Origin of the sequence: Bacillus pinisoli, assembly GCF_023036475.1 — a bacterium.
Taxonomy (GTDB): domain Bacteria; phylum Bacillota; class Bacilli; order Bacillales; family SA4; genus Bacillus_BS; species Bacillus_BS pinisoli.
Window position 1 is genome coordinate 115,343 of sequence record NZ_JAJQKI010000009.1, and the last position, 48,915, is coordinate 164,257.

The following is a 48,915-nucleotide window of genomic DNA, read 5'->3' on the forward strand; positions in this document are numbered from 1 at the left end:
GAAAAGTTTTCTCCTCATTTCTAACTGTTACATTATGATTTAACTCTTTGTAAACATGTATTTTTCCTTTGCTTTCCTTTATTAAGTCTTCATACACTACCGCTAAAGCAGGCTGACTATATCGAATAGATGTTAATAATGACACAATTCGATTAATGGAAGGCATAAGGCGAAAGGCAGCCATTGCAAATAATGACATAGTAGCAACCAGCTTACTTGAGTCAGTACCTTGAAATACAAGAATAACCATTGTAATGAGGACAACCGATACTAATAATACTTCAATAAACAGCCTTGGTATTTGACCTAGCATGTTCTTATAAATGGTATTTTGGGCTAAGATTTGACTCTGTTTATTATATGCATCTACAAAATACGTTTCTTTTCCGGATACTTTTACCTCTTTACTTGCCCCTAATCCTTGATTCACGCATTTAATTACCTCACGATTAACCCTCTGGTCTTCTTTTCCTAAATAAGAAATCTTCTTACGGAATATTTTAAAGAAGATAATTACACTTCCGCTTAACAATAATCCAGATGTAAGTGTAGCTAAAGGTGCTGTATACACAAGCAATGTTAATATAGATACTATAACTAATATTTCAGTTAATAATTGAAAGCCCGATAATAAGATCCCACCGAATACTTTTGATACTTCTCCATTTACATTTCTTAATAGTTCAGCAGAATTCCTTTGTAGGTGAAATTCATATGGCTTTGTTAAATACTCCTTAAACAAAGTTCTAGAAAGCTTTACTCTTTGATTAAATATGACTTTATATTGGACATAGTAAAATAATAATAAATAAGCATTTTTAGCAAAATAGACAGTCAGTAACACACCTACGGCAAATAAGATAAAGTCATTCATTGATTGGAAATTGAGTAATTTATATATATAAGTAGCAAACGTTTGGTCCTGAAGTATATTGGGATTTGTTACAATCCCAACAAATGGGACAATTAAGCCAATGCCCGCTGTTTCAAATATAGCTGCAAAGATCATCATCACAAAAAGTAATAAAAACTTCTTCTTGTCTTCTTTATTAAAAAGTACCCGTAGCATTTTAATTGTATTTCTCAATTTTTTCACACCTTAAATATTATTAGAATTACTTTTCCAAAAGATCGTTCACTATAATGAACGTTAGAATCAAAAAAAAAAATGTAACCAAAAATTATCCCTAAATCTATTAAAATTATAAAATAAGATTATTTCTTAATAAAGAACAATCTTCCGACAATTTCCACCAGTTTTTTCACGGTTTAATTAAACAAAATTATTTTATCCTAAAATTCCATATATTTTTTCAAGCTCATTTTTATTACTATACCTCTCAGAATCGCAGTTTTTCGCTAAATGGTTCCTTAACTCTTCATCATTATATAGAGTAGAAACTCCTTCAACTATCCCTTCTACTGACAACTCACAAATATACCCATCAAACATATGTTTAACTTGGCTTTTAGCTGTAGGATAATTGGTAATTAGAACAGGCTTCATAAGAATCTGAGCCTCTCTGACAGTAACTGCTTTTCCTTCATATCTAGAAGGTTGGCAATAAATATCGCAGCTTTTGATATAAGGATATGGATTTACCTTTTTACCTAAAATTATAAAATTCTCATTCATCTTATATTCATCTATCAATCTTTTTATAATTTCTTCCTCTGCTCCATAACCAACAATATACCATTTTATGTCATATCCTAATTCTATGAGCTCTTTACACGCTAATACAGCTAAATCAAACCCCTTAGCATTAGAAAACCTACCAACAGAACAAATTTTAAATGCACCATTATTAGGAATTTCACGCTCAATATTATTATTAATTTTTGCTTGTTCTTCGACAAAAGTAGAAGAAATTATATTTTCTACAACAATTGATTTATGTTTTAGATCAGGGAAAACTTTCAAAAAAGAATTAGAACACTCTTCAGAAACGTTCACTATATAATCTAATTTCCCCCACATTTTTCTATCTAACTTTTTATCTGGATTAATAATAGTATGATAATCAGTATGAACCCAACCAATCTTTGTATTTGCGTTTACCTTTTCAATAATAAAATCATGTGGCCCTAAAAAACTTAAGGCTATATCATATTTCTGTTTAAGTCTTGGTAATTTGGGAATAGAAAATTGCCATGTATACTGCATTTGTTTATAAGTCCTTTGTTCTTTGACCAATCCTCTATTTTTATAATTTGCCTTAAGTTTTGCCAATACTCTGGCACACCCTAAATAAAAGTGGCCTTCTTTCATTATTGTCTTAACGGGTCTCTCAAAAGTCGTATATTGTTTAACTGGGGGCAATAAAGTTACTTCTTTTGGAATATTTTCTAAAAACTCACCTTCATGTCTGTATAAGAACAAGTCAACATCAAATTTCTCATAATCAAATCTTTCTAAAAGTCCTATAAGACTTCTCTCAGCACCACCAATATGTAGAGAGTACATACAAATTAATACTTTCTTTTTCTGATTCATAACGACTCCTCAAACATTATTTAAATATTAATCTTCTTATACTAAAAGCCATTGTAAAAGGTAAATTATTAAATAAAGTAGCTACAATTTTTTCTCCAATACTCCTCTTATCCTCATCCATTTTAGTTCCTTTCCATGGTGTCTTCTCTAAATAATGTTGATACTGATAAGCTAAAGGGTGCTTATTTCCTTTGATCCATGGTCTGTTAACAAAAGCTGGAGTAAAATGCACAAATACAGGTTTGTTTTTGGCTTCTATTAACTCTTTAGAACTATAATATTCCTGCATTCCATAATACTTAAAGATTTCTTCTTTCTTCATAGTAAAGAAAGTAGTCATCGCATTATATTTGGGATGAATTAATAACATTTTTCCTTCTAATACCCCATTTATTGTTCCTTGATCATGGTGATAAACCTTACCATTATAGGAATCAATGAAATCAATAAATGCTCTTTCAATATGATTCTCTCTCCATTTTTTTAAATTAACTAATAACATTCCAGCATTTATATAGGGACTCTTACTATCCATATTTATTTTTTCTTTCGTGGAATTACCAACTGTGTCAGAAACACCAGCTACATAATATTCGCTTATATCCTTTTGCCAAAGTTCTGCCAAACTACTTGTTATTATTGAGTCACAGTCCATATAAAGTACTTTATCAATCTCTTCTCCAAGTATACTTGTAAGAAACAATCTAGCGTAGGAATTAATCGATATTGAATTTCCTATATTAAGCTTTAATCTATTAGAATAATCTTTAAGACTAATAAAATGTAAATTTCTATCATAATTATTACTAATTGATATAAGATGATTTTTACTTTTTTTTGAAATATTATTTTCAATGATATAAACATCTATTGTTGAAAATTCTTTATTATTTTCTAATAGTGAAAGCATTGACACCCCAACATGCTGTGCATAATTATCATCACTCGAATAAACTACATGTAAGTTCATATTTACCCCCTACTCAATATATTTCTTAGTCTTAATATATTGTTTCCTCCGATAACTCTTGATAACATTTTTTTTATATTTGCATTAACTCTCTTTCTAACAGGCAACCAACTCTTATAAAAATGATGCATCGCATATGTATCTTCTGTCTTATAACTCTGGCAATTGATATAGTCATAGGGGGATAAATAAGTTTGCGGATAAAACACCCCTAATCCTTCAATCTCCTGATACTGGCCATTTTTACTGAGCCCAAACCATTCAAGTAATCTAGTAATAACAGCCACATTGGTTAAGCTATTAAATGTACCATCTTCGTTAATGAATCTTTTATTTTTATAGCTATCAAGGAATTCCTTGATTAGCGCATTTCCCTTTTGTGCGCCAATTGTACTGGTTGCAATATAGTTCTCTTGCTCAAATCCCCAAAAAGAAGGGTGATGTAGTAAATCATTAAATGATTTATATACCTCAACATCTGTGTCTAAATAGATCCCACCATAGTGGTAAAGAGCATAAACACGCACATAATCGCTAACAAAAGCAAATTTACCTGAAGCATATGCTTCTTTTATATAGTCGTTCTTGGTAATATCGAAATTACTTTCATTCCATTCCACAATCTCATATTCAGGGAGATGTTTTCTCCAACTTTCCATGCATCTTTTAACCATCTCAGGCTTTTCTTTTCCACCAAACCAACAATAATGAATAGTCTTAGGGATTTGAGAAGATTCCATTTCATTACCTCAGTCTTTCTCTACTTTTAATTTTTGATTTTTCCATTGAATAAATTCAAATACAGTTTTATAATCCTCTATCTGCTCTTTATTTACTCCGGTTTCTTTCAGTTCAGTTGCCAAATCTATTAAATCTTGATCTAGTTCTTGAACATTATTCTTCTCAATAGGATTCATGAAGGAATCTAATTGAATATCTAATACTCCAGCAATACGATTTACCACCTGAATAGAAGGGTTTAAATTTAAGTTTCTTTCTATGCTACTTAAATAAGATTTTGATATTTTTGCACGTTTAGCTAATTCGGACAAGGTTAACCCTTTTTTCTTTCTGCATGTATAGATCGTTTCTCCTAGCAAGATTCATACCCCGTTCTTCATATATTAGTTACTATGTATTAATAAGTCCTACCTTTTCCTGATTCATTAAAACTGTTGATTTAATATGATTAATGATAGTATCTACATCTTCTTCTGACATATTAGAACCTGAAGGTAGGCATATCCCTCTATTAAATAGTTCTTCAGAGATACTTAAATGGTCAGAATGTGAATAATACTTATTATTCTTAAATACCGGTTGAAGATGTAGAGGTTTCCAAACGGGTCTTGCTTCAATGTTTTCTGCACTTAATATACTAAGTAAATCAGAAACAGATACCCCTGCCTCATCCTCATCAATCGTTAAAGCTGTCAACCAACGGTTTGAGAGAGTCTCCCGTAGTTCTGGCATAAAAGTAAACCCTGGCAATACTGAAAGCTCCTCATAATACCTCTTAAAAATAGCCCTCCTTGCAGATACTCTCTCTTCCAGTACTTCTAACTGCCCTCTTCCAACCCCAGCTAATATATTACTCAATCGATAATTATAACCAATTTGGCTATGCTGATAATGTGGTGCCGCATCCCTCGCTTGAGTTGCTAAAAATCTCGCCTTTTTTAATGCCTCCACATCATCAGATACCAACATTCCTCCACCTGAAGTGGTAATAATCTTATTACCATTAAAAGAAAAGACACCAAATTTACCGAAAGTTCCACTTGCTCTTCCTTTGTATAAAGAGCCTAAGGATTCTGCTGCATCTTCAATCATCGGTACATCATATTGATTACAGATATCCATAATTTCATCCATTTTTGCACTTTGCCCATACAGATTCACCACGATTACCGCCTTTGGAAGAGCTCCCTCTAACGCTGCGTCTTGAAACGCTCTTTGTAGTGCTTCTGGAGACATGTTCCAGGTTTCTGGTTCTGAATCAATAAATACTGGCTCAGCCCCTTGATAAACAATTGGATTAGCACTTGCGATAAAAGTTAGACTAGAGCAAAACACTCTATCTCCTTTGTCTACTCCTAATAAAGAAAGAGCCAAATGAATGGCGGCCGTTCCTGAACTAACGGCTACTGCTTCACTGGCTCCTACATATTGTGCTATTTCTGCTTCAAATGCATCTACATTTGGTCCAAGAGGTGCAATCCAGTTGGTCGTAAATGCTTCATGTACGTATTTAAGTTCCTTTCCACTCATATGTGGAGAAGAAAGGTATATTCTTTTTTTACTAATTGCTTGCTCCATTCGTTCACCCCGTTTTAATATAATGATTTTCAATAATCCTAGCTGGTGTTCCGACAGCTTTTGAATTCCTAGGTAGATGATCAATTACAGTTGCACCAGCACCCACTACCGTCCATTCTCCAATTGTTTTATTAGGTATAATTGTTGCTCCACTACCGATCATACAGCCACTTTCCACTTTGACTGCGCCTGCAAGAGTACTATTCGGACAGAGATGAACAAAATCGCCTAAATAACAATCATGCTCTACTATGGCCGCAGAGTTAATAATACTGTGACAACCAATCACTGCATCTGCATTAATAACTGCATTTGGCATAACCACTGTGCCGTAACCAATTTTGGCACTCGAGCTGATGCTTGCCGTAGGATGTAGTAATGAAATGAAATCATCACTAGATAAATCTAGGGTTTCAATTATTTCTTTCCTAACTCTGTTGTCTCCTATAGCCATTACGAATCTGACATCATCATTGTTTTCTTTTATTTCCCTAACTTCACTTATAGGTGCACAAATGAAGTTATTAATAACTTCTTTAGTTTTATACTTATGATCAAGATAACCAAGTACTTGAATACCTTCAGTTGCTAGAATAATATCAGAAACTACCTTACTATGACCTCCATGGCCAATAATGACAATATTCATTATTTTCCTCCCCCAACTGAGGATTTTGTCCCTTTAAAGGTATCTACTGTCGCACTTCCTTGTTGGTTTATACCATCAGCGATTACTACTTTATAAACAGTTAATAATAAGATTTTTAGATCGAGAGCAATTGATTGATTCCTAACGTACCAGACATCTAGTTTGAATTTTTCATCCCATGTAAGAGCATTCCTTCCGTTAACCTGAGCCCACCCTGTAATCCCAGGTCTTACATTATGTCTGATTGCTTGCTCTTTTGTATAAAGTGGTAAGTATTCTACTAAAAGTGGCCTTGGCCCTACTAAACTTAAATCTCCCCTTATCACATTCCATAGCTGAGGATACTCATCTAAACTAAATTTACGTAGAAAGTTTCCAAAAGGAGTTAGTCTTAAATAATCTGGAAGGAGTTGACCGCTCTCATCCCTTTCGTTTGTCATTGTTCTAAACTTATAAAGATAAAAGCATTTTCCATTTAAACCTGGCCTTTCTTGGCGGAAGATAATCGGAGATCCTAGCTTGAATTTTATTAACAATGCAATGATGACAAAGATAGGTGCAAGAGAAACCAAAATTAGCAGAGCTACTGTAAAATCAAAAGCTCGTTTCATACATTTTCACCAGTCACAACAGGCTCATCAACCATCTGCTTTATAATTTCTTTAATAAAGTCCTTCACATAAATATCCTCTGTTTCCATTCCCTTTTTATAAATGTTCAGCATGATTTCTTTCAAATTTTCTTGACTTAACTGTGTAGAAATTACCATTGATTTACCCCTTCAAATCTTTTAATGATAAAAACCCCACTACTCAATGTAGCGAGGACTTAGTTAACCAATATAATCACTTACGTATCTAATATTTAAATTTATAACAGTTTCATAATGGTAATAGGCTAAGTAACAAATAACTAATCCAAGGTATACTAGTTTTTGGTCTTTTTCTCTAAATAGCTTAATAATCCATGAAACTAGTATGATTTGGTACAGCTCAAAGTAAATATTAAATCTGGCAAAAATCCAGTTTGCCGTCGAGATGATCATAAAAGCTAGTCCAATCAGTGCCATATTGATAAAAACATCACTTTCGGGAAATATCCTTCTTAACTTCTCTCTTCCTAAAAAGGCGATAACTAACGGAATAGCAAATACGATCACTCTAATAATATTTGCTCCACCCTCGTTGAAGTTACTATAGACATTATATTGGCTATCCTCAATAGCAGAGAAAAGTATACTTGAAAACACATTAAAGCCTAGAACAATTACTACCGCGGATAGTAATAACATAAGGGTAGCTTTTGACCATGCTCTATATCTCACTAAAAAATAAATAGGTATTAGAATTAGAGCACTTTGGTGAAAAAAGGATGCAAATATTACGGTTATAATATATTTTTTTTTACTACCTTCAATTAAAAACTTTGTAGCAGCAAAAATGATAGCAGCTGCTAAACATTGCCTTATTCCATTCATCGTGACTAAAAATAAGCCACCCGTAATATACACATACACACTTAGTTCAACTAATTTTGCATACCTAAAGAAAACGAGAACAATTAAAAAATTTGTAATAACGGCTGTTGTTAAAACCAAGATTTGTGGATCTTGTGAGTATTCTTTTAGTAGCATTTGTAGGATAGCAAAACCCATATCATCCTGTGCTTTAACTACCTCCCAGGTAAAATCAGTAATATTATAGGCATGCATGTAAAAATAAGTGTCACCGATGTTTTTACGTAATCCTGAAACCACTATAAAAGAAAGTACTGTAGCAAAAATAAACAATTTATTTGGTTTTACAGACATCAATGAACCAGGTCCTGTAAGTACATAATTCCTTGAAAAATAGCGCGCAAAAAAAGCAAATATAAAAGCTAGTAGTAAATTAATCCAGAGGACAGTCATACCATAAGTCCTTTCTGAGTAATAAAACTTTATTTAATATATTCTTTTTCAAGAATAGTTGATAAGTACTGTAATAATGGATCCCTTAATTCCTCCCGCTGCAGCGCAAACTCAATCGTCGTCTGAATAAACCCCATCTTTTCCCCAACATCATAACGAGTCCCCTCAAAATCATAAGCAAAGACTGCTTCGAATTGGTTAAGTGCTGCAATTGCATCCGTTAACTGAATCTCCCCACCAGCACCTGGCTTTTGAGTACCTAGAATATCGAAAATTAATGGGTTTAAAATATATCTTCCCATAATAGCCAAGTTAGAAGGAGCATCTTCCTTCTTCGGTTTCTCAACTAGATTGTTTACATTATAGAAACGCTCACCAATCTGACTTCCATCCACAATGCCGTACCTAGAAACGTCATCTTCTCCAACTGTTTGCACACCTAATATAGAAGCATTGTATCTTTCATATTGATCCATCATCTGCTTTAGACAAGGAGTGTCTGCTTGAACAATGTCATCTCCAAGTAGTACTGCAAATGGTTCATTCCCAATAAACTTACGCGCACACCAGATTGCATGTCCTAAGCCCTTTGGTTCCTTTTGACGAATATAATGAATATCTACTAGTTTAGAAGATTTCTGAACTTCCTCCAGTAATTCAAACTTTCCTTTGTCTAAGAGGTTTTGCTCTAGTTCAAATGAATGATCAAAATGGTCTTCAATCGAACGTTTCCCTTTTCCCGTAACAATAATAATATCCTCAATGCCTGACTCAATGGCTTCCTCAATGATGTATTGAATTGTTGGTTTATCTACAATTGGTAACATTTCTTTTGGCATTGCTTTGGTAGCTGGCAAGAATCGTGTTCCTAGTCCCGCAGCTGGAATAATGGCCTTTTTTACTTTCATCTCTTGATTCTCCTTTTAGCTTGGAATGGATAAAATAGCTTTTTGTTTTTTGGTTACGTTATTAGCCAGACTTACTATTCGATCTCTTAATGTTGACCGGTCCATACTTGAATAATGAGCAAGTATTTCCTCGATTTCTTCTATATATAAATCTGCCGTTTTTCCGATATAGATTTTCGGATATACTTGTTTCTCCGTTACTTCATCAGCTTGTAAAAGCTCTTCAAACAGCTTCTCACCAGGTCTTATACCACTATACTCAATACCAATTTCATCTACTGAATAACCTGATAGTTTAATAAGGTTTCGAGCAAGGTCATCAATTTTCACCGGCTCTCCCATATCAAGAACAAATATCTCTCCACCCTTCGCAACAGCACCAGCCTGAATGACAAGCCTTGAAGCTTCCGGAATCGTCATAAAATAACGAATCATTTCAGGATGGGTAACCGTCACAGGTCCACCTTTTTCGATTTGCTTTTTAAATAAAGGAATGACACTTCCTCTACTTCCTAAAACATTTCCAAATCGAACGGCTACAAATCTTGTTTTACTGTCTTGGTCCATATGTTGAACAATCATTTCGGCTAAGCGTTTAGTGGCTCCCATTACACTAGTTGGATTTACCGCTTTATCGGTAGAGATCATGACAAAGGTGCCAACTCCTGTAAAACTCGCTGCTTTTGCCACATTCATCGTACCCACAATATTGTTTTTAACAGCTTCTTCTGGATTTCTTTCCATCAGTGGTACATGTTTATGTGCTGCAGCATGATAGACAACATCTGGTGTATATGTACTCATCACAGCCATCATCTTTTTAGCATCCTGCATATCAGCAATTTCGGTAAAGAACTCAATCCCAGAATCTCTAAACGTATCTCTTAACTCCATTTCAATGGAATAAATACTATTTTCACCATGCCCTAACAAGATGAGTTGCTTCGGTCTAAATCTAGAAATTTGTCTAGAAATCTCGGACCCGATTGAACCACCTGCACCTGTCACAAGCACGACTTTATTCGTTACATACTCTGAAATCCCCTCAATATCTAACTCAACTGGTTCTCTTCCTAATAAATCTTCCACCTGTACATCACGGAAGTTGTTAACGGTTAATTTCCCAGTTACTAAGTCTTCAATTCTAGGAAGGATTTGTGTTTTTGCTTTTGTTTTAGCACATTCTTGGAAGATTTGGTTTAATTCTTTTTTACTTAAGGAAGGAATGGCGATAATAATATGATCAATGAAGGAGTCCTTTACTATTTTTTCAATTTGCTCGACTCCACCTATTACTGGAAGTCCCAAAATATCAAGGTTATGCTTTTTCACATTGTCATCAATAAAGGCTACTGGTTGAAGGTCACGATCATTATTATGTAGAAGCTGTCTGGCAACCATTGTTCCTGCTGCACCTGCACCGATAATTAATGTTTTCTTTTTGTTTACCACTTTAAGAAAAACATTGTCTCGGTACATCCTCCATACAAAACGAGATCCCCCAATGAAAAGCATGTGAAGCATCCAAGTAACGGCTAACTGTCGAAAGAAGACCTCTTGGACAAATACTTGTTGAATGATAGCTGTCGTTAAAATGGAATAAGTGACGACTTTAAAAATGATATATAATTCCCCGATACTCGCATATTCCCAGGCTTTTTTATAGAGTTTTAACTTGATGGAAAATAAATGATGGCCAATGAGGACTGTAAGTGAACTTAAAAATATAGGAAGGGTCATTACGTGAGTGCTACCATTGACTAAGAAGCTGCAAATATAAATAGCTGTTAGCACAATACATGAGTCAATAAAAATAAATAGTGATAACCTCTGTCGATATGTCATACTCTCCTCCTCTCTACTACCTACCCTAAGGTTAGTGATCTCTTTTTAATGGCGTAATCTATAAACTTCTTGATCTCTTCTAGTTGTTCTTTGGTGGCATCCTGTTTGATATAGCGGATGGCTTTCTTAACTGACTTCGGATACTTATCAAAATTCTCCATTAACTTTTTAACAATCCTTTCTGTATTAAAGTTCTTACGTATACACTCTTTAATAAGAAGACATACATAAAAACTTTAATAAAAACGGGCATCTAACCCACCCTCACATCACACTCCCGACAACAAGTGTCTAAGGTTTTTCAACCCACAGCATGACCGAGTACCTCCATTGATAGTGGTAAGGAGGCATCACCAAATTCTATAGCGCACAACTTTTCTCAATAAAGAACAAAAATTCAAAAAAATTATTTCTCGTTAAGAATAACTCCTACTAATTTAGCATTAGCAAACTCTAATACTTTTTTTGCATCAATCGCTTTATCTAACAGAGTTTTACCTTTTTGAATGATTATTACGACACCATCACACAAGTTGGCGAGCACACGGGTCTCTGCTGATTCTAGAACAGGCGGAGTATCAATTAAAACCATGTCATATTTTGATGTAATGTTCTTTAAAAAATCCTCCATTTCTTTAGAGGCAAGCATTTCTGCTGGATTTGTTGGAATGGGACCGCTTGGCAGAATATCCAAGTTACTTATTCCTGTATAACGAACAACTTGATGCAATTCGGCTTCGCCCTTTAAAATGGTGGACAGACCATCTTTATTTTGAAATCGAAAGATGGTATGAATATAAGGGTTTCTCAGATTCGCATCTACTAATAAAACTTTGCCTTTTTGATTTGACATGGATACAGCTAAATTGGCTAGAACAGTAGATTTGCCTTCATCTGTTTGAGAGGATGTAATTAATAGGGTCTGACTTTTGCCTTCCCCCATCACCAAGCGTAAATTGGCTCTTATCGTTCTGAACTGTTCTGAGATCTTGGAAGTGGGGCTTGTATAACAAATCAGGTTTCGCTTTTTTTTCTTCTTTATTAGTTTTTTTGTACTCGACTTTACCACCGAAAATTTCTCATAGATGGACGTTTTGGTTAGCATGGATAGGTTCACCTCTTATCTCTACTTCCTGTTCTTCCTCTTCTTCTTCACGTTTTGGAGCAATATTCTTTTTATTCATCTTGGACACTGATCCTACTAATGGAAGTCCCAAGTAAGCTTCAATATCATGTCTTGTTCGTACACTATTGTCTAAGGAGTCTAGTAAAAAGATTAAGCCGATTCCAGCTATTACTCCTATCCCGAAGGCGAGTAAAGTACGGTCATTATCTTGATAAATTGGAATAATTTGCCCTTCTGCTTTTGTTTCAGGTATTAGCCTTATGTTTGTAAATCCTAATAGTTCAGCAATTTCTTGTTCAAAAATAGAAACGGTTGTTTCTGCTATGTTAATAGCAAGATTGGGGTCTAAATTGGTCACACTAATTTTGACTACTTGTGAACCATTTAAGGTACTTACATTGATTTGGTTTGCCAAAACTCCTGATGACATATTCAGTTTTAGCTCATCAATTACCTTATCTAGGACTAGCGGATCTTCCACCAATACTAACAAGGTGTTCATATACTCCGCGTTTGCTTCGATGATCATTCTTTTAGAGGCCTGATATAACGGAGGGGCTTTAAAATAAATGCTATGGAAGTAACCTGCTACTGTGAATAATAACGTTACAACCACTAATACCCAGATTCTCTTTTTAATAATGTCATAATACTCTTTTAGATTAATTTCCTTGGCCTTACCGTGAGCATTGAAGTTATACTGAGTACCTTTATTCATTACAACCACCTTTTTTGCTTTATTTACTATTGCACATAAGTAATTCTTTATAAAGAACAACAATTGATAAAAAAATAAGCTTACTGATGAATAAGCTATTTTTTTAGGGAACGTTATCCTTTCCTTTATTTTAGTTCTGTATAAAGAACAAGTCAATAGAAAATCTTCTAAATTTCTCCAACATAACAAACATTTTATATCAACCAATTATTTACAAATTTTCATTTCATTATTATAATCCTTTATAAAGAACATATCAATATAATAAGAGAGGAGTGAATAAATTTATTTTGAGAGTCATGTGTCTATTTACTTTACTAATATTGTTATTACTACCTACTTATGTGAATGCATCCTCTTCTTATGGTACATATTTTCAGGAGAACACCAACTCCTTTTCGTTCTCTTTTCCTAATTTATTATCATTTTTTACAAGATACTTAAATATTGATACGGAATACAAAGATTATTTAGTACTCGATGATGATGATAACGGGGATGATCTTAGTGAAATAGATAAGCATAACTGGTGGATAGAATTTGACGATGATGATGACGATTGTGAGGATTGGGAAGGCAATTGTCAAGATTCATGGGAAATATGGAAGAAGTATTATTGTTGGCCTTAGTGTCTAATTGTATAAATACATAAAAGGAGCAAAAACATATGAAATTGAAAATATTGTTATGGCTTAGCCTAGTTGGAGGCCTTTTATGGGGATTAAAACCTATTTATGATTTACTCATACTAGATAGAAGAATCTACACAGGTTATCCTCCTTCAGACCACACTGATTATGTAAAGTTCTTATTACCTTTATTATGTATAGCTGGTTTATTGATGCTAGCTTATAAGTTTCATAGACCACTTACTTTTTCTCTTACTATACTCACTCTTGCCCTTGTATCATCTTCCATCTTTTATTATATGGAAACTTATCAACAGTTTTCTGATATTCCCTATATGATTTTATTTTCATTACCAGGGATGATACTCTTCTTTACAGGTGCATTTTCGTTAATGGTACAAATACGTAGAGTAGCGGATGCGCAAAAAACTTTATTTTATCTAGCCATTACACTTACCGTTCTTACAGTTTTATACTGCATCCTACTTCCAGTAGGTATCTTTACCCTGACAGAAGAAACTCTAACGGTTTTAATGGCAATCACTAACATGTTAATTGGTTTTACATTCGGTTCATTCAGTGTCCCATTTCTCATCACCCGCAAAACCAAGCTGAATATCTCTACAGAACTCACAACATAAGTTACAATTAAAATAAAAACATAAAGGAGCCACTCTCTATGAAACAAGAACTAATCACCCGCTTAACTACATACGTAAAGATTGACACTCAATCAGACGCAGATAGCACCACCACTCCTTCCACACCAGGTCAATTAACACTAGCTAACCTACTTGTGGAAGAACTAAAATCCATCGGTATGGAAGAAGTAACCGTTGATGAAAATGGTTATGTGATGGCAACTCTTCCAGCTAATACTGATAAAGATGTTCCAACAATTGGCTTCCTTGCTCACTTGGATACGGCAACAGACTTTACTGGTGCAAATGTTAATCCTCAGGTTGTCGAGAACTTCAATGGAAACGATCTGGTTCTAAATGAGTCACTAAACGTTGTTCTTTCTTCAAAGAACTTTCCAGAGCTACCTAAATACAAGGGACACACACTCATCACAACGGACGGAACGACTTTACTTGGGGCTGATAACAAAGCTGGTATCACTGAGATCATGACAGCAATGAATTACCTACTTCAAAACCCAGAGATTAAGCACGGTAAAATCAGAGTCGCTTTCACTCCTGACGAAGAAATTGGTAGAGGGCCTCATAAGTTTGATGTAGCTGCTTTTAATGCGAAGTTTGCTTATACGGTTGATGGCGGTCCACTTGGAGAGCTTCAATATGAAAGCTTTAGTGCGGCTGGTGCGAAGATTACGGTGAAGGGTAATAGTGTTCATCCTGGAACGGCGAAGAACAAAATGGTGAATTCAGCTAAGATTGCCATGGAGCTAAATGGAATGCTTCCAGCTGCTGAAGCACCTGAATATACAGAAGGATATGAAGGGTTCTATCATTTAACTTCCTTCACTGGTGATGTGGAGCAAACGAAGCTTAGCTACATCATTAGAGATTTTGACAGAGCGAGCTTTGAAGGTAGAAAAGGTACATTACAAAACATCGTTAATCAGTTAAATGAGAAATATGGTGAAGGTACGGTCCTTCTAGAAATGGAAGACCAATATTACAACATGAGAGAAAAAATCGAGCCGGTAAAAGAAATCGTCGATATTGCTTATCAAGCCATGAAGAATTTAGACATTGAGCCGATCATCGAACCAATTCGTGGTGGCACAGATGGTTCACAGCTTTCTTATATGGGACTCCCAACACCAAACATTTTTACAGGTGGCGAAAATTTCCACGGTAAGTTTGAATATGTTTCTGTTGACAACATGATGAAAGCGACACAAGTAATCGTAGAGATTGCAAGATTATTTGAAGAACAAGCGTAAAAGTATGACATTTAGTCATCGTTTGTCTATCCATGAAAAAGGATAAACGGTGACTAGTTTTTTATGGGCTGATGTAGAAGTTGCAAATTATAGCTTTTACCATTTCAATATCTTTAGACTTTGCTAATTTTCTGATAGAATCTTTATTAAAGTTTATGAATCTTGAAGGACAGTGAAGAATCTATGCACAATGCTAGTACGCAGCCTTCTACAAAGGCGTTTAAACCGAAAGATGCGATTTTAGTATTCTCGTCTGTTTCATTAGTTTGTATGTCGGTAATCTTTGGGTTAGTGATTACCGACATTCTTATGATTGAGGATTTCTTATCATTCCAACATCCTCTAGGCATGGTTTTATATTCTCTTTATTCCCTTATATTCCTTATTCTTTATGGTGTGCTAGTAACCTTATGCACGCCTTCCGGAATGATTGATGATACGACTAGAGCCTATGAGCACTATTCCTTTCCCATGCTCCTTGTCTTTCTGTTTGTAGGGGCAGCGTTTGAAGAGCTTTTACTAAGAGGCATTATCCAGAATCTTTGTCTACTTGTTATTCAAGATGAATGGAGCTCTATAGCTATTGCTACCACCTTGTTTGTGGCAGGACATGTACACTATTATAAAAAGCCAATTATGTTACTTAATATTGCAATTCCCGGTTTTGTTTTTGGATGGATTTATGTAGAAACCAGTAATATACTTGCACCGATAATGGTCCATTTTCTCGCAAACCTAGTCATGACCCTTTTATTTAGATATCAAGTTATCAAACTAAGAGAATAGCACTCTAATCCTTCACTGGATAGAGTGCTTTTTATTTCTTATTGTTTCACAGGAATCCTTACCGTTGCAGTCGTAAGCTGGTCAGTCGATTCAATTAGTATCTGTCCTCCATACTTGGTGACCATTTCTTTTACAATTGATAATCCTTGTCCTCTACCTTGGTTGCTGGTCGTCCTTTTTGTTGTATATCCTCTTACAAAAATTTGTTCTACATTGGCGATTTTGAGTCCAGTGTTTCTTATTTGGATGACGTAATGTTCTGAATCAATTTCAGTATTAACATGTACTTCTCGGTCCTTTTCCTCCACCTGTTCTGTTGCATCCATGGAATTATCTAAAAGGTTCGATAGTATTTTTACTAAGTCTGTCGTTTTAATCGTTCTAAACGTATCATGGTTGATTTCTAGATGAAGGTTAATTCCTCTATTCTGTGCGGCAAGCTTCTTTTTTTGAAAAAATACAGAGAGCACAGGATTGTCAACACTCACCTGAATGGTCGAAAAAGTCTGAGCTTCGTGAAACAGATGTGTTACATATTCATAGGCTTGCTTATGTTTTTCAACCTTTAGAAGCCCGTGTAAAACTTGTATATGATTAATAAAATCATGACGCAGTGATTTTACAGAAGAGAGCAGAGACTGTGATTCCTTGTAATACGTGTCCTCTGTATCACCTATTTCTTTTTTCAGTTCATGTTGGTACCATCTCTGAATGAGGGTAAATGTAATAACTAATAACACAACAATGATGCCATTAAATATGAAGGTAGGAATACTATTCCATAACACTTCATGACCAACCGAATCAATGACATCTGTGCTGATATCGATTCCAATGTATCCAATAATTTGCTTCTCTTTATCATAAATAGGCGCTCCTACAGAAAGGTAGCTTACATTATACGTTTCATCTTTAATGACTGATGAAAAGTAGGTGTTTCCTTCATAAGCTTGTTGTACTTGTTCTGTTGGAAGGGTGCATATAATCCCAATTGGATATTCATGCTTATCATCTGCCGGCATTCCCATAATCATCCCACGTGAGATTTCAGGGTTATCAATCTTTAACGTATATACATATAACGCCCCAATTTTTTCACGGGCATCATTTAAATAACTTCTTATCTCCCAATATCGTTCATCCATGGAAGGCTCGGCTAAGAATTCCTTATAAGTATCTATATCCATCGAGGCAGCAATAGATTCTGCGGATTTAGTCGTTTTAATAGCAATGGATTCTTCTACAGATTGTCTTATATTAGAATAAGAAGTATATATATTCATAATCGTAAACAGTAATACTAGTAAAATGGATAAAGTGATGATTAGCTTTATTCGTTTGCTTTTCATATGGTCTTATTTCCTATCTTTTCTTCCGAATTATATAATTATTTTACTATTATTTCTATTTTCTGACCATGCACACTATTTTCCTATATAAAGCAGTACCTGCATATAGTATCCTAATAAATGGATAGAGGAGGAATTTTATGAATTTCGTTATAAAAGCCATTATACTAGCGCTAATCTGTAGTGGATTGGTTTTTTCCATTTATTATGTAGGGACAAATCTTGCTTCTGAAAAAATGGTGAATACTCTTTCAAGTGAACTGGAGGACAGTGGTCAAATAGAAAAAGTGATTCAAGAAATTGAGCAGGATCCAGATTTACAAGCTTACATTCAAAATATAGAACAGGTGGATGAAACAACACTTCCATTTAGCACAAAAGAACAAGCAACTAGAACGGTGATCAAAAAGGTAGGTCTCTCAGAGCTCATGGATATTCAAGAACAGGTTACGAGTGGACAGATGACAAAAGAGGAAGTGCTCTCTAAGTTAGAGGAGAGCTTAACAGAGGAAGAAATGCTTGCCCTTAAATTAATTGCGTATAAAGAATTGCAGAAATAAAAGCTGACTCCGTTTGAGCCAGCTTTTATTTGTGTCTAGTTTCAGCGACCAGTCCCTACCACCTAGCCGTTAACATCTTCCGACGAGTATAAAACTCCACTCCGTCAGGACCATTGGCATGCAGGTCCCCATAAAACGAATTCTTCCAACCTGAGAATGGGAAGAACGCCATTGGTGCCGGAACACCGATATTCACCCCAAGCATACCTACTTCAATATTTTCTCTAAAGTAACGAACATTGCTACCGTCTTGTGTAAATAAGCAAGCCCCGTTTCCAAAATCAGACTGGTTCGTTAGCTCGATTGCTTCTTCTAGGCTGCCTACTCGTACAATGGAAAGTACGGGAGCAAAGATTTCATCCTTCCAAATTTTCATGGTAGGCTTCACGTTATCAAAAATCGTTGGGCCGATAAAGTAACCGTTTTGGTGGTATGCTTCATCTTTTCGTCCGTCACGTACGAGTGTGGCTCCTTCTTCTTCACCACTCACGATATAGCTTTCTGTGCGCTGTTTATGCTCAGGACGAATAACTGGCCCTAAGAAAACATCATCCTCTAGTCCGTTTCCAATTTTGATTTCATCAGCTTTTTCATTTAGTTTTTGAATAAGCGGTTCTACGACATCGCCAACCGCCACAACAACGGCACACGCCATACATCTTTCCCCCGCTGAACCATACGCAGCTGCCACGATTTCTTTTACCGCTGCGTCTAAGTCTGCATCTGGCATAACAATCGAGTGATTTTTCGCACCGGCAAGTGCTTGAACACGCTTGCCGTTATTAGCAGCCGTTTTGTAAATATATTCTGCCACTGGTTGGGATCCTACGAAGGAAATAGCCGGTACATCTTTGTGATGTAACAGTCCGTTTACGACATCATGAGCACCGTGAACAATGTTGAGAACGCCATCTGGTAAGCCAGCTTCTGTGAAAAGCTCAGCTAAGCGGTTGGCAAGGAGCGGTGTTCGTTCAGATGGCTTCAACACAAAGGTATTTCCTAACGCAATTGCTAATGGAAACATCCAACATGGTACCATCATCGGGAAGTTAAATGGAGTAATTCCACCGACCACTCCGACAGGATAACGGTACATACCTGATTCAATATTCGTTGCGATATCAGGGAGCTGTTTCCCCATCATTAGTGTTGGAGCTCCTGCTGCAAATTCTACACATTCAATTCCGCGCTGTACTTCCCCATGCGCTTCTTTAAAGCTTTTACCGTTCTCGATGGTGATTAATCTAGCTAGTTCATCCCACTGTTCCACAAGGAGTTGTTGATATTTAAATAGAATACGAGCACGTTTTGGAACTGGAGTTTTACTCCAGGTTTTGAACGCTTCTTTTGCAGCTTTTACGGCGAGGTCTACATCTTCATCAGTTGAAATTGGAACTTGGGCTAACTCTTCTCCGGTTGCTGGGTTAGGAACTGTTTGATACTGCTTTGTTTTTGCCTCTACCCATACACCATTTATATAGTTTTTTAATAGTTTCGTTGTCGTTGTCGTCATAATGGATCCCCTCTCTACCTTTACTTACTTTCACAATAAACCAATTAATTGGAAAATTCCAGCAACATGCTAGTTTGTGACTTCTGGAACTGAAAACTGATAATCATAGCAAACTAGATATAATTCTTCTAATTCCTCTTTGGAAGGAATTCTCGGGTTGTTAGCTGGACTACCACTATCAAGCGCATCTTCTGCCATTTTGGAAATCGCTTGTTTAAATGCTTTTTCATCTAGACCCCAATCCTTTAAGTTTGGAATCGTAAGCTTTTGGCATAGCCCTTTAACAGATTCGACAGCTAGGTCTGCTGCTTCTTGATTAGTAAGGACTTGATGAGGAGCAAAGATTCTTCCTAAGTCAGCAAGGCGATCCACACATGCCTCTTTACTAAACTCTAATACCGCTGGTAAAAGCATCGCGTTAGAGTATCCATGTGGAACATGAAAGAGTGCTCCAATTGGCCTCGACATCCCGTGAACAAGACAAACAGATGAGTTAGTGAATGCCATTCCCGCTTGAAGTGACCCAAGTGACATTGCTTCTCTGGCATCAATGTTGTCCCCGTCATTGTAAGCGGTTAACATATTTTCAACGAGGAGCTTCATCGCAGATAACGCCATCGTATCAGTCATAGGGTGAGACTTTCTTGACAGATAAGCTTCAATCGCATGGCTAAGGGCGTCAACACCGGTTGCGGCTGTTACATGCTTTGGTGATGAAAGCGTAAGCAGTGGATCGACGATAGCCACATCCGGCATAAAAGCAGGCTGTTTAATCATCATTTTTACATCATTCATCGTATTCGTAATCACCGTCACATCAGTTGCTTCTGAACCAGTACCAGCTGTGGTAGGTATCGCAATATGTGGGAGTGGCTTTTGAGATGCTAACTTCTTACCGCCTCGATAATCTCCTATGTAACCACCATTTGTGGCAAGAACAGCAATGGCTTTAGCCGTATCAATACAGCTTCCTCCGCCAAGCGAAATGACAACATCACAATTTTCTTTTAAAAGAAGAGCTAATGATTCTTGTACATAGTCGTCTGTCGGTTCAGAATTGACGCCAGCATACACCATACTTTCTACCCCTTCATTTGCAAGGAGTTCGCGGCATCGACTGACATTTCCTAACTGTTCCATGATGGTATCGGTCACAATGAGTACCCTTTTCCCTCTTTGACCAGCCTCCTTACCAACAGTTTCAAAGGAACCTCGTCCATAAAAAATAGCCTGTGGTGTTCTAAAAGCAGAAAAACCTTCCATAAAGATCCACTCCTTAATGAATATACTTAACTATATGCAAAACTTTTTAATAGAGAAGGATTTTTGTCATGGATGCCTAATTATATGAAGTAAAGGTGGTGCTAACAATGTTAAAAACCATAATCCGTCCACGTGTATCTGAAACAGATGGAGCAGGACATATTAACAATACGACTTTACCCGTCTGGTTTGAGGCTGGTAGAGAAGAAATTTTTGAGATGTTTACACCCGATCATTCCTTTAAAAATTGGAGATGTGTGATTCTCAACTCCAATATTGATTACCTCAACCAGATTTATTATGGAAAAGAAGTTGAGGTGCAGACCTGGGTTAGCAAGATTGGAAATACTAGTTTCACATTATATGAGGAACTCTACCAAGATGGTAAACTATGTGCGAGAAGTAAAGCGGTCTATGTAAATTTTAATTTTGAAAAGCAGTCAAAAGAGTTTATTCCTGATTCTATTAGAATTCGGCTAAAACAACATCAACTAACAGAACAATAAGGTCCCTACTGATTAAGTAAGGACCTTTTTTCATTTTACTTTACTGCATTAAAAGCATTGACAATACCATGACCATAATTAGCATCATAACCAACTTTACCAGCATCTACAGCTGTTTGTTGTAAGTGAGTTTGAACTTGGCTAGGCGTAGGCTTCTTACCTGTTTCTTTGAATACTTTAGAGATGTAAGCAGCTGCTACACCAGCTACTTGTGGTGATGCCATAGAAGTACCAGCCTTCCAGCCGTAACCTTTACCGAATAAACTTTCAGCTCTTTTAGCTCTTGGGGATACGTTGGCTAAGTAAGTTGGCACTGTACTTAAAATTAGAAATTTATCAGCACTACTGTTAGGATAATCAGGACCTAGATCTCCACCTGGTGCAGCCAATTCAACAGCTCCATTACCATAGTTAGAGAAGAAGGCTAGGCGGTCTTCCGTTCCAAATCCACCACCTGTAGCTGATACAGTGATTACACCAGGAGTTTGTGCTGGAACCTTAAAAGCAGCTCCCTGTACTTCATACGCCGTTAATCCTAAACGATGTAAATAAGCATTGTACCAATCAGCCAACTTTGCAGGATTACTAAGATCTTGCGCATCATTTCCAGCTGAAGCAACGACCGTTACATTCTTGTTAACTGCATAGCGAACTGCACGGTTATAAGCAACCATATCTGCAGCTTCACCACCAAGGCGGATTTTCTCACCTGTTGCCGGGTCTGTATAATACCATTGTCCAACTACGCGCGTTCCACCTAAACTCATGTTAATCACGTCAACACCATCATCAGCTGCTGCTACAATGGCATTTGTGATCCATACTTGTTGTGCTCCACCTGTATTAAATACACGATATGCACGTAAACCAACGTTTGGTGCAATACCCTTCATGCTTCCATTGGCCCCGATTGTTCCAGCAACATGTGTTCCATGGCTATGAGCATCCCAGGCATCTGTTGTACCAGGTACAAATGTCTTTGACCCTGATACAATATTATTCTTTAAATCTGGATGATTAAAGTCAAAACCAGTATCAATGACACCAACTACTACATCTTTACTTCCACTTTCAATTGCATGGCTCGCACCATTATTCGTTACCTTTTCAATATCCCATTGGTAACCAGATTCCCAAATATTGTTGATTATTGCACTCGCTTCTTTGCTGCTTTCTACAACCTCGCTACCTTCCACCTCAGGTAAGTTTAGAGGTAATTCAATAGAAGGCGCTAAACTTATAACATTCCTATCCTTTAACAGCGTCTTAATAAAAGCTGTAGGATTTGAAGTTGATGCTTCAACAGTACCAATCTTCGCTACCTCGTATGTAACTTCCCCACCAGCAGCCTGGATAACTTCCTTATAGTTGCTTGGTAGACTCTCTGACTTAAATACAACAATGAATTTCTCTGTTTTAGTAGCAACACTACTACTATCCTGTTGTGCAAGAGCACTAAAACCAAAAGAAGATAAAGCTAGTAATACAGTTAGAAAAAGTACAAGTGCTTTGTTTTTTCTCTTACTCAATACAATCCAACCTTTCCATTTTTTATTTGGTAAACAAACTAAGCATATCTAGTTTATATATATAATTAAATCATAATTTTCCGACAATTTCACTATATTAAGCACTTTTTAAGTAGAAAATTATCAGTTTTTTGTCATTTTTGTCGTATTTTATCAAAATAACCCTTCTAATTTCCTACTCTTGAACGAATGTATTAATCTAAAAAAAGGACTTAGACTAATATCAAGTGGTCTAAGTCCTTAGAATTACTACTTTACTTCAACAATGGTATACACATAATCTAGCTGTCCATCTTTTTCAGCATAAGCAAAGAAATAATATTCACCCGGTTTTAATGATTCACCATTAATCTTTCCGTCCCAGCTATAACTAGTAAATTCTTTAGAAGCATCTGTACCTAATAGCTTTCCACCTACGTAATCAAACGTATCAGCAGTGTAAACCCATAATCCGACTTGATCAGCTCCACCCGGGAGATAAACTTCTAGATCGTATCCAGCCTCTGTTTCTGTCACATAGAAATGGGTAATTCTCGGATAGTCTGGCTCTTTTACAAACAGGATGGTAGGCACTTCAAATGACTGAGCTCCATCACTTACTAAAATAGTCCCCTCATAATACCCAGGATTTAGCTTACCCGCATCAACCTGAACATTGAAGTTTACTTGTTGCTCCTTGTTTCCATTTACACGTAAATTGTTACTTGTCATTACTTTAATACCATCTGGGTTACCTGTGAACTTCACATCAAAACTATAAGTCTTTCTTTTATTAGAAAGGTTTTTAATTGTAAAGTGTTGCTTCTCTACTTGCTTGCCTTTGTCCTTATAGAACACACCAAACGAATGGCTACCTGTTGTTACTAACGTGTCTGCATTAATTGCATCAAGAGGACGAATACTTCCAGCTCCTTGTGTATTATGTGGATATAATACACCATTTGGATCATAAAGGTTTTCTGCTGTATTCATAAGGGCAGCCTTCACATTATCTACACCATAGGTAGGATGTGCTTCAAGGATCAATGCTACTGCACCTGCAACATGTGGTGATGCCATACTCGTTCCTTGATAAGATGCATACCCATGAGGTGCATCTGGATTGTGAGTTGGTACCGTACTTACAATGTTTACTCCCGGTGCTGAAACATCAGGTTTAATCATCCAAGTATCCATTACTGGACCACGAGATGAAAAGTCAGCAACCGTTTCATCAATTTGGCGATCAAACTCTATATCAAATGATACCTTGTTGTTTCCTTTTTCTAATTCAGCGAGTATTTTTCTTCCATCATCATCATCCATCTTAATGGTTGGAACAGCCATACCTGGAATTTCATACGGAATTTCTCCATCTCTATTGTTAAAGATGATTGCTCCTACAGCACCAGCTGCTGCTGCATTAGCTGCTTTATCAACAAATGCATAAGCACCACGGCTAATTAACGCAATCTTCCCCTTAACATCAACACCAGCGAATTCCTCAGCTGAGCCTAAACCAACATATACATATTCATATTCGACTCCGTCCAGAGCTAGTAAATCTGCATCACTAGCAAAGCCCATTACCTTATCAGTTGAATAAGTAACTCCACCAGTAGTCGTCGTTTCAACATTATATACATTGTAAGGAAGCTGTGTTGCACCTACAGAAATCGCATCACGAGAAGTACCCGGTGAACCAACTGTCCAATTATCAGGACCTGAGTTACCATTAGATGTGACTGCTACTACACCTTCAGCCATTGCCCAGTCAAGTGCAATACTCGTAGCCCAGTCAGGGTTGTTTAATGAATTACCTAATGAAAGGTTCATGACATCTGCTCCATCTTGAACAGCTCTTTCGATACCTGCTACTACATTCGTTGTTGTCCCACTACCACCTGGACCGAGAACACGGTAAGCAAGTAATGTAGCATCAGGCGCTACCCCTTTAATAAGACCGTTTGCTGCTACAGTCCCAGATACGTGTGTACCATGAGCTGTTTCTTCCCCTCTAGGGTCACCTACAGGAGTTTCTTGAGGATCGTTGTCATTATCAACGAAATCCCAACCTTTATAATCACCAAATGCATGAGCAAGGTCAGGGTGAGTATAGTCAGCTCCTGTATCAATAACAGCTACAGTAATACCTTTTCCTGTAAAGCCTATTTCCCATACTTCGTCTACTCCAATATGGGGCACACTATTGAACATATTTGGACTATACGCATCCTCTGCTACTAATTTCCCAGCATCACCAGTTACTGTATATGTAACATCAGGATACACCGCTTTTACTCCCGGAATACCTAGGATCCCTGGGATTTCATTTGAAGCGAGCGTGACTGAGAATCCTGAGAAAACAGTATCATATTCACGATTAACCTTACTTGATTTCGCTACCTTTTCAACAGCAGCTTTGACATTTTTACGTTCTTTTTCTAAACTTGCTTTTGTTTGTGCTTTACCTTTATACTTGGCCTCGATTAATGACTCCTCTTCTAATTCAACAATAACAGTGGTAAGTTTTGATGAACTAACATTAATATCACCAAATAGTTCAGCTAATTCAGGAGGTGAAGAAGTATTTGTGTTTGCAAATGCTCCCAAACTGAATGATGAAAATGATAATAAAAATACAAGACTAACTAATAATGAACGAAACTTACGATGTGTATTAACCATTTTTCTACCTTCCTTTCTTTTTATATGGCCGCTGTATTCCACCCCTCCTTTTTTGTGCAGACCCCACATGCATTAGTTTAAATATTCTTTGTTTTATGGAAATATTCCTTGAATAAACTTTCTTAGTATTTCGACTAACTTTGATTTATTTAGATAATTTTTCCGTAGTAATGGGAATTAAATGGAAATTTAGTGGTTGTTTAATAGGGAATCTTATAAAATTATCTACTTATCTGTCTTTATATGTAGTACGAAAGTAGTATCATTTTAGGGAAATAAAAAAAGAACAGAAGTAAATCTGCCCTTATCTAGAAAAATCTTATGTGAATTCTTTATCTTTACCTACCCAATTGTAATTCTCCTCTTAATGAACGTTCGTAAATCGTGCGGATATCATTTATTCCATATGGCTTCGGACTCCTACCTAATAAACGGGTCTGTTTAAACGCATCCTCTGTCAGTTGATTGATATCAGACTCTTTTATCCCGAACTCTTTTAAACTAGTCGGAATTCCTACATCCTGGACCATATGATATAAACCTTGAACAGTTGCAATTGCGGCCTCACGATCTGTCATATTCGATGAATAGACTCCTAGTGCCTTAGCAACCCGCTTCATCTTTTCGACACAAGAAGGCCAAATGTAATCAAATATATAAGGTAGTAAGACAGCATTTGATTCACCATGTGGAATCTTGAATAATCCTCCCAATGGATAAGCTAAGGCATGAACTCCTGCTACTCCTGCGTTGTAAAAGCTTAATCCTGCATGTAGACTGCCAAGAGATAATTCGGTACGTGCTTCTATATTCGTACCATGCCATACAGCGGTTCTTATATTTTGAGCAATCCGTTCTATTGCATCTAAAGCGAGTGTGTCAGTCAGAGGCGACGCATTCACAGATGTATAGGCCTCAATCGCATGTGTGAGAGCATCTACACCTGTAGCTGCGGTAATTCTGGGAGGTAAGGAGTAAGTAAGTTCTGGGTCTACAATCGCTGTATCAGCCAGTAATAACGGATCTGTAATCACATCTTTTGTTGTCTCTAACGAGAATACTGCGATATCTGTTACTTCCGCACCTGTACCAGATGTAGTTGGAATCAGTATCTTAGGTAATCCTTTATGTAAAAGTTTTTTAGTTCCAGTAAGGTTTAAGTAGTCTTCTACCTTTCCCTCATGTTGGCTTAAGACGGCTGCTGTTTTAGCAATGTCTAATGAGCTACCTCCACCAATTCCAATCACTAAGTCTGCATCACATTTACGTAAAGTATCTACAGCTTTATTGGCAATTATTAAAGGTGGTTCAGGAACAACTTCACTAAATAAATCGTAAGCGATTTCATTTTCCTTCAAGATATTCTCTAGCCTTTTTACAATTCCAACTTGAATAATACCTGGATCAGCGTAAATCATCACTTTTGAAGCATGATAGTACTGGATTTCACCTATAACCTCAGACAAAACTCCAGCACCTGAAAATATCTTTAACGGTGAAATAAATTTGCTCATGTACATTTCCCCCTTTTTCAAAGAAAAGAACCAGGACACTTTCAATCCTGGTTCCATTGTAAATTAATGTAAGTTACCTAACAATTACTTTTTACCGTTGTTTCCTGTTACTTTACCGTTATTCCCTACTAAATTGAAATCTACTAGAGTATAAGGAGTAACCGTAGCATCAGCATTGTTTACAATCATTGCTTTTGCATTTTTTGCATTTAGTGAAACCTTCACTTGCTCTGTTGCACCTGCAGCTATATCAAGACTGCTAGAGTCAAAGCTAATGTTTGGTTTTGCCGTATTAAATGTGATCCAACCACCATCATTTACATCAGTTCCATCGGCAAATGACGCAACTTGGTATTGGAAATCGCCCGTAACCCCAATTGCTGACAATGATACCGGTAGCCCCATATAGTTCTGGTTATATGATCCACCGACTGATACATAGTACTGAAGCGATAGCTTACCAGTTGCAACATTATATAATGCAGTAACTTGTCTACCACTTGGGCTTGCTGCACCAGTGATTAGTCCTAGATCATAGTTAAATACGATAAAGTCTTCTATACCATCTTTATTTGTATCGATATAGACATCAAACTCTACTAGGACTGGATTCTCCCATGCACCTTCAGTAGCAACCACAAATTCTGCAACGCCACCTTCAGCACGAACCCCTACTGCCACTAGATCTTGATAATCTTCAATACTAGCTTCAACTGCATCTGAACCACCAAATTCAAACAGTTCAGTGTTTGCAGAAGTTGCACCTACGTTGTTTAACTTTAATGAATCACTATTTGCTTTTGCTTTTAATGCACTTACTTTTTCAACAACTGCTTGATACGGTACACGTAATACTTCACCGCTCTTATCCGTTAATACCACATATCCATCAAACTCATGGAATCCTGCAGCATCTGATAGTTCAGCAGATGTAATAGCAAAATTAACTTTTAGTGTTTTGCTTGCACCTGGATCTACTTTTAAAGTACCCGGAAGTGATAAGCTAACAGGTCCCGTTTGATCACCGTGTCTATTTTCCCAAGTAACTGTATATTCTTTCGCTTGAGTTCCTTTATTAGTTACTTTAACTTCCTTATTCTTTTGTACCTTTACTTCTTCACTCACAGGAACATATCCTAGTGAAAGTGCTTGTGGGTACACAACACCTGTCGTGTTAGCAGCGACATTTGCTTGAACACGTCCAGCCCCTTGGCGAGATAATGGATATACATTATCTTGTAGATCTTGAATCGGTGTAGATGTGTTCATGATCAGAGACTTGATTTCATCTACACTCCAATCTGGATGTAGCTGTCTTAATAGTGCCGCAACCCCTGCCACGTGTGGAGCCGCCATTGACGTACCACTCTTAGAAGAACTAGCATCACCCGTACCAAAAGCAGCAGAGTCAATATTATAACCAGGTGCAGACACCTCAGGCTTAAAGCCAATTGCCGAACGTCCAGGTCCTTTTGAACTGAATGAAGCAATCGTATCAGCTAGTTCTGGCTTAGGAATTCTAACTGAATCAGAAAGAGTGATGTTTACTACTCCACCTGCATTTTTAAACTTTGTACCTGTTGCCTTACTTACCATTACACCAGGAAGTTCAACATTTGTTCCCCCCATGACAATCGGTTCACCATCTTGACTATTCGCTACTACTGCAGCCATAGCTCCAGCTGCTTTTGCGTTTTGCAGCTTTAAAGTAAATGAACAACCACCACGGTCAATAAAGGCAATCTTATCTGTTAAATCGGTCGTCACTTCAGAACATGCCGTACCAACATATTGTAAATCTCCTGTGATTGGTCCAGTAACTGAAAGTGGAGTTGTAATTCCTCCTTCAGCTGCTTCATATTGACCTGCTACACTAGATGGAGAGTTAACTTCAACTCCACCTACTACTACTCCATCATCAACAGATGCTGCAACAGAAATTGCTTTTTCAGCAACAGCAGGTGAGCCTGTAATGTATGGAGTGTTTCCAGAGTTTCCTGCTGATGCTACCACAATAATTCCAGCATCTACTGCTAAATTTGTAGCTACCGCAGAAGGGTCTTCAGGATGTCCATAAGGAGAGCCTAGTGACATGTTTACAACATCTACGTGGTCAGAAACATCCCCATCACCGTTTGGATCCATTGCCATTTCTAGTGCTTGAGTTGTTACACCAGTCGATCCATCCTTACCAAATACCTTATATGCATATAGTAATGCATCTGGTGCCACACCGCCGCCTACTTTACCTTCAACTTCTAGTCCAGCTACTGTAGCTGCAACGTGAGAGCCATGGCCTTGCTCATCAAGTGGATCAAGGTCAGGTTTTGGAATACGTAGTTCAGGGTCATCTGAACCTGCATCATAATCTGTTCCAACGAAGTCATAACCACCAATTACCTTCGCTGTAGGGAAGCTTCCTTCTTCAATGATGTTGGGATCGTTTGCTTCATAAGCAGCAACCGTTCCTTCTCCACCAAATGATGCATGGTTATAGTCAATCCCCGTGTCAATAACGGCTACAGTAATCCCTTCTCCTGTAACATTCACACCGTCTACAACTTTTTCCCACACTTCCGGAGCTCCAATAAATGGAACACCAGCATCATTATGCAACTCAACTGGAGTTACAGCATAGATGCCCTTTACTTCATTAAGCTCAGCAAGTTCAGTTAGTACACTTCTCTTAACCTGAACATAAAGCCCGTTATAAACATTTTCAAAACTGTCAATGACAGTTCCGCCTTTTTTCACAACTTTGTCTTTTGCTACCTTTTTACCATTCTCTAATTGCTTAGCATGGTTTCTTTGAGTCTCTTTATCTAGTTTTTTACCAACTGCCTTTGCATCCGCATACTCTTTTAATAATGGAGTCCCTTCAAACTGAACTATAACTTCCACTAGCTCGTCCTTATTTGCTCCACGTGGCAATAGTAATTGTTCTATCTTCCCATCTGTCTCTGGTAATTCTGTTACTTTCGTGTATTTCTCAGTTGCTGCACTTGATGGTAAAGTAACTGAACCCATTAAAAACGCCATGGATAAAGCCGCAATCCCAACCTTTTTAAAGTTCTTCTTTACGTTAAACTTCATTTCTTTGTGTCTCCCTTCACCTTTTGTTTTACAAAAACAATTTTCAGATTATTTGTTACTTTAACTATATTTCTTTATATAATTCTTAATTCCTTTTGTGTCGACAAAGGTTCTAAAAAATAGACAAAATTATCTGAATATTTAACATTAATTCCCATTAATAGTAGGTATATCTTACTAAATGTATTAAAATTCGACTTGCATGCTATAAATACCCTTACCCGCTTGATGCATCTTGGTTTATTTGCAATCTAACAAAAAAAAGCGCCTCTCAATGGGGCGCTTCCTTTTCTATCTATTCTTTTGCAGCACTCGCTTCTCGATAACCCTCAAAGGGTACCACAAATTCCTCTGCCGTAATCGGTTTACTAAACAAATATCCCTGTGCTTCATCACATTCATAGTCTTCGAGGAATTGTAACTGTTCTAAATCCTCTACACCTTCAGCGACAATATTGAGATGTAAGCTTTTCCCAAGGGTTAGAATCGCTATTGTAATGGACCTGGAAATATCATCGGTTGAAACATCTTTAATAAAAGACCTATCGATTTTGAGACTATCAATTGGAAACTTGGCTAAATAACTTAACGATGAATAACCAGTTCCAAAATCATCGATAGATATGGAGATCCCTAAGCTTTTTAAAGCTTGAAGTGTTTCATCAACATTGGTTTCGTTTTGCATAAGCATACTTTCCGTTATTTCTAGATCAATCCAGGTTGGGTCAATCTTTGTTTCCTTTATAATACCGGTAATCATTTGGATGAGTTCCTCATGTTGAAATTGAACAGCAGATAAATTAATCGCCATTTTTTGTAATGGTATTCCGTGACTTCTCCACTCCACCATTTGTTTACACGCTTGTCTAAACACCCATTCTCCGATGGGAACAATGAGGCCTGTTTCTTCTGCTAATGTAATGAATTTATCAGGAGCAACCATTCCTAACAATGGTTGCTTCCACCGGATGAGTGCTTCAACCCCTGTGATTTCTTTTGTCTTGATATCCACCTTTGGTTGATAATACAAAACGAGTTCGTCGCGTTCTAGTGCTTTATAGAGGAGGCTTTCTAGCTCTACTCTTTCCGAGGCTGATTCGTTCATTAAAATAGAATAAAATTGATATCGATTGCGCTGTTTTTTTGCTTGATATAGAGCAATATCTGCATTACGTGCTAATACTTCCGTCGAAACTCCATCTTGCGGAGCCAAACTAATGCCAACACTAGCCGTGACATATAGTTCCTTATCCATTAACAAAAATGGCTTTGAGAAGACTTGAATGATCCGTCTTGCCGCCCCTTCTGCCACCTCTTTATTACCCTGGAAGGAAAACACAATGAATTCATCTCCACCAATTCGGTAGACAGTCTCATCTTTACTTGCACAAGCTTGGATTCGGGTTGCTGCATCTTGAAGCAAAAGGTCACCAATATCATGTCCAAGTGTGTCATTAATAAATTTAAATCGATCTAGATCAATGAATAGAAGGTAGCCTGAATCAATTTGTTGTTGCTTGTTAAATAAGGACTTACCTGCATGGAGTAATCCTCTTCTATTTTGAAGCCCCGTTAATTCATCTATTAAAGAAACTTTATAGAGCTGAGTTTGTTGTCGTTGCAGGAAAAATGAAACAACCGCAACTAAAACAAGAATAATAAGGCCTGCATATAAGCTCATTTCCTTTAAACTCTTAGAAAATTGACTAATTGATTTGGCTGGTGTTTCTACTTGGATGATTCCAATAGACTTACCAGCAATATCATGTATAGGTGTAATTACTCTCGTGTAATCAGTACTACCTACTTTAAATATTTCAAAATAATGATCTCCCTCAAAGTTGTTTCTTAGTTTAAGGGGTGGTAGTAAATTCTCTTCCTTCATATTGTTTGTGGTTGAAAGGAAGAATTGCTGATCGGTTAATAATCCAATATCTGTTTTAAGAGTTCCTTTTATATCTAATAACGCCAATTCATCAAGTATTCTTCCAAAAATCAAAACGCCCGCTGGCTCAGCTTCTCCTAAGTCGTCCGTTACTTTTGAAACGGCAATAATGGCAAGTCCTTTAGATGTAACGAGTAATCCCGAGAAATTATCTTCTTCTGCAGAACGAGATATGATTCCTTCATGTGTTATAGTTGAACTGAACTCTTCAAGATCTCCTCGTTGTGAAATAATGTTTCCCTCTAAATCAGCCGTAATGACAAAGTCTAGATCTGGCAGAACGTCTGCTGCTACGTTTACATACTCCTCTATCCAGACTGTATTCCGGTCGATGACAGCAAGACGATTGTCTTCCCAGTTAGAATTGGTCTTGGTAATTGATAATAGGTTTACTCCCATCTTCTCAATTAGACTATTCGCAGAGTAGGCAACGTTGATGGCCCGCTCCTTTGATATACTTCTCAACTCAGTGAGCGTGGAGGAATATAAATAGGTTCCTATTACAAATAATGGAATAACTAATAAAATGACAATGGAAAGAATGATTTGTGAGCTCAGTGATGATAAACCTTTTATCTTTAACATAAATCCTCCCAAGACAATCTGAATAGCCCAAATAAGTTTCTGTACTTTCTATCATACTATCCTCCTAGATTATTGCCTATCAAATTTTTACAAATTTGACTATAATCCCACAACTTCTCTTAATTTTTTTAAAGCATTATTGACGTAAATTGTCTATAATTGTACTAACTGTAAGAATAGGGGGAAAACCGTGCATGGAGCGTATACATGAACTCGAGAACAAAGTTCAAGAACTTTATAGTCTTCTTGAGGCTTTTAAAAAGTTAAACTCTGATTTAGCCATTCAAGATGTCTTTGAAAATATACTTCTCCAAATGGTACAAGTCGTAGGCGCAGAGGCTGGTACACTATGGGTTTTGGATCAAGATCATGAGGAAATCGTAGCCAGTGCCGCTTATGGACCTACCGCTTCTGCTATTCTAAATATTAGATTGTCAAAAGAAGAAGGAATCGTCGGTAAAGTCATGAGTACGGGAGAGGCTCATTTAATAGAGGATGTAACAAAGGATCCTAACTGGGCGAAAAGGGTCGATCAATCAAGTGGCTTCATTACTAGGTCCATGATTACCGTACCATTAGTAGCAAAGGGGCATTCAATAGGTGCTTTACAGCTATTAAATAAACAGGGACATTCCTTATTTACAAAACAAGATGTAAACCTTGCTCTAGCACTTGCCAATCAGTCTGCATTAGCTCTTCATAATAGTCAAATGTATGACGATCTGTACAAGATGTTCATGAGTGTGATTAAGACACTTGCTAGTGTATTAGATGCAAGAGATCCTTATACAGCCGGACATTCAGAAAGAGTCGCCAAGTATTCTGTCTGGATTGCGCAGCGGCTTGGTCTTTCAAGTGAAGAGTGTGATGAGTTAAATAAGGCGGCATTACTTCATGATATTGGAAAAATTGGCATTCCAGACGAAGTGCTAAGAAAACCAACTCGGTTAACGAATGAAGAGTATGAGGCGATGAAGCAGCATACGGTCATTGGAGCAACTATACTATCAAATATGGAACCAAAAAGTTCCATGATCTATGCGATCCAAACAGCTCGTTCTCACCATGAAAGGCTAAATGGAACTGGATATCCAGACCGTTTAGCTGGGAATGACATTCCATTGTTCGCTAGAATCGTTGGAGTGGCCGACACGTTCGATGCCATGACAACTGTTAGACCATATAGCAAAGGGCATACCTTTCAAGAAGGAGCCGCTGAACTCATCAGATGCAAAGGTACTTTATTTGATCCGGACATTGTCGATGCGTTTACGACAATATTAGAAGAATGTCATTATGAGGTGGAGCGTTACAAACTGCCTGGAAGACAAAAGGGGAACTAATATGAGTCAATTTGATTTTCTATTAATAGGGCATTTAATAGGGGATTTTCTATTCCAGACTTCATGGATGGCACAATATAAAGCAACCAGGTGGATCCCATTACTATCTCATGTAACAGTCTATACAATTATTGTAGCAATCTTTGGTTTCCTTTCAGGTGGCATTTCTATCTGGGGAATTGTGATTATCTTTATCGGTCATATCATCTTAGATCGTAAAACATTCGTTACCTATTGGGTGGAAAATATTCAACGAGCAAAAGGACCTGGTCTTGGATGGTTGTCCATTGTCACTGACCAAATCTTTCATCTTATATTATTAGTCATTGCGATCTATGTGTAGGGGGCAAACATGGCACATTCTGCAAAAAAACATGTAATGGAACAAGATTTTCCGCTTACGAAGGAACAGGTATGGAAGCTTCTTGGAGATACCGATCGACTGAACCGGTTTATTGGTTTATTTCCAGTGACTTTTAGTCCTGCTAAAAAAGAGAAATCGGAAACCTTTTATCGTGTAGCTGAAGCAAAGGTAGCAGGTATCGTTCCTCTTTCTTGGCAAGAATACCCGTTTCAATGGGTTGAAAATGAATCGTATACAGTAGAGCGTCGTTACTTACAAGGACCTTTAAAACATTTTGAAGGTGGGATTGAGCTTTTTGACCTAGAAGATTCCAGTGGAACGAAAGTCCGTTTGATAGGGGAATTTACACCAAGAAATTTTGTTGGTCTATTGGCTCTTCCCTTTACTGCCGTTCGTTCCATGCATTTAACGATGAAGTATTTACAAGATTATCTTACAGCCGAAAATCATAACAAGCATTTATTTACGCCTAGAAAAGTAAACATTAAAGTAAATGTTTCGGAGTTAGATAATCTAGCTAAGCAATTGAGCAATTTCTCAATAAAATCAGCATACATCTCCTATCTACATCAACATTTAACTACTAAATTAGATCATGATGTAGCTGAGATGAGACCTTACCTGCTAGCCAAACAGTGGAATGCTGATCCTGAAGAGGTGCTTAGACTTTTCTTGTATGCTACTAAGATTGGAATCTTAAACTTAAGCTGGAATTTAATATGTCCGAACTGTCGTGTGTCCAAGGAGAATTATACAACTTTATCTCAACTAGAGAACCAGTTTCATTGTGATTTATGTGGGATTAACTATGATGCTAACTTTGAGAATTATGTGGAGCTCTATTTTTCCGTCCATCCTTCTATTAGAAAAGCTTATGCTCAAAGCTATTGCATGGGAGGACCCATGATCTCTCCTCATGTCAAAATCCAAAAGGTTGTGGAAAAAGGAGAAACGTATCAACTTATCATTCCTCCATATAATGAAAAGCTTCGGATTCGAGTACTGCAAGCGAATGATAGGGTAGGGATTATAGAATCTAAGCATGGTACAGACCCAGTTCAACTTGAATATAGTCAAAACGGATGGTCGACCGATTCAATCTCAGTAGCGAGTGGGGTCACTCCAGTCACTATTCATAATTCGAGTTCTGAAGATATCGTAATTGTCATTGAGCAAGGGGAATGGAGTCAGGAGATCGTAACGGCAGCCAAGGTAACAGCACTTCAAGAGTTTCGAGACTTATTCTCTTCTGAAGTATTAGCCCCTGGACAACAAGTAGGGGTTGAGAATGTGACGATTCTTTTTAGTGACCTACAAGGCTCAACATCCTTATATGAGGTAGTAGGGGATGCCAATGCATATGGCCAGGTTCGCAAACATTTTGACTATTTAACAGAGTGGATCTCCAAGAATTCAGGTTCTGTTGTCAAAACAATTGGTGATGCGGTAATGGCTGTCTTTCATAAGCCAGAGGATGGGTTTAAAGCTGCCTTAGATATTCAAAAGCATGTCGCTGAGTTTAATGCTGTTAACGGAGGGGACATTATACTGAAAGTAGGATTATATAGTGGCCCCGCCATCGCGGTTAACTCAAATGATCGTTTAGACTACTTTGGAAGAACCGTGAATATCGCTGCTAGAATACAAGGTCAAAGTACGGGTGATGATCTTGTATTCAGTAAAGAATATCTAGACCGTCCTATCATTCAGTCCTTCTTAGAAAATGAAGATGTGAAGCTTGGTTCATTTCAAGCAACCTTAAAAGGGATAAAAGGAGAAGCTGATCTCATTCGGTTAACTTTAACCAAAGATTGATAGCAGACATCATGTTAAAAAAATTGAAAAGAGAAAAAAGATCAATGATATTGTTCCTTTTTCTCTTTTTTTGTTTGTGCAATGACCTTATAGATCCCCAGCAATCTCCAATATACGGCTTGATAAGTTATTCATTTCTTCAACTGCTTGTACCATATCATTGATTGCGTTTGTTTGTGAATGGCTTTTTTCTGCTGTATTCGTGGATGAAATGGTTACTTTATTTATCTCGGTACTTATTTTATTCGTTAATTGAAAAATATCTTCCGCATTAGATTGCGTTAGTTCTGACAGCTTACGAATCTCTTCTGCAATGACTTTCATGCCACGACCATGCTCACCACTTCTGGCAGCTTCAATAGATGCGTTCAATCCGAAGATCTTTGTTTGAAGGGCCACTTGCTTAATAAAAGAGAGTGCCTTTTCTATTTGCCGGGAAATAATTTCTATTTCTTTCATATGAGAGGCTAACTCTATTCCATTACCTTCTATTTCTCTAGCAGCACTCGCAATTCTTTTAATAGAGGCTGTTATATTACCTGAGTTATTATTTATTCTTTCTGCTACATCACTCAAGTCTTTCCCCACACGCTCGGCAATGGTCTGGTTCTGATGACGAATTCGCATGGAGAGAGCCTTCATCACTTTCCAAGGGAGCTCATTGTCACTCTTCATGGACCGAATAAAATTTTCTTCACTTACCACCAGTAATTCTGCTGCCTCTGCAGCAACGGCCGTACCGCTTCGAGGTAATCCTTCTAAAAGAGCCATTTCTCCAAAAAAGTCCCCCGGTTTAAATTGAGCAACTTGTATCATATTACCTTCACTTTCTATGAAAATATTTACCTTTCCTTTGATAACGCTATACATCTCTCGACTTAAATCTCCTTCTTGAAAAATAATCGCTCCAACAGGAAAGGTAACAGTTTGATGACCTGCTTCTTTATGATCAAAAGTTATGCTCATAGTAAACCTCGTTTCTTTTCGGCTAGTATGCAAAATCTTTAGAATTCTTACATATAATGTATTATATCATTTATCGTTTGACTAAAATAGAATGGCACCATCATTATGAAGGCTGTATTCTTGAAATAAAATTTACATGAACCTGAAAAAGTAAACGCTTTATCTAGTACAATAGAAAAAAGTAGATAAAAGGGGAGGACCGCCTATGAAGCGCCGGTTTTCAAAAGAGGAAAATAGTTGGGTCTTATACGATTGGGGAAATTCTGCTTATTCTGTTATTATTTCTACCGCTGTTTTTCCATTGTACTATAAAGCAGCCGCTACAGAAGCAGGGGTGAGTGCAGCCAACTCCACAGCATATTTAGGATATACAATCGCCATCGCTACCTTTATCTTGGCGATGTTAGGCCCCATACTCGGGACCATTGCTGACTATCAAGGCTTTAAAAAGAAATTCTTCAGTTTCTTCTTTTCCTTAGGAGTTTTATTTACCGGTGCGTTGGCATTTATTCCAAGTGATCAATGGCTTCTATTACTCGTATTTTATACGGTTGCAGCTGTAGGGTCTGCTGGCGGGAATATCTTTTACGATGCCTTTTTAGTAGATGTCACCTCTGAAGAGAGAATGAATAAGATCTCGGCCAGAGGTTTTGGTTTAGGATACATTGGTAGTACCATTCCCTTTATTATCAGTCTCGGTATTATTTTATTAGCGCAAAATGAAATTCTTCCAATCACAACGGTTACAGCTAGTAAGATTGCCTTTGTTATTACAGCATTGTGGTGGGGAATCTTCGCCATACCTTTGTTAAAAAATGTGCATCAGCGCTATTTTATTAAAAGGGAACCTAACCCCGTTGTGAACAGTTTTAAACGGTTAGGAAACACGTTGAAGGAAATCAGAAAATATCGTGCTATCTTCTTATTTCTCCTTGCTTACTTCTTTTACATTGACGGAGTAGGGACCATCATCACGATGTCGACTGCATATGGATCGGATCTTGGAATTAGTTCTACAAGCTTGTTAATTATTTTATTCGTGACACAAGTGGTAGCCGCTCCTTTTGCCTTATTGTATGGAAGATTAGCAGAACGTTTTTCAGGTAAGAAAATGCTTTACGTCGGAATTATCGTCTATATTATCGTATGTATTTATGCTTATTTCTTAGAAACGACCCTTGATTTCTGGATTTTAGCGATGCTTGTTGCTACCTCTCAAGGAGGGATTCAGGCATTAAGTCGTTCCTATTTCGCCAAGCTTGTGCCAAAACAGCATTCTAATGAGTTTTTTGGCTTTTACAACATCTTCGGAAAATTTGCTTCCATTATGGGCCCACTCTTAGTAGCGGTGACAGCACAAGTGACTGGCGATTCTAGCTACGGTGTATTTAGTCTAGTGTTTCTATTCATTATTGGGATCATCATTCTAAAATTTGTTCCGGAACATCCAAAAAGGCAAGAATCCTAACATTAGGATTCTTGCCTTTTCACACAATTCGATGTTAAACGGGATCAAATAAAAGGGTTAAGTTGAATAACCTTCTCTTCTCTGACTTGTCCATCTCCGTTTACACCTTCATTTTTAAATCCTTCGAGCACGTGATTCGTTACATAAATTACTGGCTGGCATTGTACAATCGTACTTTAGCCCCTTTAGTTTGGCGTCCTTATTCTTTAGGGCTCTTTTCTAAAACTTTGTTGCTTTTCAATCTTATATTTCTAGGTAGCCCATGTAAATTACGATCATCTACATTTATCATATAGGGTCTTTTTTACGAATTCTATAATATTTTTGTCTGTTATGTCAGATAGTACTGTCTTTCTTTTTTTATTACTCAGGCATAATCCAAACTACTTCACATAGACGAACGAAAAAGGTCGATTCGCGTTCTTGTAGGACGATGTGGTCTGGCTTTGCATCCATTACCACCCCTGAGACATTACCCCGAGTTGTTTCTACTACTGCTCTTTTCCCAACAAGTGTAGTTGCAGCAGCATATACATAAGGCTCTACTACCGTTACTTGCTTTGGCTGCATTCCCTGCATAGTTTGAGGCATTTGACGATACATATAGTTCATTTTCTTTCCTCCATCTTTTTATTTGAATACACTTCAATCTATGCAGAACTAAGTAATATGCCTTAGGCAGCTACCTATTTGCTGGTAATTCACCTATTTTTACAATTTGTTGAACAAACCTACCTTATATTTTCATACTCAGAAGGATTAGGTTAATATATAAGATAAGTGTGGCCCTATTTCATAAAACAATATCGAGTTAACTATAGGCTCTTTTAGTATGCTTTTGAGTTTATTGTCAACTGCTTTTCATCTAGATAGCATTTATCGTTTAAAGTGAGCTTAGCTTTAGATCAAGTAGGTTAAAAATCAACAAAGTGTTAGATAAGAGCCTTACTATAAAATGGAGGTTTCAACTTGAACCATAATCAAGAGCTTTATTTAAAGGCAAAGGATTTCATCTCCACCTGTTATGTGGAGTTAGGAATAGATGATAAAATTGAGACAAGGTTGCAGCACATAAAACTTGAAATAGATCAAACTGGTAATTATGTGCATACTTATGAAGAACTTGTTCATGGGGCAAAATTAGCATGGCGTAACAGCAATCGTTGTATCGGCCGTTTCTTTTGGCAAACGCTTGATGTCATAGATGCAAGGAAATATGAAACAGAAGAAGACATAGCAGAAGCACTTCTTTATCATATAAAAGTGGCGACAAATCAGGGGAAAATTAGACCAATGATTACCGTCTTTAAACCAAAAACTCAAGGACGAATTAGAATTTGGAATCATCAACTCATTCGTTATGCGGGATATGAGCATGAAGACGGAATAGTGGGTGATCCTGCTTCTGTGGAGTTTACTAAGATTTGCGAGTCCTTAGGCTGGAAAGGTGAACATACCCATTTTGATGTTTTACCATTAGTCGTTCAGCTAAATGATCGTAAGCCCCAATGGTATGAAATTCCTAAAGACATCATCTTAGAGGTACCTATACAACATCCGGACTACGAAGCGTTCAATGACTTACATCTGAAATGGTATGCCGTTCCAATTATTTCTGATATGAAGCTTGAGATCGGTGGAATTGAGTATGAGGCAGCTCCTTTTAATGGTTGGTATATGGAAACCGAGATCGGTGCCCGAAATTTAGCTGATTCTTTTCGCTATAATCTCTTACCGAAAGTGGCCTCCATTATGGGGTTAGATACGAGTCGGAACTCAACGCTTTGGAAAGATAAAGCATTAATTGAGTTAAATCTTGCTGTCATCGAATCGTACAGATCCGCAGGCGTTAGCATTGTTGATCATCATACTGCTGCAGCTCAGTTTAAGCGTTTTGAAGAAAATGAAGGAAAGGCTGGACGTGAGGTTACCGGAGATTGGTCGTGGCTCATTCCACCTGTATCTCCTGCGACTACTCATATCTTTCATCAAACCTATCAGGATAAACAAGTTTACCCTAATTTTCTATATCAAAATTGTCCTTATAAATAGCCTCTACCATCCTATAAAAAGGAAGTGAAGACGAGACTTCACTTCCTTTTTTCTTATTGAGTAAGCTTATTATTTAAATGGCGATTTGTCGCCATATCATTTTGACCATCAACTAGATGAGTCATGCCTCGAACTAGAGAATCATCCTCTAGTAAACTCCAGATATGATAGCCTAAATCTTCTCTTTTTAGTAACACCTCTTCTAGTACTTCGACTGTCCCAAAATCATGCAACTGATGGGCACGGTCAATTGTCTTTCTTAACATGCCTTGAATCTTAATCTCATGCTCCAAGTCATTTCTTAAGTAATCACGCATGGTGTAGCGACCTTCTGCTTCGTGCTTAATATATGAGATTTCATGTTGTGTTACTGGATGGGCAGTTGGTACGACACCTAGTCTGGCAACACGCTCTCCTACCTTATCTATGTGCTTTTGAGTCACTTCAATATGTTCATCTAATATATGATGAAGACTTCCAAAAGACTCTGCACCCTCTGTTAACCAATGATGCTTCGTATATTGGTGTAAGGCCACGTTTAATGCACATAAATGTTCATCTAGCATTAACCCCATCTCTAAACGTGTATCGACGGGTAGGCTGATCCCACACCCTTCTTCTCGAACGGTTCTTGGTTCTTGACGAAGAATCATTTCATTACTGTGTTGATTCATATGTCCAGGCATATTAGGATCAAAACCAGATTTAGATAACTTGAATTCACCCGGTGAGAACCCTTCTCCACCTTGAGTTTGCATGGTCATCCCTCTTTTCCCTGTAAGTATATAAGGAGTAGTCACAAATGCTCCTTATCCTTTATAACTTAACCTTGGAATGAACCAATCATTTATGCTAATTCTTGTAAACGCTCTAAGATACTACTCATAATGATGAAGGTCCTCTAGACATTGTTGAAGGTTACTTACCGATTCCTGTAATTGTACTTCTAATGCTTCTTTCGACCATTTTTCATGATGTCTTTCAAGATCTTTCCTTATGAGTGTAAGCATCCAAATAGAAAAAGTAATAGAAAATAAATAATACTTATATGTAAACTTTCGTCTACTCTCTACATGTGTTAGCCCCATTAAGTTCATATAGTGATGAAGAATTCGTCTTCGTACCTGTTTTGTCATGCTTTTTTGAAAGGAAGGGTGCGACAAATCTAACATATGGTATAAGTCCCAGTATGGTGTGTTTAGATGCGCATGCTCCCAATCTAACACATACACTTTATCCGCGGATTTTGCATAATTTCCAAGATGTAAATCACCATGGGAAAAAACAAGATTGGAAGAAAAATCTTCTTCCTCTATTTTCCCAAGTAATTGCTCTAAATGATAAGGATGTAAAGTATATAAAAATTCACCTTCCAAGAAAGCCTTTTCATTATTAATAACGCGAATGATTTCCTCTATTCTTGGCTTTGGCCCTTTTAAGGAAGAGGTGACAATACTAGAAGTAGGAAGGGAATGCCACTTAGCCATTAAATTTACTACCTCTAGTAAATGTTCCTCTTCATATACATGTTCTAAGTCTCCAAGATCCTCAAGTATACACCAATTTTTTGATGTGTCTTCATGAATAGAATGAGCCAATATCTTTGGATATATAGGCGGCAGTGAAGTTAAAATATTTTTTTGTATCCATATCTCATTTCCTATTTGCTCATTATTGGTAAGTGGCTTAAATATATAGCTATCACCTTGAGATAGGTAGACCCTTTCTACACATCTTCCATTCATTCCTTTATATAATATCTCTCTTTTTATAATTTTATTGTCATTTAGCTGGCCATTTGCTGTAACAAAAGGAGTTAGTTTTGTCATTAAATCACTTCTTACTAATAGTATTTTTTACCCATTATAAAGGAATATATTAACAATTAATACTTTACCTATAACTCACATTTAGCGCTAATTCCAACAAAAAACCCATTATTATAGAAAAAATGGGTTTTTATCATGATTATTGCTTCATTTCCATCCAACTACCTACATGATGAATGGCTATCCCTCTAAAGCCAGAGGAGCTTCCGTAATGGTTTTTGATCGTTAGTAATTCTTGATTCATAAACGCTTCGCCTTCCTCAAAGAAAGAAACGTAGTTACCTTCTGAGGAGAAGCCAGTTTCTACTCCAACCACGACTGATTTCTTATGTTTTTGAGCAAATGCTACTTCATTACGAACAATTTCTATTACACTTTTAGCTGAATCACGATAGGCCATGATGGTAACTCCGCTCGTTTTGCTAATGACCCATTCAGCGAGCGTCCCTTTACCATACGTATTTTTATAAGTGATTTCGTCAAACCAGAATGGTAGGTCTGCTTCTAGTGGTAGACTCAGCTGTGTTGAGCTTTTTTGCGCTTTTATTAATAAGTCTTGATATCGCTTAATCGTCGTAGCCCGGTTAGTTGTCCAACTGGTATATAAGTACGGCTCTACATCCAAGTGGACACCAGAAAACTTTTGTGAAGATGTTGACCTCTTTTGATAATTAGTTAGCCACGTAAACAGTTTATTTTGCTCTGTACTTCCTTTTGGTGCCACCCAAGCCGGGGCTCCGTCAAGGGCATATACCTTAATTCCTTTAACAGAAGACTTTTCGATAAAGCTTTGATAGACCTTTGTTGGCAGATCTCGGTCTATTTGAAGATAAACTTTATTAATTTGTTTGTTGTAGAGAAAATCTATCGTATTTGCCTCGTCATTTACAAGTATCCATGGATTCCATAACCATGTTGCTTTTTCATTTGCTCCTGCTGCTGCATGCATTTCGTGACTGAACATACTTACAAACAAGACCACCAAAGCTACTATCATTTTCCGCATAAAAAAGATCCTCCATTCTATAAGCCATGGCTCACAGAACGAGAACCTGGCAACCTGACGACCATACGCAGATGCGTGTAGGCTCATGGCTTTGCGTCCTTCCCTTTCGGTAAAGTTTGCCTTTTCAGTTAGTTTAATACTTTCATTATAAGTGATTATAGAGTTTCTCATCTATTCTTTTTTTCTACCAAAACTTACTAGTGCAACAGTTATTAATTTTCTCTTTTCCTAAATAAGAGAGCCAAGATTACACCATAGACGATATGTCCTATTATCCAAAAAGATAGTGCCTCTAAAGATGTTAGTGCTGGTGTCCTAGTGGACAATGCTGTAGTAGGGTATAGAAGGAACCCTATGATTGTATTGATTAAAACAATTCGCACCATCATTTGCTTATTCGTCCAAGTAGATCTCCTTATGAGACTATATAGAATGATACATAGCAATATAGAGACTATAAGATGAAGAAGAAATTCTCCCCATTCGGGTAAAGATAACTCCTTTAGATAAGGGATATAATCAATATTAAGAAGTAGTGTATAAACTTTAATACCCAAGCTAATTTCTATACCTTTAAAGAAAAAGCCAAGCAGCACGCCAGAGACAATTCCAATCAATGTGCTTTTTATAAGAAACTGCATATATAACCTCCTTCTCTAACAATTAACCCTTTACAAAACCTATACAAATATTGTACATATTATAAGTATATATTCTAATTTAGAAAAAGGTAATACTTTTGTTTTCTTTTCTTTAAATATGAAAATTCGTACAAGCATTTAGGATTTTTCAAAAACAAAGATTTATATAAAAACAGCCTACTTATTTAATCAGTGAGAAGGGGATTTATGAAAAAAATTATTGTTTGGTTTAGGAAGGATTTACGACTTTATGATCATCCTGCATTATGGGAAGCTGCTAAACAGGGCTCAGTCATTCCTGTATTTATTTGGTCAAAAGATGAAGAAAAAGAATGGAATGATAGTCCTACTTCTAAATGGTGGTTACATCATTCTTTATATGCCCTAAAGAAATCCTTATACGATAAAGGGTTAAACCTTATTATTCGTTCCGGGAATTGTAAAACTGAACTTTCGCTATTAATTCAGGAGATGAAGGCAGAGGCAGTTTTCTTTAACGAAAGATATGAACCTTCTCTTTATAAAAGAGACTTAAACCTTATAGAGTATTTTAATACATTAGGCATTCATACAAAAAGCTTTTCATCTGGTCTTCTCGGACATCCTACTGACATATGTAATCAATCCGGAGAGCCTTATAAAACCTTTACACCTTACTACAATAAGCTTCGAAAAGAAGCAATCCCTAAACCATACCCTATTCCTAATAGTTTAAAAGGCTCCAATGACCTTATACCGTCTTTATATATTGAGCAACTAGAGCTTTTACCCATTATTAAGTGGGACGAAAAGCTACACCGACACTGGATCCCTGGGGAAGATTGGGCATTAAAGCAAATGATGAAATTTCTTGATCAAAGGGTTCACCAATACAAAAATGGTCGAGATTTTCCTTCACAGGACCTTACCTCGGGATTATCTCCATATTTAGCCGCTGGAGATATTAGTCCAAGAGTCATATGGAAAACAGCCCTAGATTACATGGAACACAATAAAAATGAGACACATGTTGAAGCGTTTCTTCGCCAGCTTTGTTGGAGGGAATTTAGTCACTATCAGTTATTTCATCATCCCACTATTCAACACCTTCCAATGCGAGAACCTTTTCTTCAGTTTCCATGGATGGGCTCAGGAGATCTCTTTACACGTTGGACAAAAGGTCAAACCGGCTACCCGCTCGTTGATGCTGGTATGAGGGAACTTTGGGAAACAGGAACCATGCATAACCGGGTCAGAATGGTGACTGCTTCTTTCCTCGTTAAACATCTGTTAGTCAACTGGACGGAAGGCGCCAATTGGTTTCAGCAAACATTAGTTGATTTTGACGTTGCCAATAATGCACTGGGTTGGCAATGGGTTGCTGGAACTGGATTTGACTCTGCCCCCTACTTTCGAATCTTTAATCCTGTCACTCAAAGCGAAAAATTTGATGTTGATGGATCTTATATAAGAAAATGGGTGCCAGAGCTATCAAAATTACCAGCTCCTTTCATTCATCAACCATGGGAGACTTCTGCAGAAATCCTATTACAGTCAGATATTGTTTTAGGAGAATCCTACCCCTATCCTGTTGTTGATCATCGGGCGGCAAGAGAACGTGCCCTGTTAGCCTACCAAACCATAAAAAAATGACTCACGCGAGTCATTTTTTTTATTCCTAGATTTCGATTCTCTTCATTTAAGTGATGGTGAGAGAACCAATGACGAAAAATGGTTATTTTTTTATATAAAGTATTAATAAATAGTCTTAAAGTCCCGATATATATAATATATGGTAATTTTTTCTTTATATCTTTTATCTTTAGCTTTATTTGAATGAACCATCATCCTATAATACTATTAAACCTTTATCTATTAAATCATTGTTCTTATTGGAACAAATGCTAGCCTATTTAGATAAGCACAGCTATCTAGAAACTTTATGAATTGAGATGATCTAATGTCTAAAGAAATAGCATCTAGAAAAATGTTAGTCGGTGCACTCTCCAGCATTTTTATTATTGCCTTACTCGTTACATTGCTAGTTCATGAGTTAGTAAACTTATCTCATGGGATTAGCCATTACATTCTTCCCATAACATCATTAGTCATTTTAGCAATCTATAGCATATTATATCTAAGAGGTAAGTTTGTTCTAAGAACAAAGGGGATTTTACTAGGAATTCTATCTTTATTGCTGGTTGACGTATTTTTTTATCTCCTTTTTAAAGAAGAAGTTTTATTAGATATCGTTATTAATCTTTTTGTCTTAATTTTCACTATACCTAATATTATCCTTGTGATTAAAGGTGTCAAACACGAAATAGAAATGGAAGAAAAACTTACTCAAAGTGAACAGCAGTTACGAGCCATGTATAATTCATTAGAAGTTGGTATTTGGTTAACTGACTATCATACAAAAAAATTATTATTTGCTTCACCAGGCATGGGAAAGTTAAGCGGGATTGATGTACAGTCAATATTTGAAGACCAAACAAGTTGGCCAAGGATTATCCATCCGGATGACTTAAAGTATATAAGAAGCCTTCAACCTCAATTAGATGCAGGCAAGTCCCTACATCTTGAATATAGAATTTTCCGCAGTGATGGAGAAACTCGGTTTGTGAAAGAAAAAGTCTTTCCTATTTTTAAGGAAGATGGGTCTATTTCTCGAGTAACCGGCATTATTATTGATTCTACTGAAGAATATAGACAAGCCCAACAAATCGAATATATGGCATTCCATGACGAGTTGACGAACTTATATAATCGTCGTTATTTTGAGAAGAAGTTAAGTGAGTTGCCCGAACTGGCGGAAGGCAATCAAATGGCTCTCATGTATATCGACTTAGACCGTTTTAAATCCATCAACGATATCTTCAGTCACGACGTTGGTGACCAGTTATTAATTCAGATATCACACCGAATTCTATCGTGTATTCAAGAGAAAGGTGTTGCCTTTCGTTTAGGTGGAGATGAATTCGCTATATTACTTAATCAATTTACTGATGAACAGGAATTACATGATCTTGCAAACAAGATTGTTAAATCCTTGTCTATGTCCTATCAAATAGACTCAATGACCATCCATTCCTCATGTAGTGTGGGTGTAACCGTTTGGCCAAAAGATACTCGAGATCCACAACTACTAATGAAATATACTGATGCTACGATGTATACGATTAAGCAAACTGGCAAAAATGGGTATACCTTGTTTGACTCAACCATTCTTAAAAGTTTAGAGAGAAAGACCTTTATAGAAAAAGGCCTTCGAGAAGCATTAGAAAATAATCAATTTCTTGTGTATTACCAACCTCAATATAAGCATGGTCAAATCGTGGGAATGGAAGCATTGTTACGCTGGAAAACAAAAACAGGAGAATTTATTCCACCTACAGAGTTTATTCCTATTGCCGAAGAAGTGGGGCTCATTTCATCATTAGGGCAATGGGTCCTTAAACAGGCTTGTCTTCAAGGGGTAGCGTGGCAAAAAGTCGGAGTTCCCCCAATAAAAATGGCCGTTAACGTATCTGTTAAACAATTACAGAGGACAGGCTTTTATGAATTGGTTTCTCAAACCTTGAAAGAAACTGGATTACAGCCTTCATTATTAGAGTTAGAGATTACAGAGTCGCTTTCCTTATTTGAAGATCCAGCATTTATTGAACAATTAAGGATGCTGCGAGATATCGGGGTAACCATTACAATTGATGATTTTGGGACAGGCTTCTCTTCTCTCGCCTATCTATATAAGCTACCAATTGACTCGATCAAGATTGCCAGAGAGTTTACAATGGACCTTGAGCATAATTCAAAACGTCAAGCATTAGTTGGGGCCATCACAGGGCTAGCAAAGCATTTAGACCTACATATGCTGGCGGAAGGTGTGGAGACAATAGCACAGGTAAACATTTATAAGGAGCTTGGATGTACAACCTTTCAAGGCTATTATTTCTCAAAACCCATAAATGCTCTTGAAGCGAAAAAACTTCTTGAGAAAAATTTACAAATACAGTAAGAGAGGTTAGCTATAGTCCCTCTTTTTACTCTTCATATTGTTCAACTAAATTGGTACACTCCACATGGTTGTGAAAAGTTAAGTGTCAGTCAAAAAAAGTTATTGAGGTTCAGTTCTAATGAATAATATAAAGATGATAAACGCATCAAAAGAAATGTTACCGAATATCCGTAAACAACGAGTAGAAGCATATGAAGAATATGCAGACAGACTTCCAAAGGCACATTGGAAAGCATTAAAGCAGGCCATCACTTCTGATGCAGACATTCAGCCTGGTGCAGAGCTAATAGTAGGTGAGTTAAATGGACAGATTGTGGGAAGTGTAGTTTTGTTTCCTCCAAAGTCTGATGCCTATGAAGGACTGGTAGCTGAAGTCGATTATCCTGAGATTAGAATGTTAGCAGTTGATCCACATGTAAGAGGAAAAGGAGTAGCAAAGGCTCTTATTACGGAGTGCATAAATAGAACGAAAGACAAAGGCTTATCTACCATTGGATTGCATACGGGAGATTTCATGGAAAATGCAATACGGGTATACGAAGCGTTTGGCTTTAAACGTATACCTCAATATGATTTTGAACCCGCGAATGACGGGATTATTGTACGGGCCTATTTGTTGGAGTTGAAATAAGGCTTGTTACT

The 48,915-nt window shown here is 37.1% G+C and carries 42 protein-coding genes and 1 riboswitch (1 of these 43 running past the window's edge); of the genes, 14 read left to right on the forward strand and 28 right to left on the reverse strand.

Annotated elements, in window-relative coordinates:
• The 14 genes from LT143_RS14195 to LT143_RS14260 form a co-directional block, all read right to left on the reverse strand.
• A protein-coding gene (locus LT143_RS14195; RefSeq protein ID WP_418909836.1) for an ABC transporter ATP-binding protein crosses the window boundary here: on the reverse strand, window positions 1–1,096 show its 5' portion. The gene continues 692 nt to the left of window position 1, outside the view; only the first 1,096 of its 1,788 coding nucleotides appear in the window; it begins with the start codon at window positions 1,094–1,096; the stop codon falls past the left edge of the window.
• A 192-nt stretch (window positions 1,097–1,288) separates the two neighbouring features.
• Entirely contained in the window at window positions 1,289–2,497 is a 1,209-nt protein-coding gene (locus tag LT143_RS14200) for a glycosyltransferase (RefSeq protein WP_246943875.1), read from the reverse strand.
• Window positions 2,498–2,513: 16 nt separating this feature from the next.
• A complete protein-coding gene (locus LT143_RS14205) occupies window positions 2,514–3,467 on the reverse strand; it encodes a glycosyltransferase family 8 protein (RefSeq protein ID WP_246943876.1) in 954 nt (317 codons plus the stop codon).
• A 2-nt stretch (window positions 3,468–3,469) separates the two neighbouring features.
• Complete coding sequence (locus LT143_RS14210) at window positions 3,470–4,207, reverse strand: glycosyltransferase family 32 protein (RefSeq protein ID WP_246943877.1); 738 nt, start codon at window positions 4,205–4,207, stop codon at window positions 3,470–3,472.
• A 9-nt stretch (window positions 4,208–4,216) separates the two neighbouring features.
• Window positions 4,217–4,567: a helix-turn-helix domain-containing protein gene (locus tag LT143_RS14215; protein WP_246943878.1), complete on the reverse strand. Its 351-nt coding sequence runs from the start codon at window positions 4,565–4,567 to the stop codon at window positions 4,217–4,219.
• Between the two features lie 31 nt (window positions 4,568–4,598).
• Complete coding sequence (locus LT143_RS14220) at window positions 4,599–5,786, reverse strand: aminotransferase class I/II-fold pyridoxal phosphate-dependent enzyme (RefSeq protein WP_246943879.1); 1,188 nt, start codon at window positions 5,784–5,786, stop codon at window positions 4,599–4,601.
• A gap of 4 nt (window positions 5,787–5,790) precedes the next feature.
• Window positions 5,791–6,435: an acetyltransferase gene (locus LT143_RS14225; RefSeq protein ID WP_246943880.1), complete on the reverse strand. Its 645-nt coding sequence runs from the start codon at window positions 6,433–6,435 to the stop codon at window positions 5,791–5,793.
• Complete coding sequence (locus LT143_RS14230; RefSeq protein ID WP_246943881.1) at window positions 6,435–7,046, reverse strand: sugar transferase; 612 nt, start codon at window positions 7,044–7,046, stop codon at window positions 6,435–6,437. The genes LT143_RS14225 and LT143_RS14230 overlap by 1 nt, the downstream gene beginning before the upstream one ends.
• Entirely contained in the window at window positions 7,043–7,204 is a 162-nt protein-coding gene (locus LT143_RS14235; protein WP_246943882.1) for a YwzD family small protein, read from the reverse strand. The genes LT143_RS14230 and LT143_RS14235 overlap by 4 nt, the downstream gene beginning before the upstream one ends.
• A gap of 63 nt (window positions 7,205–7,267) precedes the next feature.
• A complete protein-coding gene (locus LT143_RS14240; protein ID WP_246943883.1) occupies window positions 7,268–8,344 on the reverse strand; it encodes an EpsG family protein in 1,077 nt (358 codons plus the stop codon).
• Between the two features lie 29 nt (window positions 8,345–8,373).
• Entirely contained in the window at window positions 8,374–9,252 is an 879-nt protein-coding gene (gene galU / locus LT143_RS14245) for a UTP--glucose-1-phosphate uridylyltransferase GalU (protein ID WP_246943884.1), read from the reverse strand.
• Window positions 9,253–9,267: 15 nt separating this feature from the next.
• Window positions 9,268–11,097 carry a polysaccharide biosynthesis protein gene (locus LT143_RS14250; protein WP_246943885.1) on the reverse strand — a complete coding sequence of 610 codons (1,830 nt, stop codon included), beginning with the start codon at window positions 11,095–11,097 and terminating at the stop codon, window positions 9,268–9,270.
• Window positions 11,098–11,503: 406 nt separating this feature from the next.
• A complete protein-coding gene (locus LT143_RS14255) occupies window positions 11,504–12,202 on the reverse strand; it encodes a CpsD/CapB family tyrosine-protein kinase (protein WP_246943886.1) in 699 nt (232 codons plus the stop codon).
• Window positions 12,177–12,941, reverse strand: coding sequence for a YveK family protein (locus LT143_RS14260; RefSeq protein WP_246943887.1), 765 nt, complete (start codon window positions 12,939–12,941; stop codon window positions 12,177–12,179). The genes LT143_RS14255 and LT143_RS14260 overlap by 26 nt, the downstream gene beginning before the upstream one ends.
• Before the next feature lie 290 nt (window positions 12,942–13,231).
• Between LT143_RS14260 and LT143_RS14265 the strand changes: the two genes are divergently transcribed.
• From LT143_RS14265 to LT143_RS14280, 4 genes are all read left to right on the forward strand, one after another.
• On the forward strand, window positions 13,232–13,570 hold the full coding sequence (locus tag LT143_RS14265) for a hypothetical protein (protein WP_246943888.1): 339 nt from the start codon (window positions 13,232–13,234) through the stop codon (window positions 13,568–13,570).
• A 38-nt stretch (window positions 13,571–13,608) separates the two neighbouring features.
• Entirely contained in the window at window positions 13,609–14,211 is a 603-nt protein-coding gene (locus LT143_RS14270; protein WP_246943889.1) for a hypothetical protein, read from the forward strand.
• Window positions 14,212–14,249: 38 nt separating this feature from the next.
• On the forward strand, window positions 14,250–15,482 hold the full coding sequence (pepT, locus tag LT143_RS14275) for a peptidase T (RefSeq protein ID WP_246943890.1): 1,233 nt from the start codon (window positions 14,250–14,252) through the stop codon (window positions 15,480–15,482).
• Between the two features lie 162 nt (window positions 15,483–15,644).
• On the forward strand, window positions 15,645–16,268 hold the full coding sequence (locus tag LT143_RS14280) for a CPBP family intramembrane glutamic endopeptidase (protein WP_246943891.1): 624 nt from the start codon (window positions 15,645–15,647) through the stop codon (window positions 16,266–16,268).
• A 38-nt stretch (window positions 16,269–16,306) separates the two neighbouring features.
• Here LT143_RS14280 and LT143_RS14285 read toward each other — a convergent pair whose 3' ends face one another.
• Window positions 16,307–17,617 carry an ATP-binding protein gene (locus tag LT143_RS14285; protein ID WP_246943892.1) on the reverse strand — a complete coding sequence of 437 codons (1,311 nt, stop codon included), beginning with the start codon at window positions 17,615–17,617 and terminating at the stop codon, window positions 16,307–16,309.
• Between the two features lie 140 nt (window positions 17,618–17,757).
• Here LT143_RS14285 and LT143_RS14290 point away from each other — a divergent pair, with 140 nt between their 5' ends.
• A complete protein-coding gene (locus tag LT143_RS14290; protein WP_246943893.1) occupies window positions 17,758–18,177 on the forward strand; it encodes a hypothetical protein in 420 nt (139 codons plus the stop codon).
• 55 nt (window positions 18,178–18,232) lie between these two features.
• On the opposite strand, the gene LT143_RS14295 is transcribed toward LT143_RS14290, so the two are convergent.
• Together LT143_RS14295 and LT143_RS14300 are read right to left on the reverse strand one after the other, a co-directional pair.
• Complete coding sequence (locus LT143_RS14295) at window positions 18,233–19,690, reverse strand: CoA-acylating methylmalonate-semialdehyde dehydrogenase (protein ID WP_246943894.1); 1,458 nt, start codon at window positions 19,688–19,690, stop codon at window positions 18,233–18,235.
• A gap of 69 nt (window positions 19,691–19,759) precedes the next feature.
• Window positions 19,760–20,953, reverse strand: a complete 1,194-nt coding sequence (locus LT143_RS14300; protein ID WP_246943895.1) for an iron-containing alcohol dehydrogenase — start codon at window positions 20,951–20,953, stop codon at window positions 19,760–19,762.
• 107 nt (window positions 20,954–21,060) lie between these two features.
• Here LT143_RS14300 and LT143_RS14305 point away from each other — a divergent pair, with 107 nt between their 5' ends.
• On the forward strand, window positions 21,061–21,459 hold the full coding sequence (locus LT143_RS14305) for an acyl-CoA thioesterase (RefSeq protein WP_246943896.1): 399 nt from the start codon (window positions 21,061–21,063) through the stop codon (window positions 21,457–21,459).
• Between the two features lie 35 nt (window positions 21,460–21,494).
• On the opposite strand, the gene LT143_RS14310 is transcribed toward LT143_RS14305, so the two are convergent.
• The 5 genes from LT143_RS14310 to LT143_RS14335 all read right to left on the reverse strand — a co-directional run bounded on the left by LT143_RS14310 (window position 21,495) and on the right by LT143_RS14335 (window position 32,792).
• On the reverse strand, window positions 21,495–22,988 hold the full coding sequence (locus LT143_RS14310) for a S8 family serine peptidase (RefSeq protein WP_246943897.1): 1,494 nt from the start codon (window positions 22,986–22,988) through the stop codon (window positions 21,495–21,497).
• A gap of 249 nt (window positions 22,989–23,237) precedes the next feature.
• A complete protein-coding gene (locus tag LT143_RS14315; RefSeq protein WP_272495807.1) occupies window positions 23,238–25,655 on the reverse strand; it encodes a S8 family peptidase in 2,418 nt (805 codons plus the stop codon).
• Between the two features lie 338 nt (window positions 25,656–25,993).
• Window positions 25,994–27,169 carry an iron-containing alcohol dehydrogenase gene (locus tag LT143_RS14325; protein ID WP_418909837.1) on the reverse strand — a complete coding sequence of 392 codons (1,176 nt, stop codon included), beginning with the start codon at window positions 27,167–27,169 and terminating at the stop codon, window positions 25,994–25,996.
• Between the two features lie 84 nt (window positions 27,170–27,253).
• Complete coding sequence (locus tag LT143_RS14330; protein WP_246943899.1) at window positions 27,254–30,262, reverse strand: S8 family peptidase; 3,009 nt, start codon at window positions 30,260–30,262, stop codon at window positions 27,254–27,256.
• A gap of 295 nt (window positions 30,263–30,557) precedes the next feature.
• Complete coding sequence (locus tag LT143_RS14335; RefSeq protein ID WP_246943900.1) at window positions 30,558–32,792, reverse strand: bifunctional diguanylate cyclase/phosphodiesterase; 2,235 nt, start codon at window positions 32,790–32,792, stop codon at window positions 30,558–30,560.
• Between the two features lie 194 nt (window positions 32,793–32,986).
• Here LT143_RS14335 and LT143_RS14340 point away from each other — a divergent pair, with 194 nt between their 5' ends.
• Genes LT143_RS14340 through LT143_RS14350 form a run of 3 tightly spaced genes read left to right on the forward strand, consistent with a single transcriptional unit; the run spans window position 32,987 to window position 36,314 of the window.
• On the forward strand, window positions 32,987–34,135 hold the full coding sequence (locus tag LT143_RS14340) for a GAF and HD-GYP domain-containing protein (protein WP_246943901.1): 1,149 nt from the start codon (window positions 32,987–32,989) through the stop codon (window positions 34,133–34,135).
• A gap of 1 nt (window position 34,136) precedes the next feature.
• The gene (locus LT143_RS14345) at window positions 34,137–34,478 is read left to right on the forward strand and encodes a DUF3307 domain-containing protein (RefSeq protein WP_246943902.1); all 342 of its coding nucleotides are present in this window, start codon (window positions 34,137–34,139) and stop codon (window positions 34,476–34,478) included.
• Between the two features lie 9 nt (window positions 34,479–34,487).
• A complete protein-coding gene (locus LT143_RS14350) occupies window positions 34,488–36,314 on the forward strand; it encodes a DUF5939 domain-containing protein (protein WP_246943903.1) in 1,827 nt (608 codons plus the stop codon).
• 87 nt (window positions 36,315–36,401) lie between these two features.
• Here the strand turns inward: LT143_RS14350 and LT143_RS14355 are convergent, their stop codons facing one another.
• Entirely contained in the window at window positions 36,402–37,280 is an 879-nt protein-coding gene (locus LT143_RS14355; protein WP_246943904.1) for a methyl-accepting chemotaxis protein, read from the reverse strand.
• A gap of 205 nt (window positions 37,281–37,485) precedes the next feature.
• Here LT143_RS14355 and LT143_RS14360 point away from each other — a divergent pair, with 205 nt between their 5' ends.
• Window positions 37,486–38,748, forward strand: a complete 1,263-nt coding sequence (locus tag LT143_RS14360; RefSeq protein ID WP_246943905.1) for an MFS transporter — start codon at window positions 37,486–37,488, stop codon at window positions 38,746–38,748.
• 363 nt (window positions 38,749–39,111) lie between these two features.
• Here LT143_RS14360 and LT143_RS14365 read toward each other — a convergent pair whose 3' ends face one another.
• Window positions 39,112–39,360: a YuzF family protein gene (locus tag LT143_RS14365; protein ID WP_246943906.1), complete on the reverse strand. Its 249-nt coding sequence runs from the start codon at window positions 39,358–39,360 to the stop codon at window positions 39,112–39,114.
• 357 nt (window positions 39,361–39,717) lie between these two features.
• On the opposite strand from LT143_RS14365, the gene LT143_RS14370 reads away from it, so the two are divergent.
• Complete coding sequence (locus LT143_RS14370; protein WP_246943907.1) at window positions 39,718–40,800, forward strand: nitric oxide synthase oxygenase; 1,083 nt, start codon at window positions 39,718–39,720, stop codon at window positions 40,798–40,800.
• A 53-nt stretch (window positions 40,801–40,853) separates the two neighbouring features.
• Here LT143_RS14370 and LT143_RS14375 read toward each other — a convergent pair whose 3' ends face one another.
• The 4 genes from LT143_RS14375 to LT143_RS14390 all read right to left on the reverse strand — a co-directional run bounded on the left by LT143_RS14375 (window position 40,854) and on the right by LT143_RS14390 (window position 44,276).
• On the reverse strand, window positions 40,854–41,564 hold the full coding sequence (locus LT143_RS14375) for a Dps family protein (protein WP_246943908.1): 711 nt from the start codon (window positions 41,562–41,564) through the stop codon (window positions 40,854–40,856).
• Window positions 41,565–41,678: 114 nt separating this feature from the next.
• Complete coding sequence (locus tag LT143_RS14380) at window positions 41,679–42,629, reverse strand: phosphotransferase (protein ID WP_246943909.1); 951 nt, start codon at window positions 42,627–42,629, stop codon at window positions 41,679–41,681.
• A 139-nt stretch (window positions 42,630–42,768) separates the two neighbouring features.
• Entirely contained in the window at window positions 42,769–43,635 is an 867-nt protein-coding gene (locus LT143_RS14385) for an amidase (RefSeq protein ID WP_246943910.1), read from the reverse strand.
• A gap of 45 nt (window positions 43,636–43,680) precedes the next feature.
• Window positions 43,681–43,766, reverse strand: a riboswitch (cyclic di-GMP riboswitch).
• 81 nt (window positions 43,767–43,847) lie between these two features.
• On the reverse strand, window positions 43,848–44,276 hold the full coding sequence (locus tag LT143_RS14390; RefSeq protein ID WP_246943911.1) for a hypothetical protein: 429 nt from the start codon (window positions 44,274–44,276) through the stop codon (window positions 43,848–43,850).
• A gap of 207 nt (window positions 44,277–44,483) precedes the next feature.
• On the opposite strand from LT143_RS14390, the gene LT143_RS14395 reads away from it, so the two are divergent.
• The 3 genes from LT143_RS14395 to LT143_RS14405 all read left to right on the forward strand — a co-directional run bounded on the left by LT143_RS14395 (window position 44,484) and on the right by LT143_RS14405 (window position 48,904).
• Complete coding sequence (locus LT143_RS14395) at window positions 44,484–45,908, forward strand: cryptochrome/photolyase family protein (protein ID WP_246943912.1); 1,425 nt, start codon at window positions 44,484–44,486, stop codon at window positions 45,906–45,908.
• Window positions 45,909–46,215: 307 nt separating this feature from the next.
• Window positions 46,216–48,273, forward strand: coding sequence for a putative bifunctional diguanylate cyclase/phosphodiesterase (locus LT143_RS14400; RefSeq protein ID WP_246943913.1), 2,058 nt, complete (start codon window positions 46,216–46,218; stop codon window positions 48,271–48,273).
• Window positions 48,274–48,391: 118 nt separating this feature from the next.
• On the forward strand, window positions 48,392–48,904 hold the full coding sequence (locus LT143_RS14405) for a GNAT family N-acetyltransferase (RefSeq protein ID WP_246943914.1): 513 nt from the start codon (window positions 48,392–48,394) through the stop codon (window positions 48,902–48,904).
• Window positions 48,905–48,915 lie beyond the last annotated feature (11 nt).

Coding starts and splice junctions, on each gene's coding strand:
- LT143_RS14200 (WP_246943875.1), bottom strand. CDS start 2,497: ATGAATCAGAAAAAGAAAGTATTAATTTGTATGTACTCTCTACATATT.
- LT143_RS14205 (WP_246943876.1), bottom strand. CDS start 3,467: ATGAACTTACATGTAGTTTATTCGAGTGATGATAATTATGCACAGCAT.
- LT143_RS14210 (WP_246943877.1), bottom strand. CDS start 4,207: ATGGAATCTTCTCAAATCCCTAAGACTATTCATTATTGTTGGTTTGGT.
- LT143_RS14220 (WP_246943879.1), bottom strand. CDS start 5,786: ATGGAGCAAGCAATTAGTAAAAAAAGAATATACCTTTCTTCTCCACAT.
- LT143_RS14225 (WP_246943880.1), bottom strand. CDS start 6,435: ATGAATATTGTCATTATTGGCCATGGAGGTCATAGTAAGGTAGTTTCT.
- LT143_RS14230 (WP_246943881.1), bottom strand. CDS start 7,046: ATGAAACGAGCTTTTGATTTTACAGTAGCTCTGCTAATTTTGGTTTCT.
- LT143_RS14235 (WP_246943882.1), bottom strand. CDS start 7,204: ATGGTAATTTCTACACAGTTAAGTCAAGAAAATTTGAAAGAAATCATG.
- LT143_RS14240 (WP_246943883.1), bottom strand. CDS start 8,344: ATGACTGTCCTCTGGATTAATTTACTACTAGCTTTTATATTTGCTTTT.
- galU (WP_246943884.1), bottom strand. CDS start 9,252: ATGAAAGTAAAAAAGGCCATTATTCCAGCTGCGGGACTAGGAACACGA.
- LT143_RS14250 (WP_246943885.1), bottom strand. CDS start 11,097: ATGACATATCGACAGAGGTTATCACTATTTATTTTTATTGACTCATGT.
- LT143_RS14255 (WP_246943886.1), bottom strand. CDS start 12,202: ATGCTAACCAAAACGTCCATCTATGAGAAATTTTCGGTGGTAAAGTCG.
- LT143_RS14260 (WP_246943887.1), bottom strand. CDS start 12,941: ATGAATAAAGGTACTCAGTATAACTTCAATGCTCACGGTAAGGCCAAG.
- LT143_RS14270 (WP_246943889.1), top strand. CDS start 13,609: ATGAAATTGAAAATATTGTTATGGCTTAGCCTAGTTGGAGGCCTTTTA.
- pepT (WP_246943890.1), top strand. CDS start 14,250: ATGAAACAAGAACTAATCACCCGCTTAACTACATACGTAAAGATTGAC.
- LT143_RS14285 (WP_246943892.1), bottom strand. CDS start 17,617: ATGAAAAGCAAACGAATAAAGCTAATCATCACTTTATCCATTTTACTA.
- LT143_RS14290 (WP_246943893.1), top strand. CDS start 17,758: ATGAATTTCGTTATAAAAGCCATTATACTAGCGCTAATCTGTAGTGGA.
- LT143_RS14295 (WP_246943894.1), bottom strand. CDS start 19,690: ATGACGACAACGACAACGAAACTATTAAAAAACTATATAAATGGTGTA.
- LT143_RS14300 (WP_246943895.1), bottom strand. CDS start 20,953: ATGGAAGGTTTTTCTGCTTTTAGAACACCACAGGCTATTTTTTATGGA.
- LT143_RS14305 (WP_246943896.1), top strand. CDS start 21,061: ATGTTAAAAACCATAATCCGTCCACGTGTATCTGAAACAGATGGAGCA.
- LT143_RS14315 (WP_272495807.1), bottom strand. CDS start 25,655: ATGGTTAATACACATCGTAAGTTTCGTTCATTATTAGTTAGTCTTGTA.
- LT143_RS14325 (WP_418909837.1), bottom strand. CDS start 27,169: ATGAGCAAATTTATTTCACCGTTAAAGATATTTTCAGGTGCTGGAGTT.
- LT143_RS14330 (WP_246943899.1), bottom strand. CDS start 30,262: ATGAAGTTTAACGTAAAGAAGAACTTTAAAAAGGTTGGGATTGCGGCT.
- LT143_RS14335 (WP_246943900.1), bottom strand. CDS start 32,792: ATGTTAAAGATAAAAGGTTTATCATCACTGAGCTCACAAATCATTCTT.
- LT143_RS14340 (WP_246943901.1), top strand. CDS start 32,987: ATGGAGCGTATACATGAACTCGAGAACAAAGTTCAAGAACTTTATAGT.
- LT143_RS14345 (WP_246943902.1), top strand. CDS start 34,137: ATGAGTCAATTTGATTTTCTATTAATAGGGCATTTAATAGGGGATTTT.
- LT143_RS14350 (WP_246943903.1), top strand. CDS start 34,488: ATGGCACATTCTGCAAAAAAACATGTAATGGAACAAGATTTTCCGCTT.
- LT143_RS14355 (WP_246943904.1), bottom strand. CDS start 37,280: ATGAGCATAACTTTTGATCATAAAGAAGCAGGTCATCAAACTGTTACC.
- LT143_RS14360 (WP_246943905.1), top strand. CDS start 37,486: ATGAAGCGCCGGTTTTCAAAAGAGGAAAATAGTTGGGTCTTATACGAT.
- LT143_RS14365 (WP_246943906.1), bottom strand. CDS start 39,360: ATGAACTATATGTATCGTCAAATGCCTCAAACTATGCAGGGAATGCAG.
- LT143_RS14375 (WP_246943908.1), bottom strand. CDS start 41,564: ATGACCATGCAAACTCAAGGTGGAGAAGGGTTCTCACCGGGTGAATTC.
- LT143_RS14380 (WP_246943909.1), bottom strand. CDS start 42,629: ATGACAAAACTAACTCCTTTTGTTACAGCAAATGGCCAGCTAAATGAC.
- LT143_RS14385 (WP_246943910.1), bottom strand. CDS start 43,635: ATGCGGAAAATGATAGTAGCTTTGGTGGTCTTGTTTGTAAGTATGTTC.
- LT143_RS14390 (WP_246943911.1), bottom strand. CDS start 44,276: ATGCAGTTTCTTATAAAAAGCACATTGATTGGAATTGTCTCTGGCGTG.
- LT143_RS14395 (WP_246943912.1), top strand. CDS start 44,484: ATGAAAAAAATTATTGTTTGGTTTAGGAAGGATTTACGACTTTATGAT.
- LT143_RS14400 (WP_246943913.1), top strand. CDS start 46,216: ATGTCTAAAGAAATAGCATCTAGAAAAATGTTAGTCGGTGCACTCTCC.
- LT143_RS14405 (WP_246943914.1), top strand. CDS start 48,392: ATGAATAATATAAAGATGATAAACGCATCAAAAGAAATGTTACCGAAT.